Genomic DNA, 42,183 nt, shown 5'->3' on the forward strand with positions numbered 1-42,183 from the left:
GCCTCGGCGCGGTCCGCTGCGGCGCGTGAGGGCACGCGCCGCGGCCGCTCCCCTGGCGCCGGGCGGCCCGGGCTGCTCGGCCGTCGCGCTTCGTCGGAGCCTCCCGCCCCACGCACGGAACGGATACATCTGCGGAGCGGAGCAGAGCAGTCTTCCCGTCTTCCAGCCTCTCAAAGGATCCCCCATGGCGAAGAAGAACTACGTGCTCGACACCAACGTGCTCCTCCACGACCCCGAGGCCCTGAACGCCTTCGAGGACAACGTGGTCAACATCCCGATCACGGTGATCGAGGAGATCGACCGGTTCAAGAAGAACCTGGACGAGATCGGCCGGAACGCCCGGCACGTGTCCCGGTACCTCGATGCCCTGCGCACCAAGGGGGACCTGAAAGCCGGCATCCCCAACGAGCACGGCGGCGCCGTGCGGGTCATGTTCGGGCTGGAGTACGCCGACCGGCTGCCCCCGGAGCTTGCCGCGGGCAAGGGCGACAACCGGATCCTGGCCGTGTGCCTGGCGCTCAAGGAGATGGAAACGCTTCCCGTGGTGTTCGTGACCAAGGACACCAACCTCCGGATCAAGGCCAACGCCCTGGGGATCCGGGCCGAGGACTACGAGCGGGGCAAGGTGCGGCTCGAGGAGCTCTATACCGGGACGGCCGAGCTCTCGGTACCCGCCGGCACGGTGAACCGGTTCTTCCAAGAGCACGGGGTCGCGGTGGAGGCCGAGCTCTTCGACAACCAGTACGTGTGGCTCCGGGACGAGACGAATCCCCAGCACGCGGGGCTCGGCCGGTACCGGGCCGAGTCGGGCAAGGTGGAGCCCCTGCGGGTGCCCAAGGAGGGGGTGTGGGGCGTGCACCCGCGGAACCGGGAGCAGCGCTACGCCCTCGACGCCCTCCTGGACGAGCGGATCCAGCTCGTGACCCTGGTGGGGAAGGCCGGGACGGGGAAGACGCTCCTGGCCATCGCGGCCGGGCTCCAGAAGAGCATCGAGGAGCAGGTGTACAAGCGGCTCCTCGTGTCCCGGCCGATCTTCCCCATGGGCCGGGACATCGGGTTCTTGCCGGGGGACGTGCAGGAGAAGCTCCGGCCCTGGATGCAGCCCATCTTCGACAACGTGGACTTCCTGTTCGCGGGGGTGGAGGACCGGGAGGGCCGGCGCCGGCGGGGGTACCAGGAGCTCATCGACATGGGGCTCATGTCGCTGGAGCCCCTGACCTACATCCGGGGCCGTTCGATCCCGTACCAGTACATGATCGTGGACGAGGCCCAGAACCTCACGCCCCACGAGATCAAGACCATCATCACCCGGGCCGGGGAGGGCACCAAGATCGTGCTCACGGGCGACCCGTACCAGATCGACAACCCGTACATCGACTCCACCTCCAACGGCCTGAGCTACTGCGTGGAGCGGTTCAAGAACCAGTCCATCGCGGCCCACGTGACCCTGGAGAAGGGCGAGCGAAGCCCGCTGGCCGAGCTCGCGGCCAACGTGCTGTGAGCGGCGCGGGGTTGCACCGGCGGCTTTCGGGATTATCTTGGCGGACCCGCGCGGACCGGCCATGGGACCTGCGGCCGACCCCCGCCTGAACCGCACCGAGGGGTTTTACCGGGGGGAGCACCCGAGCCTCTTCTGGGAGCTTACGGTGTGCCAGAGCCTGGCCGACCCGGCCGGGCCCTACGCCGCGGCCCTGGAGGAACGCCTGCCCTACGGCGCCCTGGTGGCCCGGTTTCTGCGCGCCCGTCTGGGGTGGGAGGGGCCCGGCCAGGTGGTGGAGGTGGGGGGCGGGTACGGCACCCTGATGGAGGCGTTCTCGCGGGAGTGGCCGCCCCGTCGGGTCACGATGGTGGACCTGAGCCCCCGGTTCCTGGCGGAGCAGCGCCGGAGGCTCGGGAGGCTTCCGGGGGCGGCCTTCGTGGAGGCGGACGCCCGGGCTTACCTCGCGGGCCTGGCCCGGCCCGTGGATCTGGTGATCGCCAACGAGATCGTGGGGGACTTCCCCACCGCGGTGGGCCTCCGGCGCGACCGGGTGCTCGCGGCCGGGGCCGGGGAGCCGGCCGACCCGGTCACGGCCGCCGTGGCCGAGCGGGTCCGGCGCTACGGGATCGACCTTTCGGACGCCCCGGAGACCCTCGCGTTCAACCTGGGGGCGGTGGAGTTCCTGGAGGCCCTGGCCGGCAAGGCCCGGGCCGTGTTCCTCACGGAGCACAGCTCGGACGTCCGGCTTCCCGACCCTTACGGGTTCCTGCCGGTGCCGGAGGGCGACGGGTACCCCCGGCGGGTGCCCCTCAAGGACCACGACGAGTACACGGTCCGGTTCGGCCACCTGGAGGCCGCGGCCCGGGCCCTCGGGTTTCGGGTGCGGCGGTTCCACCTGGCCGAGGTGGTGGGCCTGCGGCGGGACGAGGGCCTCCGGTTCATGGCCCGCACCGGGGTCACCCTGTCGGAAACCGCCGAGGCCGTCCGGGAGTTCTGCGAGCACATCGCCGAGTACCAGGGCCTCCTGTTGACCGCGGAGGGGGAAGGGAATCATGAGAAACCCCGTCGGCCGAAACGCCCCATGTCCCTGCGGTAGCGGGCGCAAATACAAGCGCTGCTGTGCGGGGCGCCACGAGGCCGCTCGGTTGCGCTCCGCACGGGCGGCCGAGGCGACCCGGAAGTTTTTGGACTGGGCGGCATGGCACTATGGACCGGAGATCGAGGACGCCATCTCGAAGGACTACTTCGGGGAGCTCGATGCCGAGGACCTCAAGGATCTCGGTCGGCTTCCGCCGGGTCTGCGGGACATGCTCGACCGGAACATCGGCGACTGGCTGGCCACCGAGGCCGAGATCCGGGTGGGTTCCCGGAAGCGGCGGGTTCTCGACCTCGCCCTGGAACCGGGGGGGCTCCTCCTCGAGGCCGAGGAGCGCGCGTGGCTCGAACTCCTCCGGGACGCCCCCATGGGCCTCTACGAGGTGGTGGAGGTCAAGCCCGGAGATGGCGTGCGAGTGAAGGACCTGCTCATGCCCGATTCCCCGCCCGTCTGGGTGGTGGAACGCTCCGGCTCGGAAAGCCTGGCTCGCTGGACCGTGCTCGCGGCCCGCATTGTGCGGTGTGGGGAGGATCTCGTTTTCTCCGGTGGCCTGTACCATTTCAGGCCGGACGAAGGGCACCTCGTGCTCGAGGACGTGAGGCGCAGGCTCCGGCGTGGGCGCCAGAAGGACGTGGGCCGCACGGTTCGCCGGGCCGCGGTGGCGGGGTGGGTGCCCCTGCTCCTTCGGGCGGTTCGGCCCGAGACCTTGGTGTGCGCGGATGTGGAGACCGGCGAGCCGATTCAGTTCGTGACGGACCGCTACCGGGTATCGGACCGGAAGGCCCTGGCAACGCGGATCGAGGCCCGGCCGGACGTGGTCGGCGATCGGAAAGAGGGCTGGGCCTGGGTGGACGGCCGGCCCGAGGACGAGACGAGGCGGATCCGGGCGGCCCTGCGTCTCGAACGGGGGGACGTGCTGGTCGTGGAAGCCCGAACCCTCGGCCGGGCCGATGCTGCGCGCGAGTGGGTCGCCGAGGTGGCGGGGGATCTCACGACGCACTTGGGGCGGATCGTCCAGGATCCGGTTGGGGCGATGGGGCAGGGCGCGGCGTCGGTCGGCCCCCGTATACCCGGGCCGATGGCTCCGGAAGCCGACGAAGCGATCCGGCGCGTGTTGCGCGAGCACTACGAGGCCTGGCCCGACCACCCGCTCCCGGCGCTGGGCGGTAAGACCCCAAGGGAGGCCGTGCGCACGGCCAAAGGGCGAGAACAGGTGGAGGCCCTGCTGAAGACCATCATGGAGGGGGAAGCCCAGCGGGCGCGCCGCCAAGGGGGGCGGCCCCTCGATCTCGGGTTTCTCTGGAAGACGCTCGGGCTCGAGCCGCCGGGAACTTGATAGATTGGGGGTGTTTCGGCTGGGGTGCTCAACCGCGTGAACACTCCCTTGCGCGAAGACGGAACGGGCGAGGGGTAGGGAGCCTTGGCCTCCCAGCTTTCCAGCCTTCTAGCTTTCTAGCCTTTTCGAAAGGATTTCGCCATGTACGACATCTTCGAACCCGTCCAGATCGGGCCCTTGACGGCCCGCAACCGCATCGTGCGCTCGGCCACCTGGCTCGGGCTCGCCGACGAGGACAACCGCGCCACCGACGCCCTGGTGGAGCGCTACGCCGAGCTCGGCCGGGGCGGCGCCGGCGTCGTGATCACCGGGTACGCGGCCGTGAGCCCCGAGGGGCGCCAGGCGCCGCGCATGCTCGGGGTGTGGGACGACGGCCACGTGGCGGGTCTCGCCCGGATCGCCCGGGCCATCCACGAGGGCGGGGCGCTGGCCGGGGTGCAGATCGTCCACGCGGGGGGCCAGACCCGGTCGGACTGGATCGGGGGCCTGACCCCCATTGCCCCCTCCTTCGTGGACCACCCCCAGTTCCCCGAGATGCCCCGGGAGATGTCGGCCGAGCAGATCGCCCGGGTCGTCGGCGACTTCGCCCGGGCGGCCCGCCGGGTGCGGGAGGCGGGGTTCGACTTCGTCCAGCTCCACGCGGCCCACGGGTACCTGATCAACCAGTTCCTGTCGCCCGGGACGAACCAGCGCACCGACGCCTACGGGGGCACCCTGCGGAACCGGTTCCGGTTCCTGGAGGAGATCGTGGCCGCCGTGCAGGGGGTGGCCGGGCCCGACTTCCCACTGGCCGTCAAACTGAACGGCTGCGACTTCGTGGACCGGGGTCTCGAGATCGACGAGGCGGCCCAGGTGGCGGAGTGGCTGGCCCAGCGCGGCGTCGCGTTCATCGAGGTGAGCGGCGGCACCCCGGCCTCGGGCGACCGCGGGCCGGCCCGGGCCAAGGTGAAGCCCGGGGAGGGGGAGGCCTACCTCCGGGACCTCGCGGCCGCGGTGAAGCGACGGGTGGGCTGCCCCGTGGCCACGGTGGGGGGCCTGCGGCGGATCGAGACCCTGGAGAACCTGCTCCTGGAGGGGGTGGCCGACCTGTTTAGCCTGTCGCGGCCGCTCATTTGGGAGCCCGACCTCCCGAACCGCTGGGCCTCGGGCGACCGGGCGCCGGCCCGGTGCGTGAGCTGTAACGGCTGCTTCGGCCCGGGGTGGAAGGGGGAGGGCGTGCGCTGCGTCGTGCGGGAGAAGGACGAGGGATGACCCGGCCCCTCCCGCCGCCGGGAGACGTGGGGCTCGCGGTGGTGGACGTCCAGCCCGGGCTCCTCAAGGCCTACCCGCCCCGGCGGGCCGAGCGGGTGGTCGCGGCCGTGGCCGGGGCGCTCCGGCTCCTGGAGCCCCTGGAGCTTCCCACCCTGCTGCTCGAACTCGATCCGGACCGGTTCGGGCCCACCCACCCCGAGGTCGCGGCCGCGGCGCCCCGCGCGCGGGTAGCGGCCAAGGCGTGGTACGACGCCACCCGCGACGCCGGCGCGTGGGGGGCGCTGGAGGCCCTTGGCACCGGATGGGTGGTCCTTCTGGGGATCGAAACCCACGTGTGCGTGCTCCAGACCGCCCTGGGGCTCCTGGAGCGGGGCCGCCGGGCGGGGTTCCTCGACGACGCCGTGTTCTCCCGGGACCCACGGGACCGGCGGGTGGGCCGGGAGCTCCTCCTTCGGGCCGGCGCCGTTCCCCTGTCCACCGAGACCCTCCTCTTTGCGCTCCTGGGCGGCCGGGACCACCCCGCGTTTCCCCGCGTCCTGCCCCGCCTCAAGGCCCGGGTGGCCAGCCGATGATCCCACGGGCCCGGAGCGGTCGGTGTTCGGGAGGGTGCGGTACCTGAGCTCGGAGAACACGGCGCGGAAGGTGAGACTGCGGGCCGACGGCGTGGTCGAGGTCGTGAACGAGTGCCGCCGGGGTCCGGAGGGAAACTGGCGCCGGGCCCGGGCGCCCGACCCGTCCGAGCCCGCCAAGCTCAAGGAGAGCTTTTTCTGGCCCTTCCGGGCCGCCTAGTGAAGCGTTCCCGAAATCCCGTAGTTTTCCCCAGGGCTGGGGCTGGGGGCCCCTCCTTCGCTGAACGGCCTCGCAGGGGCCGCCTCGGCGCGGTCCGCTGCGGCGCGTGAGGGCACGCGCCGCGGCCGCTGCCCTGGCGCCGGGCGGCCCGCGCTGCTCGGCCGTCGCGCTTCGTCGGAACCCCCAGCCCCAGCTCCTCAATTTGCATACCTTTTTATGAAACGGACCACTAGTGGATCCTCGATCTCGGGGAGGACTACGAGTACGCCCTCGTGGGTTCCCCCTCGCGGGAGTACCTGTGGGTCTTGAGCCGCAGCCCCCGCATGGACGAGGCCCTCTACGAGCGGCTCCTCGGCCGGGTGCGGGCCCTCGGGTTCGACCCGGACCGGCTGGTCCGCACGGCCCAGCCGTGAGGCCAGGCCGGGCTCAACAGCCCGGCCGGCCGGATGAGCCCCTCCGGGCCGCCCCGCAACCGCCCCCGTCGCAGCCCTGGCAATGGCCGCGCTTCTTCCAAACGGATCGATAGAACAGGTACCCGGCCCCGGCGAGGATCGGGATCATCCAGGCGATGTCCACCGCGGTCATTTCTCGACTCCTCCTCAGCCACCGAGCCCGAGCAGCCTGCCGCCCTGGTAGATGACGAAGGCGGCGAGCCAGGCGAGCGCCGTCTGGTACGCGAACGCGATCCCGAACCACTTCCAGGTTCCGAACTCGTGGCGCATGGCGATGGCGACCACCACGCAGGGCATGTAGAGGAGCACGAACGCCATGAAGGCGTAGGCGCTCAGCGGGGTGAACGCGTTGCGGACGGCCCGGATGAGCGGCGATCCCTCGTCCTCGGGTTCGGCCGCGAGGCTCACCACCCCGAGGGTGGACACCACGTTCTGGCCGGCCGCCACGACGGCGTCCACGAAGGAGGTGCCGATCTCCTTGAGATCCTCGGCCAGAGTGGGGGCGGGTTCGTCGCCCGCCTCCTCGGCAAAGGCCGTGGGGGCGTAGATCTCGCCCATGGTCCCCACCACGATCTCCTTGGCGATGACCCCGGTGATGAGCGCCGAGGCCGCCTCCCAGGTGCCGAATCCCAGGGGTTCCAGCACGGGGGCCACCGCGGCCCCGGCCCGGCCCAGGTAGGAGTCGCGCTTGTGTTCCACGCCCCAGGGGAGGTTCAGCAAGAACCACACGAACACCGATACCGCCAGGATGTAGGTGCCCGCCTTGAGCAGGAAGTGTTTGCTCTTCTCCCAGGTGTGGATGAGGAGGCTCTGCCAGGTGGGGATCCGGTACGGCGGAAGCTCCATGATGAACACCGGGGCCTGCCCACGGAACAGGGTGCGCTTGAACACGAGACCCATCAGGATCGCGAGCCCGATGCCGAGAACGTAGAGCGACCAGATCACCGTGCCCGCGTTCGCCGGAAAGAACGCGGCCGCGAACACGACGTACACGGGAAGCCGGGCCCCGCACGACATGAGGGGCACCAGCAGGGCGGTCAGCGCCTTGTCCCGCTCGCTGTCGAGGGTGCGGGTGGCGTAGATGGCGGGCACGTTGCAGCCGAACCCCAGAAGCAGCGGGATGAACGATTTGCCGTGCAGGCCGATCGCGTGCATGGCCCGGTCCATCACGAACGCCGCCCGGGCCATGTAGCCGCTCCCCTCGAGGAACGTGATGAAGAACATCATGGCGAAGATGACGGGCACGAACACGAGCACGAAACCCACACCCGCCAAGATGCCGTCGAGGGCCAACGACGCCGTCCAGTCGGGCGCCCCCACCGCCTGGAGGCCGGCCTCCACCCACCGCCGGGCCGGGCCGGCCAGCACCCCGTCGAGCCAGTCGGCAAACGGGGTGGACACGTCGAAGGTGAGCTTGAACACGAACCACATGGCGGCAAGGAAGATCGGGAGGCCCAGGAACCGGTTCAGGACCACCCGGTCGATCCGCTCGGTGAGGTCGGCCCGCCGGAGCCCCGGCCGCTTTAGGACCTCCTGGGTGAGCCCGGCAGCCAGGGAGTACCGGGCCTCGGCCACGAGCCCCTCCAGGTCCTCGCCGTGGGCCTTCTTGAGGTGCTCCAGGGGCTCGCCGAGCCAGGGGACGTCAGGGGAAAGCGCGAGTTTTTCGAGCACGTCCTGGTCCGACTCGATCACCTTGAGGGCGAGCCACCGCTCCGGGTACTGCTCGGCCTGCCCGGGCAGATGGTCGCGAAGGCGGGCGGCGACCTCCCTTTCGGCCTCCTCGAAGTCCGGGCCGTACGAAAGCTGCCGGGGCTTGTTCGCGTTGGGGTCGGAGGCCGCGGCGAGCACGGCCTCCATGAGCTCGCTCACCCCGCGCTTGCGGGTCGCCACCGTGGGCACCACCCGCACCCCGAGCCGTTCTTCCATGGCGGCGAGGTCGATCTGAAACCCCTTGGCCTCCGCCTCGTCAAACACGTTGAGGGCGATGACGACCGGGATCCCGAGCTCCAGGAGCTGGACCGTGAGGTAGAGGTTCCGCTCGAGATTCGTCGCGTCCACCACGTTCACCACCACGTCGGGCCGCTGGGTGACGAGGTAGTCCCGGGCGATCACCTCCTCGAGGGAGTAGGGCGAGAGCGAGTACGTGCCGGGCAGGTCCACGAGCCGGACGCGCCGGCCGGCGAACTCGAACTCGGCCTCTTTCTTCTCCACGGTCACCCCGGGCCAGTTGCCCACGTGGAGCCGGGTGCCCGCGACCGCGTTGATCAGGGTCGATTTGCCGGCGTTGGGGTTGCCGGCCACGGCCACCACGATGGGACGCTCGGGCACGGGGACGACCCGGTCGTCCTCTGCCCGGGCGGCGTTTCCAAGGGCGCTCATGGAATCACCTCCACCGTGATTTCGCTGGCTTCCTTTTTCCGCAACGACAGCTGGTAGCGCTTGACCGTGATCTCGATGGGATCCCCGAGGGGCGCGATCTTCTTGACCGCAAGCTCCTCCCCGGCGATCACCCCCATGTCCATGAGCCGCCGGCGCAGGGGCCCGACGGCGCCAATCGCCACGATGCGGGCCCGCTGCCCGGGTTTCAGATCGCTCAGCCTCATGTCGGCCTCCTCTCGACAAAGATTCGCATGGCCACCCCGCGCCCGAGCGCGATGCGGGTCTCGTCCACCCGGAGGAGCAGCGCGTCGCTGCGGCCGCCGGACACCACCTCCACCTCGGCCCCGACCCGAAGGCCCATGCTCTCCAGGCGGTGCCAAGGGGGCGTGCGATCGGCGGACGAGGACGTGCCGGTGGGGGGCGGCGCCAACCGCGAGATCCGCGCGCGGTCTCCGGGGCTCAGAAGTGCCAGTGGGAACATGGGAACTCTCCTCGTCGGGTTTGGCGAACGGGGGGCAGAGCCACCCCTTGGTTCTGCAATTGCAAATGGCTTGCAGCTGCGTATATCCGATCCGGGGCGCCGGTGTCAAGGAATATTGAGTTCGGCAATGGAGGAAAAGGGGGTTTGTTCCCGACCGGAGGCGGGGTGGAAGGGCAAGACTCGGGGCCCCAGACGGGCTCGCCCCTACTAAGACCAACGAAAATATTGCCAGATCCCCGTCGTTGCTGCGGAAACCCGCGGGTGGGGGGCTGGTGGAGCGCCGGGTGCGGCCCCTTACCTCGCCTCGCCCACCTCCCTGTAGCGGGCCTCGAGCCGTTTCATCCCCCCGATCACAGCCAGGCACATCCGGCTCCTCCTTCGCGGCGCAGGATCAGCCCGCCAGTTCGCCCACGTCTTCTTTGCGCTTTCGCTTGAGGTACCGGGCGCACTGCTGGAGCCGGTCGTACCCGAGCATGATCCCCAGGATGAAGTCCTCCTCATCGGTAAGATCCGAGAGCCGCTTGTCGGCGATCCGGCGCACGACCTCGATGCAGAGCTCGTTTCCGAAGAACACGTTGATGTTCCCGTTGCCCAGGGGGTGGATGAGGTACGGGATGCCTTCGCGGGTGAGCTTCTCCTCGATTTCGGGTCGGTGGGCCCCGCGGGTGGTGTGCAGCACCAGGTTCCGGAGGCCCTTTTTGTACTCATAGACGTGGTGGCAGAAGACCTTCATGCCCTTCCCTCCCGCATGACGATATTGCAAGTAAGAGGCAAAATCAGATACAGGGGGCGGCCGGGGGGTGTCAACCCCCGGGGGAGCAGTGCGGGAACCAAGCTGGGGGAAACGCGGCCCGCCACGGGTTCGGACCCCTTGCTCCCCACCGGTGGTTTGGTTATGGTCAAACTTCGTTTATCGGGACGGATTCGAAGGTCGGTTTCGCCATTTCGAAGAGAGGAGGAATCTCGCCATGGCCAAGCTCCTGTGGACCCCGTCGCCCGAGCGCATCGAGCAGGCGAACCTGACCCGGTTCATCCGCTGGGTGAACGAGCAGCACGGGCTCGACCTCAAGACCTACGACGACCTCTACGACTGGTCGATCCGGGAGATCCCGGCGTTCTGGGAGAGCGTGTGGAAGTTCGTGGGCATCCGGCACTCCACCCCCTACGAGGCGGTGCTCGAAAACCCCGTGATGCCCGGGGCCAAGTGGTTCCGGGGGGCCCGGCTTAATTTCGCGGAGAACCTGCTCCGGCACCGGGACGACCGGCCGGCCCTGGTGTTCGTGCGCGAGGGCGGCGAGGAGCACTCCCGGGTCACCTACGCCGAGCTGTACGGGCTGGTGGCCAAGATGGCCCGGTTCCTCAAGGAGGCCGGGGTGAAGGAGGGCGACCGGGTCGCCGGGTTCATGCCGAACCGGATCGAGACCGTGGTGGCCATGCTGGCGGCCACCAGCATGGGCGCGATCTGGTCCTCGTGCAGCCCGGACTTCGGGTTCAAGGGGGTGATGGACCGGTTCGGCCAGATCGAGCCCAAGGTGCTCGTGACCTGCGACGGGTACTTCTACAACGGGAAGGCCTTCGACTCCCTGGGACGGGTGGCCGAGGTGGCCCGGGAGATTCCGGCGGTGGAGCGGATCGTGGTGGTCCCGTTCGTCTCGGACTCGCCCGACCTTTCGGTGCTGGGCGGAAAGGGGGTGCTCTGGGCCGACGCGCTGGCGAACGACGCGGCCGAGGTGGAGTTCGCCCAACTCCCCTTCGACCACCCCTTGTACATCATGTACTCCTCGGGCACCACGGGGGTGCCCAAGTGCATCGTCCACGGCGCGGGGGGCACCCTGATCCAGCACGCCAAGGAGCACATCCTCCACACCGATCTAAAGCCCGGTGACGCGATCTTCTACTTCACCACCTGCGGGTGGATGATGTGGAACTGGCTGGTGAGCGCCCTGTTCGTCGGGGCCAAGGTGGTGCTCTACGACGGCAGCCCGGCCTACCCAGACATGAACGTCCTGTGGAAGATGGCCGAGGAGCAAAAGCTCACGGTGTTCGGGACGAGCGCCAAGTACATCAGCCTGTGCCAGAAGTCCGACGTGCACCCCGGCCGGGACTTCGACCTCACCCCCCTCAAGGCCGTGTGCTCCACCGGTTCGCCGCTCTCCGAGGACGGGTTCGAGTGGGTGTACCAGGAGGTGAAACAGGACCTCCAGCTCGCTTCCATCAGCGGCGGCACCGACATCATCTCGTGCTTTATGCTGGGCTCGCCCATCGACCCGGTGTACGCCGGCGAGATCCAAAAGCGCGGCCTCGGCATGAAGGTGGAGGCCTGGACCGAAGAGGGAAAGCCCGTGATCGGCGAGAAGGCCGAACTCGTGTGCACCGCGCCCTTCCCCTCGATGCCGATCTACTTCTGGAACGACCCGGGCAACGAGAAGTACCTGGACGCCTACTTCCGGTACTTCCCCGGGGTGTGGCGCCACGGCGACTACATCGAGATCACCCCCCGGGGCGGGGTGATCGTGTACGGCCGGTCCGACGCGACCCTGAACCCGGGCGGGGTGCGGATCGGCACGGCCGAGATCTACCGGCAGGTGGAGGCCCTGGACGAGGTGGTGGACTCCCTGGTCATCGGCCAGAAGTGGGAGGACGACGTCCGGGTGATCCTGTTCGTGGTGCTCCGGCCCGGGCTCACCCTGGACGAGGCGCTGGTGAAGAAGATCAAGACCCAGATCCGCACCAACTGCACCCCGCGCCACGTGCCGGCCAAGGTGATCCAGGTGCCCGACATCCCGCGCACCCTCAACGGCAAGAAGGTGGAGATCGCGGTCACCAAGATCGTCCACGGCGAGGAGGTGAAAAACCGCGACGCCCTGGCGAACCCCGAGGCCCTGGACTACTTCAAGAACCTGCCGGAACTCGCCACGTGAGACCGACCGACTGGGTTCCCGTCGTCGCGGCCGTGGTACGCCGCGGCGACGGGCGGGTGCTCCTGGCCCAACGCCCTTCGGGGGCCCACGCGGGGCTGTGGGAGTTCCCGGGGGGCAAGGTGGAGCCCGGGGAGACCCCGGAGCAGGCCCTCGCCCGGGAGCTCCGGGAGGAGCTCGGGATCGGGATCGAGGTGGGCGACGAGCTCGCCACCGTGGAGCACCGCTACCCCCACATCGCCATCCGCATGACCGCCTACACCTGCCGCCTGGTCGAGGGCGAGCCCCGGGGGCTCCACGGCCAGGCCGTGGCCTGGGCCACCCCGCCGGAACTCCCCCGCTACCCCATGCCCGAGGCCGACGTTCCGATCGCCCGGCTGGTCGAGGGTCGCGAGACCTAACGGAGGCCTACGAAGCTGTTGCCGCACGCGGGTGGGGGGCTGGCTCCGGCCGGGCGCGAGTGCGGCACCCGATCGCCGCGCCTTCGCATGCCGGCGGCTACTCGGTAGGCCGGGGCGCCGGTGGCGGAAGTTCCGGAACTTCCGAGGCGATTCAGGCTTGGTGAGGACGCGGCGAGGTGAGGGGCCGCGCCCGGCTCTCCACCAGCCCCCCACCCGCCGGTTCCCTTGTGAACGCCCGGGATCTGGCAACGCTTCCGTTGGTATTGCCAACGCCCCCGAGCGGCCGACGCCCCTCGCCCGGTTGCGCACTCGGCCCGCCGTGTGCTTTGATCGGCCGCCGGAGGACCGGGCCCCCGTGGAGGAGAGAGGAGATCGATGCCGGGGCTGGACGCATCCGTTCTGGGGAACACCGTGCGCGCCTACCTGGTGGCCTTGGGCATTGTTGTGGCCGCGGCCGTCTTGGGGCGGGTGGGCCGGTTCGTGCTGGAGCGCTATCTGGCCCGGTGGGCCGAGAAGAGCCGTACCCGGCTCGACGACCTTCTGGTGGGCCGGGTGCTCTCGCCGGCCGTCCACCTGTTCTTGCTGGGCGGGGTGTGGCTCGCCAAGGCGAACCTCCGGATCCCCGATCCCTTCTCCGGCTGGATCGACCGGGTTCTGGTGGTGGTGGCGGTGGTGCTCTTTTTCGCCATCGCGATCCGGTTCGTGCAGGGGCTGGTCGAGGTGGGGGCCCGCGCGTACCTGGACCGGCTCGAGGCCCGCGGGGTGGAGGACCTGGAGGACCGGCGCCGCACCGTGGCCCGGGTGGAGAAGCAGATCCGCGAGGTGGCCAACATGGTCCTATGGATCCTGGGCTTCCTCACGGTGCTCTCCAACCTGGGGGTGGACCTCAAGGCGATCTGGGCGAGCCTCGGGATCGGCGGGATCGCCCTGGTGGTCGCGGTGAAGGAGCCGCTCGCCAACCTGGTGGGCCGGCTCTACATCTACGGCACCGGCATCTTCGACGAGGGCCACTTCATCGCCTTCGGCCCGTGGTCGGGCACGGTCACCAAGATCGGGCTGTTCCGGACCTACCTCGAGCTCTTCTCCGACATGACCACCGTGTCCATCCCCAACGCCGACTTCGTGAAGGGTGCGGTCAAGAACTACTTCGGCCGCACCAAATTCATGTACAAGTGGGACCTGGACGTGCCCTACGAGGTGCCGGCCGACCGGCTCCAGCACCTGGCCGAGCGGCTCCGGGCCTACGTGCTGGGCCTTCCAGAGGTAAACCCCCAGATGTGCTGGATCTATCTGGACCGGCTCGATCGGTACTCCAAGGTGATCCGGGTGTGGTTCCAGGCCCATCTGCCGGACTGGGCCACCTCGCTCCGGTACGGAAACGAGGTGCTCCACGGCATCCAGCGGGTGTTCGCCGAGGAGGGGGTGGAGTTCGCGTTCCCCACCCAGACCGTGTACTTGGCGGGGGACGAGAGGAGGGGTGACCATGGAACGGTGGCTTGCGCTGGCGGCGGCGCTCCTGTGCCTGGCGACACCGGTGCGGGGGCAGGAGCAGGCGCTTCGGGGGCTTGAGCCGCCCCGGGTCGCGGCGGCCGAGGTGCCGGCGGCCCTCGAGCGGACGGGGCTCACCCGGGAGGCCCTGGCCGGGGCGGTGCGGGGGGAACTGGAGGCGGCCGGACTCGCCCCGGCCGCAGGGGACGCGGCGCTGGTGGTTCGCGCCCGGGCCACTGAGCTGCGGGGGGCGGGCCTGTTCGCCTGCGCCGTGGACCTGGCCCTGGAAGAGCCGGTGACCACGGCCCGGGGCGTTCCGGTGCGGGCGGTCACCTGGCGGGAGTCGGCGGTGCTGGCCCAGATGAGCGGACGGGCGGCCGACGCGGTGCTGGCCGCGGCCCGCGATCTGACCCGGGCCTTCGTCAACGCCTACCGGACCGAGAACCCGCGGGAGTGAGGGCGCCTGGTCCCCGGGGGGACCGTCTATGAACCCGGCGCCAATAGAGGCGCGCAAGGAGACCGCGAGGGCATGGGGCCTGCTTCCGGCCGTGCCTGCGGCGTCCGGCTCCTGCAGGAGCCACGCCTGGCGGTCCGGCAGGCCGTTTGGCCGCCCGAGTATTGATACCTTCAAACGTATTGCCGGGGGCGGGTGGGGGCCTGGTTCCGGCCGGGCGCGAGTGCGGCACCCGATCGCCGCGCCTTTCCATGCCGTTGTCGGCTCGGCAGGTCGGGGCGGCGGTGGCGGACGTTTCGGATCTTCCAAAGCGATCCGGGCGTGGTGAGGGCGCGGCGAAGTAAGGGGCCGCACCCGGCTCTCCACCAGCCCCCCCCCCGCGCGCGGGTTTCCGTGTCGACGAGGGTGTTTTGACAATACTTCCGTTGGTTTTAGTGTGGCAATGAGACCACCGACTGGGGGAGAGGGGACACGACATGAGCGACGCCTACGATGCCATCGTGATCGGCGGTGGGCCCGGGGGCCTCACCGCGGGGATGTACCTGGCCCGGGCGGGCCGGAAGACGCTGCTTCTTGAGCAGGCCCTTTTGGGCGGCCAGATCGCCCAGACGGCCCATGTGGAGAACTACCCCGGATTCCCCGAGGGGATCAGCGGCCGGGAGCTCATCGACCGCATGGAGCAGCAGGCCCGCCGGTTCGGGCTCGAGATCCAGTTCGGCCGGGTGGAGGCGCTGCGGGTCGACGGGGACGAAAAGGAGGTGTTGGTCTCGGGGTTCCCGTTCCGGGCCCGGGTGGTGGTGGTGGCCACCGGGCTCGTGCAGCGGCTCGGGGTGCCGGGGGAGGAGGAGTACCTCGGCCGGGGGGTCTCCTACTGCGCCACCTGCGACGGCGCCCTCTACCGGGGACGGCCCGTGGCGCTGGTGGGGGCGAGCGAGTGGGCCATGGAAGAGGCCCACTTCCTGAGCCGGTTCGCCGACCCCCTGTACCTCGTGATCCCCACGGCCGATCTCAAACCCACGAGCGAGCTGCGTCAGGAGCTCCTGGCCCACCCCAAGGTCGAGGTGGTGCCGAACGCGAAGCCCCTCGAGGTGCGGGGTGACGACCAGGGGGTGACCGGGCTCCGGATCGAGGACCGCGCCTCGGGCGGGGAGCGGGAGCTCTCGGTGGACGGGGTGTTCATCTTCTCGGGCCGAAAACTGCCGGGCACCGATTTCCTGCGGGGCGTGCTGGAGCTCGACGAGGCGGGGTACGTCGTGGTCGGGGAGGACTGCGAGACGAGCGTGCCCGGCGTCTACGCCGTGGGCGACGTGCGTCGCCGGCGGTTCCACCAGGTGGCCACGGCCGTGGGCGACGGCGCCGTGGCCGGCATGGACGCCCTCCGGCACCTGAAGGGCCGGTGATCGGGGTGCGGATCGCGGCCTTCGCCGACCTCCACGGCGACCTCCCCGCCCTGGAGGCGATCCTGGAGGACGCCCGGCGGCGGGGCGCCGAGGCCCTGTTCCACCTGGGGGACATGGGGGGCGGTCCCGAGGGGGCCGTGGTCTGGGCCCGGCTTCGGGAGGCCGGCGTCGTCGGGGTGCGGGGGGAAGCCGACCCCACGGATCTGCCCGCCTGGATCCGGGTGGAGGACGGCGGCGTGGCGCTCGCCCTGTGCCACGCCGACCCCCGGGAGGCCTGGCGCCCCCTGGACGCCGGCACCCCGGACGGGGAACTCGATGAGGTGTTCGCCCTGGTGGAGGCCGGGGTGCTCCTGGTGGGGCACACCCACGAGCCCCTGACCCGGGAGGTGAGGGACCGGCTGCTCCTCAACCCGGGGCCGGCCGGGGGCGGGGCCGAGGCCCGGTACCTTCTGCTCGACACCGAGGGAGGCCTCACGGTCCTTCACGTTCGCGTGCCGGTCCGGAGGGCCCCAGGCGAGTCCCGGTAGGCTTGTCTCGGGGGCCGGCGCTGCCGGAGGGCCCGCGACGGGCGCGGCGGAATGCGGTTGAGACCGAGGGGAGCTTGAAACGGGAGTCGCGTTGTGGGTAGAATCCGCCTTCCGGTTGAGGCCGGAGAAACGGTGAGCGGGAAGCGTCGGGACGTGGCGCAGTCTGGTAGCGCGTCTGCTTCGGGAGCAGAAGGTCGCTGGTTCGAATCCAGTCGTCCCGACCATCTTTCCCCCGCCGTTTTTCGTTTCGGGCGAAGAGGCCAGGGGTTTCGGCGGACGTTCGGTTTCGGGAGGAACCGCGCCGCATGAGAACGCCCCTGGCCGTCTTGTTTTTGCTGGCCTGCCTGGCCGGCCCGGCCCGGGCCAGCGACGTGTCGTACCGTCTGGTGGAGCCGTCCGACCCGGCCCACGACCTCCTGCCCAAGACCTGCCGGGTGTGCCACAAGGACGAGAGCTTTCGGTTCTTCGTGGTGGTGGCCCCCGACGACCAGGGCCTCCAGGCCGCCCGGAACCGCCTGGAGGCCGGCGCACCGGCCCCGGCCAACCGGCCCAAGAACCCCCACACCGCGATCGCCTGCCTCTTCTGCCACCTGGAGGATCCGGCCCAGACCCCGCCCGGGCAGATGACGTTTCGCACCCTGGACGGGGGAGCGGCGGGCCCGGACCGCATCGAGGCCGCCTGCGGGCTGTGCCACCCGGGAGGGAGCGAGGAACACCCGCTTGTGCTTGGGGCGGCCGACCCCACGGCCGATCTGGAGGAGGCCGGGCTCCCGCTCGCAGACGGGGAGCCCGCGTGTTTCACCTGCCACGACCTCCACTCTGAGGACGTGGGGCCGTCCGCCGTGCGGAAGGCCTACCTGCGATTCGCCGCCCAAAGCCCGGCGAGCTTCGTGCACGGGAACCGGGCCGGGTGCCGGGCCTGCCACCCGGGGGAGCCGGCCCCCGGGTCCGAGCCGGTGTTCCTCGATCCCGACGCCACGGCGCGGTGCGTGCGCTGTCACACCGGGGGCCACGAGAAGATCCACCCCGTGGGGGTGGCCTCCACCGAACGCACCTATCCCATGGACTTCCAGGATCTCCCCCTCGGGCCCGAGGGAAAGATCACCTGCTCCACCTGCCACGACGAGCCCTGCACCGAGCGGATCGACCCCCGGAATCCCCGGTTCCTCCGGGGCGGGCCGTATCTGACCCCCACGGAGTTCTGCTACCGGTGCCATCCCCGGGCCGGGGCGGGGGCACTGAACCCCCACGACCAGGTCACCGACGACGGCCGGCTGGTGAGCACGAGTTGCGTGTTTTGCCACCGGAAGCGGCCGGGGGAGGAGGGGCCCGGGGCGCTCGCGTTTCTCCACTCTCCCCTGGAACTGTGCATGGGGTGCCACGATCCGGCGCCCCACCCCACGGTGAACCACCTCGTGGAGATGCCCGAACCGATGGAGAAGAAACTCCACGCCTACGAGGAGCGGCACCGGGTGCGGCTTCCGCTCCACGAGGGCCAGATCGTGTGCACCACCTGCCACAACCCCCACGAGAAGGGCGCGGTCCGGGGCGAGGCGGCCCTGGGTGCCGGGGAGGAGAAGGCCTGGCGGGTGCCGAGTTTCGCCGAGCTCTGCACCCCCTGCCACGCGCGGTACGACTGAGGGAGGCTGGGCGGCTGGACGGCTGGGCAGCTAGGCAGCTAGGCGGCTGGGCGGCTGGGCGGCAGGCGGCTGGGCGGCAGGCGGCTGGGCGGCTGGGCGGCTGGGCGGCTGGGCGGGGGCAAGCCCCCTCGGGGCCGGGGCCTGCGGGAGAGGCGTGACCGCCGCGATCCGGGCCGGAGAGGCCGGCCGGGGCAGGTGTCGCGGCCTGGAGGCCGCTCCCACAGGCTGCGCCGGGCAGGGACGCTGGAGTCCCGAAGAGCTTCAGCCGCCTCGCCGCCCAGCCGTCTGAAAAGGAGAGATCCGTACATGTGGGAACTGTTTCAAAAGGGCGGGCCGGCCATGTGGGTGCTGGCCGGGCTCTCGGTGGCCGGGCTTGCCGTGGTGGTGGAGCGGCTCCTGGTGCTCTACCAGGCCCGCACCGACACCGAGGCCTTCACGGCGCGGATCGCCGCGGCCCTGGAGGCCCAGCGGTACGAGGAGGCCCTGGAGATCGCCCGCAAGGGCGGGGGGGCCATGGCCCGGATTCTCACGGCCGGGATCGAGCGGATCCGCCGGGGCCGGACCGAGGTGGAAAAGGCCATCGAGGCCCGGGGCGACCTGGAGGTAGCGAAGCTTGAGCGCGGACTCGTGTTCCTCCAGGCCGTGGCCAAGACCGCGCCGCTCGTGGGGTTCTTCGGCACGGTGTCGGGCATGATCAAGGCGTTCGAGGCCATGGGGCGGGCGGGCCTGGGCGACCCGGCCAACGTGGCTCTGGGGATCTCCGAGGCCCTGATCACCACGGCGGCCGGCCTGGCCGTGGCGATCCCGGCGTTTTTCTGCCATGCCCTGTTCGTGGGCAAGGTGAACCGGTTCGTGATGGAGCTCGAGGAGGGGTCGATCCGGTTCCTCGAGGCCCTGGAGGAGGCCGAGGAGCGCCAGGCCCGGAGCCTCGCCCGGTACGAGATCGGAGGCGAGTACCTTGAGATTTAAGCGCCGCCTGCCGGCCGACGACGAGGGGGTGCCCATGGCCTCCATGGCCGACATCGCCTTCCTGCTCATCATCTTCTTCATGCTGACCACGGTGTTCAGTGTGGACCGGGGCCTTCTGATCGAGCTGCCGGAGACCAAGGTGGGCGAGCCGGTGGAGGTGCGCGAGGTGGTGATCACGATCCCGGCCGAGGGACCGGTGCACCTGGACGGCAAACCGGTGGCCTTGGAGGACCTGGGAGCCCGGGTGGCGGAGGCCCGCCGAAGAAACCCCCGCCGGCCTGTGGTGGTGCGAAGCGACCGGCGAGTGCCCTACGGACGGGTGGCCGACGTGATGGACGAGCTCCTCCAGGCCGGCATCACCGACGTGGCCCTGCCCACCGCGCCCGAGCCGGAGGGCGGCGGGTGAGATCCGTTCCCGGATCCGATCCCCGGGAGGCCCGGCTCCACCGGTTCGGGGTGGGACTGGGCCTCGCCCTGGCCGCGGGGATCCATGCCCTGGTGCTGTGGGGGCCCGACGTGGCCTACCGGCCGGTGTTGGAACAGGCGCGGGTGCGCCGGGCGCTCCGGGTGCGGCCCTACGTGCCGCCCCCGCCCCCGCCGCCCCGGCCCGAGCCGCCCCCCCGGGCGGGCACGGGGGCGGCCGAGGCCCCGCCCGCCCCTGTGAACCGGGCCGAGGCGCGTCGCAAGGCGCCGGCGGCCGAGCGAGCGCGCGAGGCCCCGTCCGAACGGCCGCCCGCGGGCGCGGTGCCCCGGCCCGGCCTCCCCGAGCCCGAGGTGCGAAAGCCCGGCGCGCCGGTGGCCGAGAGCCGGGCCGAGCCGAAACCGCCCGCGCCTCCGCCGGCCGACGTCCGGCCCGAGCCCAGGCCTGACGAGTGGTCTGCGGTGGTGGCGGAGTTGGAGGCCCGGGGGGAGGCCCTGGCCGAGCGCCAGGCCGCCCGGGGCCGAGGGGTCGAGGGGGCCGGAGAGGGCGAGGGGGCGGGCGGAGCGGGTGGCGGGGGGGAGGAGGGGTACCTCGACCCCCGAATCCGGGTCACCGTGGTGTCGTACCCCCCGACCGGGATCGAGGAGATCCACCCGCCGATCCCGTACCCGGACCTTCGGTTCCACCGGCGGGAGCTCCAAAAGGGGATCTGCCGGGTCTGGTACCGGGTGTGGACCGACGCCGCGGGCCGGATCGTGCGCACCCAACTCAAGGCCCCGGCCACCGCGGACGAGCGGGAGCTCTACGCCCCCTTCGTCCGGGCCGTGACCGAATCCGTGGCCGGCTGGCCCTTCGACCGGCGCGAGGCCGAGATCCATGTGGACGTGCTGTTTGAGATCGAGTAGCCGGGTCCTTATCGTGGCGGTGGTCACGCTCGTGTCCGCCGCCGCGGGCAGGGCGGCGGGACCCGACCCGTGCCTGGAGTGCCACGGCGTGGCCGGGTTCGACGCGCCGGGCCGCGAGCTCTGGATTCACGCCGAAGCCTATGCTTCGGGGGTCCACGGCCGGCTCGCCTGCGCCGACTGCCACAAGGGGGCCGAGGGGGTTCCCCACGGCGAGGTGCGGGTGCGCTGCGATCTCCCCTGCCACGTGCCCGACGCGAGCCACGCGGCGCTGTCCGCCGCCGAGCAGGCCGGGGTCCACGCCGGCCTGGCCGATCCCCCGTGCCTCGCCTGCCACGGGGGCGGGGGGCTCCCCGAGGATCCGGACGCGTTGTGCCAGGGGTGCCATCCCCAGGCCACGGAACCCCTGGCCCGGTACCCGGACACGGCGGGCGCCTTCGGGGTGCGCGGCCATGCCGAGGCCGGAGAACGGGCCCCTGGATGCTCGGCCTGTCACGGGGTCCACGGGGTGGAAGCCGGCCCCCAGGCCCGGGAGGCCTGCGGCGCCGCGGCCTGCCATCCGGACGCGGGGGAGGGGTTCCGGGAGCTCTTCGACCACGACCGGAGGTCCGACGTCCGGGCCTGGGGCGGGGCGGCCCGGGGCCTGGGGTGGGCCGGCGCCGCCGTGGCCCTGATGCTGGGGCTCCACGCCCTGGGGAGGCGGCCGTGACCCGCCCGCGCCCTCGGAGCGTGGAGGTGCTCGACCCGGTGGACCGGGGGTTGCACCTCCTGGCCGCCGTGGGCGTGCTGGGGGCCCTCGCCACCGGGCCCGCCCTGGAGACCCCGGCGCTCGGGGCCGGCTGGCCCGTGGATCCGGGGTTCCTCCACGGGGTCTCGGCCTTCCTGGTCGCGCTCGCGGCCGGGCTCCATCTCGTGCGGGTGGCCCTGTGGTGGCTCGAGGGCCGAAACCCGTGGGGCCTCGTGCCCCGACCCGGCGACCTGGCGGACCTGGTGCGGGCGTGTCTGCCGTGGGCGAAACCGCCGCCCCGGGGCCGATTCTCCCACCGGGAGCGGTTCGGGTACCTGGGGTTTTGGATCGGCCTCCTCGGCCTCTGGATCACGGGGTGGGCCGTGGCCCACCCCGGGGGTGTGGTGGAGGGCGTGGGGCCGGCGAATCTGGTTCGGGCCGCCCGGCTCCACAGCGCCCTGGGCCTCGGCCTCCTCCTACCCCTGGGCTGGCACCTCTACTTCGCCCTCCTCGCCCCCGAGAAGCTTCCCTGGAACCCGGCCTGGATCACGGGCCGAGTGCCGTGGGCCCTGGCCGCCCGGGCCTGGCCGGCCTGGGTGGAGGAGATGGAGCGGCCCGCGGAGGAGGAGCCGCGGCCGCCCTCGGTGGAGGACCTCCTGGCCCGGGGGAACCAGGCGGCCCGGGAGGGGCGGTGGGACAAGGCCGCGGCGGCCTACCGGGAGGCCCTGGCCCTCTACCCGGGCTACTCCCAGGCGCTGTTCAACCTGGGCGCGGTGTACGCCAAGGCCGGGCGCACCGCCGACGCCCGGGAGACCCTGGAGCGGTTTCTGGAGCAAGACCCGTTCAGCCCGGCCGCCCCGAGGGCCCGGGAGCTCCTTTCCTCCCTGGGGGTGGACCGTGGGTAGCGCCTGGGTGCGGCGGGTCGCTTCGCTCGCCCTCCTCGCCGGCTGGGCTGTGGCGGCCCTCGGGTTCGCCCGCTGGCCCGGGGCGGTCGGCCCTACGGGGATCCGGCCGGAGGCCCGGGTCCTCCGTTCCCCCTTCCACGCCTACGACCGGGCCCGGATCGAGGAACCCGGGGGGTACTGCACCCGGTGCCACCCGGCCGCCGCCCACGGCCGCGACGGCCGGCTGCGGGCGTTTTGGAACCTGCACCGGGTGGGGCTCGACTGCGGGGTGTGCCACCTCTCGGGCCCCCGGCTCGTGCCGGGGCGCGCCGACGGCCGGGTGTTCTTGGGGGTGCGCGGCCCCGAGGGGTGGCGGCCGGTGGACCGCCCGGGCCCGGACGCCCGGTTCCGGGTCCGGGGGCCGGGGTGCACCGAGTGCCACCGCCGGGGCAGCCCCTGGCTCGCCGGGCCGAGCCTCTACGATCCGTACCGCCGCCGGCTCCTCGAGGACCTGGCCGTGCTCCGGTGGCTGGAGGGCGGCCGGTGAGGCCGGGGCGCCTGCTTTCGCTGGTCGGGGCGGTTTTGGCCTGGGCCGCCGCGGCGGGGGGGGACCCGGGCGCGTCCGTCCGGACCCTGGAGGTCCCCCTGCCCCGGCTCGACCAACCCCGATCCTTCGCCGTGGCCTCGGACCGGGCGGTGTGGGCCGTGGAGGACCTGGGGGGCCGGCTCGTCCGGGGCCGGACGGGCGACGGGCTGGAGCCGGTGGAGAACGGTCGGCCGCGGCTCGTGGCCGCCGACCCCGATGGGGTTGTGGTTGCACTCGTGGGGGAGACGGGCTCGTTCCGGTTGGTCACCCACGGCCCCGGCGGCCGCCGGGAGGCTCCCCTGGCGACCGATCCCCCGCCCGCCGAACCGGTGGGGCTCGACGCCCGGGACGGGATCGCCTGGGTGGTGGACCGGGACCCGCCCCGGGTGTTCCTGTTCGCGTACGACGGGGCGCTCCTGGCCTGGACCGATCTCGCGGGCCGGGCCCGGGCGCCGTTTTCCGTGGCCGTGGGGCCGTCGGGGGAGGCCTATGTGACCGACCCGGCCGGGCCGGGGGTGTGGAGCTTCGCCCCGACGGGCGCCCTGGTGGGGCCCGTGGACCTCGGCGGGACCGGGCTCACCCGGCCCACGGGGGTGGCGGTGGACCCGAGCGGGCGGGTTTGGGTGTCGGACGGGGTCACGGGGTGCGTGGTGCTCCTCGACCCCGGCCGCTCTGCTGGTCCAGTCCGGTGCGAGGGCCGGACGGTGCGGTTCGGGGACCCCCTGCGGCTTCGGTGGCGCGACGGCCTGTGGGTTCTCGACGCCTCGGCCGGCCGGGTCTGGAAGGTGCTTCCCGGGGCGGGCAGCCGTTGACGGGAAGGTCCGTCCCCGGCCTGCTGATCCCCCTGTGAGCGGCGGCGATCTAATGATGCGTTCCCGAAATCCCGTAGTTTCCCCAAGGGGTGGGGCTGGGGGCCCCTCCTTCGCTGAACGGCCCCGCAGGGGCCGCCTCGGCGCGGTCCGCTGCGGCGCGTGAGGGCACGCGCCGCGGCCGCTCCCCTGGCGCCGGGTGGCCCGAGCTGCTCGGCCGTCGCGCTTCGTCGGACCCCCAGCCCCACCGCCGCAATTTGCATGTTTTTTGGCGAGACGGGCCACTAGAACGGCTTCTGATGGGTTCACAGCGTTCCAGCTTCCCGGCTTCCTAACTTTCCAGCTTCCCAGACTGACACCCGGAGGTGATCCTTTGAGCCGAAGATGGGAGTACGGCCAGATCTTCGTCCCCAACCCGGAGCCGTTCGGCGGGCTGCCCAAGGAGGCCCTGGACCTGGCCAAGGTGAAACGGGCCGGGGAGGAGGGGTGGGAGCTCGTGACCACCATCCCCTACACCACGCCCCAGGGCGAGGTGCGGGGCGCGTTCTTCATCTTCAAGCGGGAGGCCCCGGCCTCCGGATGATCCGGCTCCTCGCCCTTCTACTCCTCTGGCCGGCCGCGGTCTTCGCCGCGGCCGTGGACGACTGGCCGTGCGTGGCCTGCCACCCCTCCCGGGACCGGGCGGCGTTCGATCTGTTGCGGGCCGACCGGGACGTGCTCCTGGGCGACGAAGCGGCCCAGGAACGGGTGTGCCGTTCGTGCCACAACGGTTCGGTGGTGGACAGCCGCCGGGTCCTGGGGCGGGGCGCGCAGCACCCGGCGGGGGTGCCGGCCGGCCGGGAACTGCCGGATCCCTTCAAGCTCTACCGGGGCCGGATCGAGTGCGGCACCTGCCATTCCCCCCACGCCGAGGGGGAGGCCGGCCGGCGGTGGCTCCGGGTGCTGCCCGGGGGCGACGAGCCCTGCGCCTCGTGCCACCCCGGCCGGGGCGACCGGCACCGGGGAAGGGTGCTGCCCGCCGATCTCGCCGCCCGGGTCGCCGGCCTGGGGGGCCGGACCGAGGGGGGGCGGATCGTGTGCGCCACCTGCCACCGGGTCCACGGCGGCGCGGGCCGGGCCCTGCTGGTGGCTCCCTACGGCGGGGGCCGCGACGATCTGTGCCGGGTGTGCCACCGCCCCACCGAACCCCTGGACGCCCACCGGGAGGCCGGGTGCGGCGCCTGCCATAGGCCCCACACCGAGGCGCCGTTTTTGGCCGAGGGAAGGCCCTGCCTGGCATGCCACGAGCGGAGTGAGGGCCCGGGGCACCACCCGGCCGCCACCCCCTACTGCTCGGAGTGCCACGCGGCCCACGACCCGGTGAAGCCGAAAGGGAGCGCGGCGGGGCTTCTCCGGGCCCCGCTGGAGGGGAACCTCTTGTGCGCCGGATGCCACGCCGATCTGCCGGGCCCCCACCGGGATCCCGTTCCCGCCGGGGCCGATCCGGTGGTGCTGGCCCGGCGCGGCCTTCCCACCCACGGTGCCGGCCGGATGGGCTGCGCCACCTGCCACCGGGCCCACGGGGCGGCGCTGGACCCCCTGCTCGGGGGGGCGCCGGGGGTGCGGTGCCTCTACTGTCACACCGACCAGAACCCCTTCGTGCCGGCGAACGCCGGGGCGCACCCGGTGGCCGTGCCCTTGGCCGGCGGCCGGGTGCTCGGGTGCACCACCTGCCACCGGGCCCACGGGAACGCCCCGGACGAGACGGACTGCACCGACTGTCACGGGGCCGAGCACGGGGGGAAAGGCCACGGCGGGGCCGAGGGGTGCGGCGCCTGCCACCGCATCCACGCCCCGGAACCCGCGGCGGCCCGGTGCGCCGTATGCCACGACGGGGGACAGCTCCATCCGGCGGCGGCCGCGGAGGCCCGGCCGGGCTTGCCGGTGTTCGGTCCCGGGGGGATCGAGGCCCCCCGGGGCGCCGTGGCCTGCCCCACCTGCCACGATCCCCACCGGCAGGGGGCACCGGTGCGGCAGGGGGAGGGCACCTGCCTCGCCTGCCACCCCGACAAGGAAGAGGCGGCGAAGCGGCCCCACGGCGGGGTCGAGGGCTGCGGCACGTGCCACCCGGCCCACGGCCGGCCTACGGAAGGCCCCGCGGAGGCCCGGTGCCGGGGGTGCCACGGGGACGAGATCCGGAGCCTTGCGGCCCACACCGCCGAAGGCCCCCCGGCCTGGAAGGGTCTGGGCGACCGGCTTCCCCTTTTCGACAGGGAGGGCGGCCGGAACCCCTTCGGGTTCATGGCATGCCCCACCTGCCACGACGTCCACCGCCCCGGGGCGTTCCGGCTGGAACCCCGGGATCCCCCGCGGCTGTGCCTGGTGTGCCACGGCGACAAGGCCCCGCTCCTGGGGAGCGCCCACGACCCCCGAGCCGGCGGGGAGGGGTCGGCCTGCGACGTCTGCCATCCCCAGCACGCCCGCGAGGGGGAGCCCCTCCTGTGGAAGCTGCGGGAGGGCGCGTCGGGCACCTGGAACGACCGGAAGTGCTCCGGGTGCCACGGCCCGCCGGCCGACGGACCCCTCCCCCATGCCGGCCCCGGCTCCCACCCGGTGAACGCGGTGCTGCCCGAGGGGATGGAGCCGGGGGATCTCCCGCTCTACGATCCCCTGGGCGGCCGGGCCGGCCGGACCCTCACATGCTCCACCTGCCACGACCTCCACGGCCGGTGGGACCCGGCCGGGGAGCGGATCCCCGCGTTCCTCCGGGTTCCGGCCTCCGACGGGACGCTTTGCGCCCGGTGCCACCCGGCCGAGGCCGCCGTGCGGGGCACGCCCCACGACATCCCCACGGATCCGCCCGACCCCCTGGGGCCCTGCGGGCCCTGTCACACGGCCCATCGGGGGGTGGACCGGGCCCTGTGGGCCCTGGAGCCCGCGCCCGGCGCGTACCCGCCGAACCGGCTGTGCCGGTCGTGCCACCGGGAGGGGGGTCCCATCGAGGGAGAGGTGCTCCTTCTTCAACACCACATGAAGGACGCCGAGCCGCTCCTGACGCCCCGGGGCACCATCTACCTCCAGCGGCCCATGGCGCTCACGGACACCTGGGCCCTGAAGACCGGCCAGCCGCCGGTGATCCCGCTCTACGACCGCGAGGGGAGGCCGGGGCCCACCGGGAACCTCCAGTGCGTGAGCTGCCACGACCCCCACGTGTGGAGCCCCTTCGGCGCGTTCATCAAGCCGGGGTTCGGGACCCTCGGCCCCAACGTGGTGACCCGGTTCCTGCGGCTCCGGGACCCGGCCGAGGCCGGCCGGAGCGTGTGCGCCGTGTGCCACCCCGAGGATGCGGCGGAGCGCTACCTCAAGTACCATTGGGTCTGGTCCGATGTGGGGGAGGAGTTCCGGTAAGGGGGACGACATGCGCGTGCGGTGGAGGATCGTGGGGGCGGTTCTTTGGGCGATCGGGGGGATCGGGTTGGCGGCGGACCTCGACGCGCTGCGGGCCGACCTTTCGGGGCCCGACGGCAACGCCCGGCGGAAGGCGGCGGAAGCCCTGGCGGAGGTGGGCGGGGCCGAGGCGGTGCGGCTCCTGGCCGGGGCCTACCGAAACGAGACCGAGGACGCCTTCGGTGTGAAGGCGGCCTGCGCCGAGGCCCTGGGCCGCACGGGGCTTCCCGAGGCGGCCGGCCCCCTGACCGAGATGCTCTCCGACCGGGACTACTGGGTGCGCAAAAAGGCCGTGATGGCCCTCGAGAACGTTCCGGGCGACGCCGCGACCCGCGGCTTGGAACGGGCCGTGGGCGACGCCGACCCGCGGGTCCGGGCCGTCGCCCTGGAGGCCTTGGGCCGCCGGGGGGGCGCCCCCGACGTGATCGCCCGGGGGTGGACCGATCCCGATGACCGGGTGAGGGCCGCGGCCCTGGGGGCCCTGGCGCGGGTCGGGGCTCCCGGGGCGGAGGATCTCCTGGCCGAGGCCCTGGCGTCGGACTCCTGGCGGCTCCGGTTCCGGGCCGCCACGATCCTGGCCGGCCGGGGCGACCCCCGGGGCCGGAAGGTGCTCGCGGCGGCGGTCAAGGCCGGGGAGCACGCCGGCGCCGCGATCCGGGAATGGAGTTGCCTCGAGGAGGAGGCCGTGCCGGCGCTCACGGCCCTCTGGGCCGACCCCGAGGTTCCCGCCGCCGAAAAGGGCCGGATCCTGGACGTGCTCGAGCGGCTCGACTGCCCGGCCACGACCCGGTTCTTCCTGGATCTGGCCGCAGACCCCAAGGCCCCGGCCGACGACCGGGCGCGGGCCGCCATGGTGGTCTACGACCGCCGGGGGGCCCTCACCGCCGACCAGGTCCGGGCGGTCGCCGACTGGCTCGGGGAGGCGGACCCCAACCTCCCGGCCGTGGCCCTGCAGCTCCTCCTCGAGCGGGGCGGTCCGGAGTTCCTTCCCCGCATCGCACCCCTGGCGGACCATCCCAACGAGGTGGTGCGCCACTTCGCCCTCCAGAACCTGGCCGCCCACGGTGGCCCCGAGTACGAGCCCGCGTTCCTGAAAGCGCTCCAGGACCCCAAGGCGGCGAACGTGCGGCTCGCCCTCGAAACCCTGGCCCGCATCGGCACCCCCCGGGCCGTGCCCGCCCTCGAACCGTTTCTCCAGGAGCGCAAATACCGCCGCTACGCCCAGGCCGCCCTCGACGCCATCCGGGAGCGGGGGCAGTAGGCGCGTTTCACGCTTGTCTTCTCCACCTCGTCCGGGCCGGGTGCGGGCGGTCTGGCAGGCCACCCTGACGGGAGCCCCCTCGGATGATGCCGCAATCCGGCTTCCAAGTGACTTTCCGCTAGGACGTTAGGAGGCTCGGACGCTAGGACGCCAAGATCCTTCGGGATTCCAGCGTCAGCGGCCGTCCTAAACTGTGGGAGCGGCTTCCAATCCGCGACGCCCTTTCTTTCGGGCCTTGCGGCCCGGGTCGCGCCTTGGAAGGCGCTCCCACACCGGGGCCCCGCCTCGCGCGCTACTGTCTTGCGTAGCGGGGCCCCGAAGGGGCCCTGGGGAGCTTCCTCCTGACGCCCACAAAGGCGTTGGCGGAAGCGGGTGCGGCATCCCGCCCTCCGCCTCCGGTCGGCACGTCGTGGATCTGAAACCGGTCCGCCCGGATGGGTAGCGGGCAAAAAAAAAGCGGCCGCCAGGTGGGGCCCTGGCGGCCGGTAGAGGGATCAGCCCCACGAACGATCGCGTGGAGCCGAACCGGAAGGGAAAAGGTGTCGGGCTAGTCGTCGTCGCCGCTGAACCGGGCGAAGTCGTGGCACTTGCTGCACGAGTTCGGCATCACGTCGGCGTCTCGGGTCGCCGTGGGCACCAGCACGGCGCTCTGGGCCGGCCAGACCACGTCGAACAGGTGGGACCCGACATTGCCCTCGGCCACGGCGCTCTTCCCGTCGCTGTCCCACGCCAGGTGCCACTGGGCGTCGTACTTGACGTCCTGGAGTTTCCCGATTTTGGCCATGTGGCACGAGGTGCAGGCCCCCGACGGCATGTCCGGGTCGGTGGGCGTGTAGGGGGCGGCGCCCATGCTGGCCTCGGCCTCCATGTGCTCGGCCACCACCCGGGCCACCTTGTCCAGGGCCTGGAGATTCCCGTCGGCCGCGTCCTTCACGTCCTGCTTGCCGAGCTCCTCGAACGGGCCGTGGGTGGCGTGGCACGCGAGGCACAGGGTGTTGTCGGCGTACGCGGCGTCCGGGAACTCCACGCCGTCCACCTCGAGGTCGGGGGCGTCCAGGGCGTGGGGGTCGTGGCAGGTGAAGCAGGTGAGCTTCTCGTACGAGTTGTTGTAGTGGACCGACCGGCGCATCTCCTGGAGCATCTGGGAGTGGGCCCGGGAGTGGGTCTGGTCGGGCCAGGTGTGGAACGGGCCCAGGTAATCGGCCTTGCCGTCGCCGTCCACGTCCAGCTTGTTGCCCCCGTACTCTTGCTGCGCCCAGGTCACCCCGTCGAACTTCCAGATGAAGTCCTCGAGGTCGTACACCCCGGGCACGAAGTACCCGTACCCGATGGCGTCCTCGTAGTCCGCGTTGTAGGCGTACTTGTGGACCGTGGGGTTCGCGCTCTTGCCAGGGTGCGAGGCGTGGCACTGGCCGCAGGTCTCGTTGGCCGCCTTGGCCGAGAGGTGCTGGGGCAGGATCAGCTTCGCCTTATCCCGGGTGCTCACGTGCTCCGAGCCCGGGCCGTGGCAGCGCTCGCAGGTCAGGTTGAGGTCGGTGTACTGGACGTTCGTGACCACCTCCTTGGCGTCGCCCGGCTCATGGGCGTCGTCGAAGGTTTGGGAGGTGATCTTCACGCCGGTGGAATGGCACCCGCTACAATTGCGCGACCAGGTGTTGGCGGGATAGGCCCAGTGGGTCGGGGACTTCTCCCAGAAGGCGGGGTAGCCGGTCACGTCGTTGGGGCCCAGAACCTCGCTCCCCACCGGGGTGCCGTCCTGCATGAGGTACACCGGCATGTAGGGCACCCAGTCCCTGTAGTTCTCGTCGAGCCACTTGGTCACCCCGTTGTCCTTGGCCCACTGCCGGAGCCAGGGCACGTCCTGCATGCGGCACATGTAGCGCTGCTTGCCCTCGCCGAAGTTGGGGTGGCGGTCGGGCGTCGTGTGGTCCGGGTCGGCCCAGCCCTCGCCCCAGTTGCCCTGGCCGCCGATGGTCGCGGCCACCGGGATGAACACCGGCCCGGCTGTGGGGTTGTATGTCCCGGCGTCCTGGGCGGCCTTCCAGGCGAAGATGTCGCCGTCGGCCCCGGAGCAGTCGAGGAGGCCTTCATGGGCCGGGTCGATCACGGGCGTCTCGGTTTCGGGGTAGAACTTGAACAGGTACTCCACCTCGTTGTTTTCGTCGAGGCGGGTGCACAGCACCACGTTCACGAGGCCCTCGCCGTCCTGGGGGTCCTGGACGAGCAGGAGTTCCCCCTTGGAGCTTCGGGGCACCACCACCGTGGGCCGAGTATCGGTTTCATCCGAGGAGTTGACCGGCTTGGGCCAGAGGTTCGGGTACACCATCTGGCTGGTGCCCTCCACCACGAACCGGGAGTGCGCCGAGGCGCTGTCCGTGCCGTCGAACGCGGCAAAAAGATCGGCCCAGGTCCCGCCGTGGCAGGCTTTACACGTCTCCATGCCGACGTAGGTGGCCTCGTCGCTGGGCCGGCCCGAGAGGGTCACGGTGACGTCTTCCACCGCCTCGCCCGCGGCAACGAAGATGGACGAGTGGGTTTCGCCGTCGAGGTATACCGTTTTGTCCGGGCTCGTCACGTAGAGGTAGACGAACCCGGGTTCCACGCCCTCCAGGGTGAAGGCGCCGGTTTCGTCGGTGGTGGCCGTGATGCCCTGGCCCTCCACCTCCACGGTGGCCCCGGCCACGGGCTGGCCGTTCACGTCCAACACCTTGCCCAGGATCCGGCCGGTGGTCTCATCGGCGCCGGCGTCCGCGGTGAGGGTGATCCTCACGTTGGTGGTTGCCCCGCCGGCCACGCCGACCGGCAGGGTGGTCGTTCCCATGCCGTCCTTCGTGGCGGTCAACACGTAGGCGCCCACCGGAATGTCAGCCAGGGTGAACGTGCCCTGATCGTCGGTGGTGACGGTTTGGGTTGCAGGATCGGTCGTGACGGTGGCACCGCTCACGACGGCACCGGTGGCGTCCTCCACCACCCCCGTGATCGTCCCGGTGTCCACGGCGTCTTTCCCCGGAGCTCCAGGTGCGCCGTCGTCGCCGTCGTCGCCCGCGCACCCGGTGAGCGCTACGGAACAACAGAGAACCAGCACCCATAAGATCTTCCGCATCCCTACTCCTCCCTCGCAGTGTGGCGTGTCCTCGGGGGCCGGCGTGTGCGATGTCGTGCCATCACCTCCTTTCCTTGGTCCGCATGCACGCCGGGTTTCCAATCTTTTTGCGCATCGACACCGGAATTTTTTGTGGTATATTTCACATTCAACGGCGATGAATGCAGGTTCAGGGTAGCCCGGGCGGCCCCAGATCGGAAGCGAATGTTTCGCATGGTCCCATGCGCGGGGTGCATAGGGCCGGCCGGTCCGGATGAGCGCCGCCGGTTCCGCCGGGGAAGAACCGGGTTAGGAAGTCGGCGCGGCGCGGCTCGTGGTTCGACGCACGAGCGCGCGTGGCCGCCAGTCGCGCCTCTCCTCAGGGCCCGTTCCCGCCACTTCGCGAAAGGGAGATCGATGGAGTCGGTGTACTGGAGGTCGTTGGTCGAGGTGGTGGAAAAGGGGAGCTTCTCCCGGGCCGCCGAGAGCCTGTGCGTGGCACAGTCCACCGTGTCGCGGAGAATCCAGTTCCTGGAGGACCAGTACGGCGTGCCCCTGCTCGACCGCTCCGGGCCGCGCGTCGTCCCCACCGAGGTGGGGCGCGAGGTGCTCGAAAAGGCCCGGCGCATTCTGGAGTTGGAGGGGGAGATCGAGGAGCGGGTGCGGGCCGTTGCGATTGATTCGCCGGTTCGTTTCGCCTGCACACCCGAGTTCGGCGTCCTGCGCCTGCCCGACGTGCTGCACGGGTTTCTGTCGGCGGCCTGCCGCCGACAGCCTCGGCTGCGGTTCGAGTTCGGGATGCCGGAGCAGATCGCCTTGGGGATCGCCCGCGGAGCCTACGACCTGGCCGTGGTGGAGCACTGCCTCGGGTTCGACGCCGGAGGCTGCGAGCGGATCTCCCTGGGGGGCGACGAGGTGGTGTTCGCGAGTCACCCGGGGTTGGGCATTCCGGGGGGCGCGGTGGCCGTGGAGGATCTTTTTCCCCAGGTACTCCTGGTGCCCGCCGAGGCCCACTGCTGCCGAACGCTTCTTGAGGCGAACCTGGCACGGGCTGGGCGGACGACCGACGAGTTCCGGGGCGTGGTGGTCCTTGACGACCTCGTGGCGCTGCGGGAATCGGTGCTGCGGGGCGACGGGGTGGCGTTCCTGCCCTCGGACTTGGTTGCCTCGTTCGACGGGGCGCTTCGAACCCACCGGGCGAAGGGGTTTGAGCACCGCCGGCTGCGGACCCTACTCCTTCCGGGCACCAAGCAACCCCCGGCCGCTGTCGCCGCCCTCCGGGATCACATCGTGAACGCGCTGGCGGCCGGCGCCCGGCGCTGAAACACCCCTCGAAAAAAAGGCCGCCGGGCGAAACGCCCGGCGGCAATTCGATATTTCCGGCTGGATTCCTGTGGACCGTTACGGAGCGGCGAAGGGGATAGGCTCTGTCACCTTGACGCCCTCGTTGGCAGTGTTTTCGAAGCTCTCATACTTCTCGCCCACCCAGCCGTAGGCGTTCCCCACCGGGTCGGTCAGCCAGAACTTGCTGTAGTCCTCCCCGTGGCAGTTGCCGCAGCTCTCGGTGATCTTGGTCGCCTTTCGGATGTTGTGAGGGGTGGCGTAGGCCCAGGTGGGCCGGGCGGCCGCGTCGGGCAGGATCCCCTCCTCCGCGTTGGCGCCCGTGTAGGTGAACACGTCCGGGTCCACGGGCACGTGCCGCAGCACTGCGTACTTCTTCACGCCGGGAACGCCGTCGAGCCATTTGGGGTTCTTGCCCACCCGGAAGGTCATCAGGTGGTCGTGGTTCCCGCCGGGCTCGTTGTCGGAGATCGTGTAGTAGGGCACCCCGTCTTCCGTGACGTCGGTGTGGCACTCGAAGCAGTTCTTGTAGGGCTGGGCGTGGCACACGTAGCAGTCCATGCTATCGAGGTGCTCCTGGCTGTGGAGCATGTTGGCTCCCACGAGGCCGTCGTGGCAGTCCTCGCAGGCCGGCGAGGTCGTGACCGCGTAGCGGTCGTCGTTTTCCGGCGCGCCCACGCCGTGCATCTCGTCGCCCTCGTGGCACGCCATGCACGTAAGCCCCGCCTCCTTGTGCACGTCGGGCTCGAGCTCGAAGGCCTCGTCCTTCCAGGGGCTGTCCTCGCCCAGGAAGGCCCGGTTGCGCTCCAGGAGCTCGTTGTTGAGTCCGTAGTACTCGTCCTTCACCCGCGAGCCGTGGCAGGCGGTGCAGTTGTTGTCCATGGACGGGGTTTTCTGGAACCGATGCCCCGCCAGGAGTCCGCCGCCCGCCGGCGCGGGCACGCTCACGTGGCACTGGCCGCAGGCCACGTCGTTTTCGCTGTTGGCCGTGTGACACTTGGTGCATTGGGCCTCGAACCGGGCCGCAGAGGCCTCGTCCGCCGGGTCGAACCCGCGCTTTTTGAGGATGGCGGTGTACCCGGCGAGGGTGGCGTGCAGACCGTTGTTCGCCTCGGCCGTGCCCGGGTGGAACACGCTGTGGCAGTTCAGGCAGGCGGCCTCGCCGCCGGGGATGGCCGCGAACGAACCGGCGTGGGCTTCGGCCCGGGCGCCCTTGGTGTGGTCGCCGCCGTGGCAGTCGGTGCAGTTGCGGCCGGGGTGGACGTCCCCGCCCTCGTCAAACGCGCTCGCGTACTTGTTGGCATCGTAGCTGGCAAGGTGACCGTCGTAGATCCAGACCTTCTTGGAAGCCGGCACGGGCTCCACGGCGCCCCCTCACCCCTCCCCCACGGAGGGGGGTGCCTCCGTGGCCTGCGGCGGGTTGCGGGTGAGGTCGTAGAAGATGGCCGTGAGGCTCGTGTGGCACCCCTTGCAGCCGGTAGGCGGCGTGTAGGCGGCCAGGGAGCCCAGGTCGTCGTCGCCGTCGTCCACGGGGAAGTCCCAGCCCCGGATCGTGTCGAAGTTGGCGAGCTGGGAGGCGGCGATGGCCCCCGACATGTGCCAGCCGTTCATGCCGTAGAGGAGGTTTTTCGCGTCGTACCCGAGGATCGCCAACGCCAGCGTGGCCAGCGACCCGGTGTGGCCGGTGTAGCAGTAGGCGACCACGGGCTTGTCGGGGTCGAGGATCGTGAGGTTCTCGAGGACGGCCGTGTCCTTCCAGTAGACGTTGAGCGCCCCGGGGATGTGGCCCAGCGCGTAGTGGGCCGCGCCCCGCACGCTCAGGATTTGGGGATCGTTCGCCGGATCGCCGTCGTCGAGGAGCGCCTTGAGTTCGGTGGCCGGCATCTGGAGCGTGAGGGGGTCGTCGGCCTGGGCGAGGTACGAGGCCGCCCGTTCCAGGATCACCCCTTCGACCGTGTCGGCGCTGAACCCGGAGAACTCCGGAAGCTCGAAGGACCCCCCGGGGTGGGCGGTGGTTTCGACGGGGCCGTCGGCAAGGCGCTTGTCCCCCTCGTCGTCGGTGAACCGGTGGCCGTTGGAGAGCTCCTTGTCGAAGCTCCAGGCCATCATGCCCATCATGATGGTCTTCGACCACGGATAGTCCCCAACGTTCGCCGGATCCTTGATCCGCACGGCGTTGATGAGGAGACTCGCCATGTTCCCGTCGCCCCCGTAGTAGGAGGCCACCACGACGTTCTTGTCGGCGGGAACGAGGGCGTCGCCCTCCTCTAGGTAGCGCTGGGCGAACTCCTTCAGGGGCACGTTCACCGCGCCGGGGATGTGCCCCTTGGCGTAGTCCTCGGCGCTGCGCACGTCGAGGACAAAGGGGTCGTTCGCGGGGTCGCCGTCGAAGAACAGGGCGGCGACCTGGTCGGCGTTGATCGTGTTGAGGCCGGTTTTGAGCACGCCGTCGAGCCGGGCCGCGACGTCTTCGCGGGTGATCGCGGTGCTCACCGGCGGTGTGGGCGACCCGGCGTTGTCGTCGTCATCGTCCGACCCCCCGCAGGCGCCAAGCGCCAGGGGGAACAGAAGGGCGACGGCAGCGTATCGCAACCATCGGAGCGATCTCATCGGTTTCTCCTCCTCGTGAAGGAACAAAGACCCGTGCGCACACAACAACTCCCACCGCGTGGCTAGACCATGGGGCACCTCCTTTCCACGGTGTGTGAATGTGGGAGTCTTCACATGCTCGCCCAATGTGGGGGCCCGTTCCCTGAAGAACGGGCCCCGTGTGTACCCCTACCGCTTACGTCCGGCCAGGCCCAAGCTTGCCGCTGCCGCGGCCAGGATCCAGGCGAGTCCGGCCGGGGAGCCGGCCTGGCCGCCCAGGGCCTGCACGAAGCACTCGCTGGAGCCTGCCTCGTCCGACTCCACGTCGCCCGGGATCACCCCGCCGGCCTCCTCGGACGAGGTGCCGGTGAGTTCGGCGATCCGGGCGGCGGAGTACCCGAGCACCTCCCAGTTCGTGGCGAGCCGGGTGGTGGGCACCAAGACCGCGATGTAGTCGCCGTCGAGCCCGAAGGTGATGTCCATGTCCATGTCCATGTCCATGCCCAGGGCCTTGGCCGCCTGGGAGGCGGTCACGAAGGGCCCGTCCATCTCGAAGTCGTCGCTCGCCAGGGCGTACCCGGCCTCCCACACGTCCTCCACGATCTCCCCGGCCTCGGCCTTCTCGAGGAGCTCCTTGGAGTAGAACTCCCAGTGCACGAGCGGGAGCCCCTTGGGCCCGTAGGTGGGCACCTCCACTTTCTGGTTGAACACGCTCTTTTCGGCGTCGTGGCAGTCGGCGCACATGAGGGCCTCGTCCTTTCGCACGCCGTGCCCGCCCAGGGTGACACCGTTGGAGTAGGCCGGGTAGTTCTGCCACAGGGCCGGGTCCACGCCCATCTGCTGGAGCATCATCTGCATCTCGGTGCCCGGCGGGGCGGCCATGACCACGACCTGGTCGGCCGAGAGGGCGTCCTTGGAGTACATGGCCTTCATCTGCTGGTACATGGCTTTCATCTCGTCTACGGTCATGCCTCCGGACGGCTGGAAACCCATCTGGTCCATGACGTCCAGCATCTGGGCCATCATGTCCAGGAGCCGGCTCATCCCGACCTCCACGGCCTTGCGCATGTCCTTGACCTCGAGGGGCCGGTACGCTTCGTCCCAGGTTGTGACTTTGCCTTCCTCGGCTAGCTTCCCGAGGTCCTGGTACCAGTTGTACCCGAAGGTGTACTTGTCGAAGAACAGCATGTTCGGGAACGCCGCCATCTGGGCCATGGCCGCGTAGCTCGGGTATTTCGGGTCGGCCGGGTCCACGGTGGTCACCACCATGCCGGTGGCCTCGTCCACAGCGAACTTCGTGAAGTCGAAGTCCTCGTCCATGAACCCGAGCATCTTGTACTGGGCGGCGAACATCTTCATGGCCGCGAACATGGAGTAGTCGTTCACGCCGTCGGCGTCCGCATCGACGGTTTCGACACCGATCCCGAAGAACCGGCCGTCGAAGGGCATGGGGTTGATGATGGTCTTGAACGGGTAGATCCGCGGCGCTACCGGCTTATCCGGGTCGGTTCGGTTCTCGATCGGGATCGGCTGGGCCAGGAAGCTCGTGAGCCCCGAGAACGGCATGTAGATCGGCCGCTGGTGGTAGGTCTCCCAGAGTTCCTCGTTGGTCAGCCTCTGGCCGCCCTCCTTCTTGGTGTAGAGCTTCACGGGCCGGTTGTCCTTGCCCTTGGCGAGCGCCAGGAACCCGCCGTCGCCCCAGATCGTGGTTTCGGCCCCCGAGGTCCACGTGATGTGGCAGGTCTCGCAGGCGATCTTCTCCACGTGGTCGTTGAGGCGGGCGCTCGAGTGGGGCCGGTCGGTGTGGCAGCCCGCGCACGAGGCGTCGTTCTCGTCGGAGTTCACCGGGTAGTCGCTCGCGAAGAGGTCGCCGTTCACCATCCGGCCCCGGTTGAACTTGTGGTCGGTGGCCTCGTGGCAGAAAAGGCACGGGTTCTCGGACGACACGCCGAGCTTGTAGTGGATGTCGTACTCGGCCTCGGGGAGCTCCCCGCGCTTGTAGTCGGTGCGGCCGTGCTCGTGGCACCGCAGGCACATCTCGTCCGAAGGGGTCCGGACGATCGAGGCCAGGGCCTCGGCTGACCGATCCTGCTTGATCCGCTGGGGCACGCCTTCGATCGTGCCGAAGCCCATGTTGAGCCCGTAGGGATCGGGCTCGTAGGTCATCCGGATCCGGAAGTCGTACTCCTCGGCGTGGCACACGAGGCAGTCCACCCCGGAGAGCATCAGCCGTTCTGCGTCCTCCGCCGTCTCGACCCCGGGGATGCCCATCGCCGGCAGGGCAGGCTCGAACAGGGTGTTGTAGTAGTTCGTGTGGCACGAGCCGCACTGCTGGCCCGGGGTGCCGCCCTGCTCGTCGGCCACGTCCACCGAGGTGTACGAGGTGTTCAGCATGTTCAGGAGCATGTTGGAGCCCACGAGCGCGCAGGCCCGGTCGAGCATGCCGTGCTTGCCGCCGCCCGGGAAGAAGAAGTTCTCGTTCTCCACCACGGAGCGGGAGCTGTAGTGGACCGACTGCTTGAAGCTCTCGACGGCCTCGGGGTGGCACTGGGCGCAGGCGTTGGCGCCGTCGTCGTCGTAGGAGACGATGGTGGCGTGGGGAGCTTCAGGATCGTACGCGGCCAGGCGCGTCCGCTCCTCCTCCGTGTAGCCCTGTTTTTCCCACATCGGGACCGCGTAGGGCTCCTTCTTGTCCTTGTAGCTCTCGGCGAGGTATGCGGTCAGGTCCTCGACCTGGTAGGTGTCGAAGAACGGCGATTCCTCCGCGTGGCAGTCTGTGCACCCGTTCGCGCCCAAGGCCTCGCTCGCCTCGCGAACGTTGTGGCTCACCGAAAAATCATGGCTGGTTTCCGCGTTCTCGTACTCGGTGGCCACGAGCCCCGTGCCCGCTTGGTCCAAGGCGTAGGCGGTCTCGCCGCTCACGAACACCGGGGTGACCCCGCTGTAGGGGCCGTTGTCCCGGAGGTACTGGAGCATCGCGACGATGTCGGCGTCCTCCCACACGGAGGGCTTCTTGAGAAGGCTGCCGTCTTTGACGTAGGTCACCTCCACCTTGGGCATCGCCGTGGCGTTTTCATACGCCTGGAGGACGTGGCGCAGGATGTACGGCTGCACCGTATGCTTGCCTTCGGGCACGTAGCCGAACCAAGTGGACGTCTTGGTTCCAAACGTGTAGATCTCGGCCTTGCCGTCGCCGTCGGGGTCGTAGGGCTTGCGGAACGGTGACCAGCGGATCTGGTTGCCGCTGAAATCGCCGGCCCATTTGATCGTGTCACCGCTCGAGAGGTACCAGATCTGGTTTCCGCTCGACATGTCGATCAGTTCGCCCTGAGTATAGTTCTTGAACGGGATATGGCACCCCTCGCAGCTGATTTTGTCGAGGTGGAAGGCCATTCCGGCAAGCGCGTCGTCGTGCTTTGCGGTGGGGTCTTTGGCCTTCCCGCCCGGTTTGTGGCAGTCGGCACACCCGTAGGCCATGGTGCCGTCGAGGTCGTTCCGCACCGAGCCCAGCTTGGCGTACCCCTTGCCGATCTGGTGCTCGCGCACGTCGCCGTCGCCGTCGGCGTCGTAGAGCCCGTGGCAGTCCAGGCACTCAAGCCCGGCGTCGTTGTGAACGTCTTCGGCGGCGGACCACGCGAAGCCCCTCTTCTTCATGTCGGCGCCCGCATGGCACTGGCGGCACACCGCAGCCCCGGGGGTACCCTGGATGAGATCACCGGAGAGCTTGTAGACGCCCTCCTCATCCACGTTGATCTTCCCTGCTACCTCCTCGGTGGTGTAGTCCACCGTGGGGAGGTCCGCCGGATCGGTGACCCACGTTCCCTTGCCGATGTTGGCCTTATTGGAGTCATCGAACGTGTAGACCTTGCCTTCCACTTCGCCCAAACCGGCGGCGGCCGTGGCGGCCCATTTGTAGTTGCGGTAGGTGAGTTGCTTGAATCGCTCTCCGAAGCTGTAGCCTTCCTTCATGTGGCAGAGGAGACAGTCGGCCTCCACCACCCCTGTGGCGTCGAAGGGGTTCGGAAACGCCTCCAGGAATGCGTCCTTGTTCGTGCCCACGCCGACGTAGAAATCCCCGTCGAAAGCGCCGATGTCCTCCACTTCATCGAGTCGCACCGTGCTGGCCGTGCCGGTAGCGGGATCGCGGGCGAACTCCAGGGCTCCGCTCCCGGGGTGACAGGCGCCGCAGGGGGGGACTTTCACCTGGTTTTCCGTATTCAGCGCACCCTTTCCGATCCAGTCGAACGTGGAACGGTCGATCTCGTCGGCGCTTTCGTTCGTCTTGGCAGCCAACTGGCTGCTAGCGGTCGCGGGGGGTCACCACTTCCCGTACATTCCCGGTGATTTGATGAACGGCTTCTCGCCGGCGAGCCGCTCCGCGTCCGGGATGAGTTCGTCGAATCCCTGCTGGAAGTGGTAGCCCTGGGTGATCTCGTCGTAGTCGTGGCACGCCCCGCAGGTCTGTTTCGGGCTGTAGGGCTCCGTGCTTTCGGCCGTGATGGCGTTCCCGGCGTGGTCCTTGAGTGGCACGTCGGGATGGGCCCACGCGGCCGTGGCCGCCAGGGCGAGGGCGGCCGCGGTGCCTCCGAGGCGTAGGGTTCGGACGATCCGGTGTCGCATGGAACTCTCCTCCCGTTGGGTGGTTGTGGGGGGTCAGAACCCGCCCGGGTGACAGGTCAGGCAGAAACTCGCTTCGTGACAGGCGCGGCAGCTGCGGGCCCCGCCCCGGCGGGCCACGAGGCCGGCGTGGCCCTGGCCCGGATCAAGGGGAATCCGGAAGTTCGCGCCGAAATGGCTCGGGGGCCGGGTGCGGTGGCACCGGGAGCACTCGTCGGCCCGGTGGCAGGCCGCGCAGGCCCGGCGGTCGAGGTCGGCCGCGATGCCGTGGCCGGACGTTTTCCAGGCCGGGGTGTGGCTCTTGGGTCGGGCCGTGGCGTGGCAGTCGGAGCAGGCGTTTTCGCCGTGGCACCAGGTGCACGACTCCCCGTCCAGGCGGCCGGCCTCGGCGTGGGCCTTGGGCCAGGCTGCGGTGTGGCTCGCGGGCCGCACGTCCTTGCGGAGCTTCTGGTGGCAGGTGGCGCAGTCGGAGGGCGCCTCGTCGCCGTCGTGGCACTCGAGGCATACCTCCATCCCGGGCAGGTTCGAGTCGCTGGCCCGGGTGCTCGTGGCCGCCCCGGCGTGGCACCGGGCGCAGTCCACGTCGGCGTGGGCGTCGTGGTCGAAGGTGACGTCGGCGTAGGAGGCGGGCCGGGCCGCCTCCACCCGGTAGTCGCCCTCGGTGTGGCAGGTGAGGCACGCGTCCGACGGGTTCTTCTCGTCGATCTCGTGGCAGGCCGCGCAGGCCTCGTGCGTGGGCCGGGCCGCGTCGGTGTGACAGTCGGCGCAGCCGGCCTCCCCGGCGTGGAGCTTGTGGTCGAACCGCAGGCCCTTGAGGCCGGTCACGCAACCGAGGCCCAGGGAGAGGGCGAGGCCTGCGGCCAGGGCGGTGGTTCGCAGTCGGATCCGTCGCATGGCGGTGTCTCCCCGGTGGCTAGAAGGTCAGGTTCAGGCGGGCCGTGAAGGTGTTCAGGGCGTCGATGCCGTCGGCCCGGTAGAGGTCGTCGGTCTCCCGGGCGTAGCGCAGGTGGAGCGCGGCGTGCTCCAGGAGCCGCACCCGGGCCCAGGCCTCCCAGGCCCGGCTGTCCCGGGGCCGGCCGTCGGAGTCGTAGGCCTGCCGCTGGAACGCCGCGCCCAGGGCGTGGCCCCGCCAGGACTGCTCCAGGGCCACGGTGACGCCCCAGAGGTTGTCCTCGGTGATGTCGGAGCGGTCGCGGTCCTCGACCCAGCGCACGGCCTCGGCGTCGAGCCGAAGCCCGGCCCAGGGGAGGTCGGAGAGGTCGAAGAGGAGGGCCCCTTCGTCGAAGTCCACGTTGTAGGTATCCTCGTCGGCCTCGTCGATCACGTTGTGGTGCCGCAGTCGCGCCCCCAGGCCCACCTTGCCGAAGAACCCCTGGCGCACGGTCAGGGTGTAGTCGGCGTAGGGTTCCAGGGGCTCGAAGGTGAGGTAGGGCACCTCGTGGTCATCGGCCGAGGTGTAGTCGTAGGCGAAGTCGTCGTCCCCCTTTTCGGCCAGGGTGCGCACGTACCGGGCGTGCACCTCGGCCTCGGCCCAGGGGTACACGTCGAGGGCCGCCGAGAGTTCCTGGGGATCGGCGTTGATCATCCGGTACGCGAGCCGGCCGGTGCCCCACCCCTGGAGGTCCTGAACCAGCCGGGCCTCGAAGGAGTTCTCGATGTAGTGGACGTCCTCGAGGCTCACGAGCGTGCCGGGCAGGGGCCGAAGGTCCAGGTTCCCGCCGTAGACGGCGTTGGGCTCCGGGTCCTTGTAGAAGCTCACCCGCCGACCGCCGAAGGCCTCGAGCTGGGCCCAGCGGCAGGGGCTGAGCCGCACGAGCCCGCCGTCGAACAGCACGGTCTCGGCGCTCCAGACCTCCTGGCGGCCGGCCTCGAGGCGGGCCCACCCGGCCGGCAGGTCGTAGGACAGCACGGCCCGGTAGAGCCGCCAGTCGTCCCGGTTGGAGTAGGTGTCGAGGTTGTCCTTGTAGGGGCTCGCCTCGGCCGTGCCGTCGAGGTCGGCCTCGTACCGGAGCCGGCCCGAGAACCCGAGCCCCTCCACGGCCACGCGGTCGGCCTCGAGGCCCAGGTCCACGGCGAGATCCTGGTCGGTTTCGTCGTCTCCCGCGTGCATCTGGGACCACCGGGTTTCGTACTCGGCCGACAGATCGGCCCGTACGCCCGGCCCGGCCCCGAGGGCCGGCCCAGCCGCGAGGAGGGCTGCGAGGAGCGGTGGCAGCGGGTTTCGCATCCGTGGTTCCCTCCTGGTGAATGTGAACGTAGGCACAGCTTCCCGTGCATGCGAGAGCCGTGCCGGCCCGACATTAAGGTGGAAATAGCCCAAAATTTAAGATCTTATGACCCGACTTTGACAGTTGCTGGGGACATCGGGGTGGTTCTGACGAGCAGATTTCGCATGAATAGGGCCTTGTGCGGTTGTGAAGGCTGGGTTTTGGGCCAAAATGCCTAGATACATGGATTGTGGAGTGCTCGTTGACTAA

37 protein-coding genes and 1 tRNA gene are annotated in these 42,183 nt (G+C 70.7%); 26 read left to right on the forward strand and 12 right to left on the reverse strand.

The features are described from left to right. Positions 1 to 184 precede the first annotated feature (184 nt). The 7 genes from ACY0I8_RS04895 to ACY0I8_RS04925 all read left to right on the forward strand — a co-directional run bounded on the left by ACY0I8_RS04895 (position 185) and on the right by ACY0I8_RS04925 (position 6,365). A complete protein-coding gene (locus tag ACY0I8_RS04895) occupies positions 185 to 1,501 on the forward strand; it encodes a PhoH family protein (RefSeq protein WP_461393839.1) in 1,317 nt (438 codons plus the stop codon). Between the two features lie 61 nt (positions 1,502 to 1,562). Further along, entirely contained in the window at positions 1,563 to 2,576 is a 1,014-nt protein-coding gene (locus ACY0I8_RS04900) for a methyltransferase domain-containing protein (RefSeq protein ID WP_461393840.1), read from the forward strand. Continuing rightward, positions 2,533 to 3,912 carry a YecA family protein gene (locus tag ACY0I8_RS04905; RefSeq protein ID WP_461393841.1) on the forward strand — a complete coding sequence of 460 codons (1,380 nt, stop codon included), beginning with the start codon at positions 2,533 to 2,535 and terminating at the stop codon, positions 3,910 to 3,912. The genes ACY0I8_RS04900 and ACY0I8_RS04905 overlap by 44 nt, the downstream gene beginning before the upstream one ends. A gap of 141 nt (positions 3,913 to 4,053) precedes the next feature. Beyond that, complete coding sequence (locus ACY0I8_RS04910; protein WP_461393842.1) at positions 4,054 to 5,163, forward strand: oxidoreductase; 1,110 nt, start codon at positions 4,054 to 4,056, stop codon at positions 5,161 to 5,163. Beyond that, positions 5,160 to 5,735 (forward strand): isochorismatase family protein, encoded by a 576-nt coding sequence (locus ACY0I8_RS04915; protein ID WP_461393843.1) that lies wholly within the window; start codon positions 5,160 to 5,162, stop codon positions 5,733 to 5,735. Before ACY0I8_RS04910 ends, ACY0I8_RS04915 begins: the two co-directional genes overlap by 4 nt. A gap of 22 nt (positions 5,736 to 5,757) precedes the next feature. Further along, a complete protein-coding gene (locus tag ACY0I8_RS04920; protein ID WP_461393844.1) occupies positions 5,758 to 5,952 on the forward strand; it encodes a hypothetical protein in 195 nt (64 codons plus the stop codon). 236 nt (positions 5,953 to 6,188) lie between these two features. Next, positions 6,189 to 6,365: a lipocalin family protein gene (locus tag ACY0I8_RS04925; RefSeq protein WP_461393875.1), complete on the forward strand. Its 177-nt coding sequence runs from the start codon at positions 6,189 to 6,191 to the stop codon at positions 6,363 to 6,365. A gap of 13 nt (positions 6,366 to 6,378) precedes the next feature. On the opposite strand, the gene ACY0I8_RS04930 is transcribed toward ACY0I8_RS04925, so the two are convergent. From ACY0I8_RS04930 to ACY0I8_RS04950, 5 genes are all read right to left on the reverse strand, one after another. Beyond that, positions 6,379 to 6,537, reverse strand: a complete 159-nt coding sequence (locus ACY0I8_RS04930) for a FeoB-associated Cys-rich membrane protein (protein ID WP_461393845.1) — start codon at positions 6,535 to 6,537, stop codon at positions 6,379 to 6,381. 14 nt (positions 6,538 to 6,551) lie between these two features. Then, on the reverse strand, positions 6,552 to 8,783 hold the full coding sequence (gene feoB / locus ACY0I8_RS04935) for a ferrous iron transport protein B (RefSeq protein WP_461393846.1): 2,232 nt from the start codon (positions 8,781 to 8,783) through the stop codon (positions 6,552 to 6,554). Next, the gene (locus ACY0I8_RS04940) at positions 8,780 to 9,007 is read right to left on the reverse strand and encodes a FeoA family protein (RefSeq protein WP_461393847.1); all 228 of its coding nucleotides are present in this window, start codon (positions 9,005 to 9,007) and stop codon (positions 8,780 to 8,782) included. Before ACY0I8_RS04940 ends, feoB begins: the two co-directional genes overlap by 4 nt. After that, the gene (locus tag ACY0I8_RS04945) at positions 9,004 to 9,264 is read right to left on the reverse strand and encodes a FeoA family protein (protein ID WP_461393848.1); all 261 of its coding nucleotides are present in this window, start codon (positions 9,262 to 9,264) and stop codon (positions 9,004 to 9,006) included. Before ACY0I8_RS04945 ends, ACY0I8_RS04940 begins: the two co-directional genes overlap by 4 nt. Positions 9,265 to 9,655: 391 nt before the next feature. Continuing rightward, on the reverse strand, positions 9,656 to 9,997 hold the full coding sequence (locus ACY0I8_RS04950; protein ID WP_461393849.1) for a DUF2023 family protein: 342 nt from the start codon (positions 9,995 to 9,997) through the stop codon (positions 9,656 to 9,658). Between the two features lie 235 nt (positions 9,998 to 10,232). Here ACY0I8_RS04950 and ACY0I8_RS04955 point away from each other — a divergent pair, with 235 nt between their 5' ends. From ACY0I8_RS04955 to ACY0I8_RS05040, 18 genes are all read left to right on the forward strand, one after another. Next, positions 10,233 to 12,185, forward strand: coding sequence for an acetoacetate--CoA ligase (locus tag ACY0I8_RS04955; protein WP_461393850.1), 1,953 nt, complete (start codon positions 10,233 to 10,235; stop codon positions 12,183 to 12,185). Further along, positions 12,182 to 12,583: an 8-oxo-dGTP diphosphatase MutT gene (gene mutT, locus ACY0I8_RS04960; RefSeq protein ID WP_461393851.1), complete on the forward strand. Its 402-nt coding sequence runs from the start codon at positions 12,182 to 12,184 to the stop codon at positions 12,581 to 12,583. Before ACY0I8_RS04955 ends, mutT begins: the two co-directional genes overlap by 4 nt. Positions 12,584 to 12,958: 375 nt before the next feature. Then, positions 12,959 to 14,152, forward strand: a complete 1,194-nt coding sequence (locus ACY0I8_RS04965) for a mechanosensitive ion channel family protein (RefSeq protein WP_461393852.1) — start codon at positions 12,959 to 12,961, stop codon at positions 14,150 to 14,152. Then, positions 14,067 to 14,528, forward strand: coding sequence for a hypothetical protein (locus ACY0I8_RS04970; RefSeq protein WP_461393853.1), 462 nt, complete (start codon positions 14,067 to 14,069; stop codon positions 14,526 to 14,528). The genes ACY0I8_RS04965 and ACY0I8_RS04970 overlap by 86 nt, the downstream gene beginning before the upstream one ends. Positions 14,529 to 15,001: 473 nt before the next feature. After that, positions 15,002 to 15,925: an NAD(P)/FAD-dependent oxidoreductase gene (locus ACY0I8_RS04975; RefSeq protein ID WP_461393854.1), complete on the forward strand. Its 924-nt coding sequence runs from the start codon at positions 15,002 to 15,004 to the stop codon at positions 15,923 to 15,925. Beyond that, positions 15,922 to 16,452, forward strand: coding sequence for a metallophosphoesterase family protein (locus ACY0I8_RS04980; RefSeq protein WP_461393855.1), 531 nt, complete (start codon positions 15,922 to 15,924; stop codon positions 16,450 to 16,452). The genes ACY0I8_RS04975 and ACY0I8_RS04980 overlap by 4 nt, the downstream gene beginning before the upstream one ends. Before the next feature lie 147 nt (positions 16,453 to 16,599). Next, positions 16,600 to 16,676 (forward strand) — tRNA-Pro (locus ACY0I8_RS04985). A gap of 81 nt (positions 16,677 to 16,757) precedes the next feature. Next, entirely contained in the window at positions 16,758 to 18,092 is a 1,335-nt protein-coding gene (locus ACY0I8_RS04990) for a hypothetical protein (protein WP_461393856.1), read from the forward strand. 306 nt (positions 18,093 to 18,398) lie between these two features. Then, the gene (locus tag ACY0I8_RS04995) at positions 18,399 to 19,061 is read left to right on the forward strand and encodes a MotA/TolQ/ExbB proton channel family protein (RefSeq protein WP_461393857.1); all 663 of its coding nucleotides are present in this window, start codon (positions 18,399 to 18,401) and stop codon (positions 19,059 to 19,061) included. Next, complete coding sequence (locus ACY0I8_RS05000; protein WP_461393858.1) at positions 19,051 to 19,467, forward strand: ExbD/TolR family protein; 417 nt, start codon at positions 19,051 to 19,053, stop codon at positions 19,465 to 19,467. Before ACY0I8_RS04995 ends, ACY0I8_RS05000 begins: the two co-directional genes overlap by 11 nt. Beyond that, positions 19,464 to 20,387 (forward strand): hypothetical protein, encoded by a 924-nt coding sequence (locus tag ACY0I8_RS05005; RefSeq protein ID WP_461393859.1) that lies wholly within the window; start codon positions 19,464 to 19,466, stop codon positions 20,385 to 20,387. Before ACY0I8_RS05000 ends, ACY0I8_RS05005 begins: the two co-directional genes overlap by 4 nt. After that, positions 20,374 to 21,093: a cytochrome c3 family protein gene (locus ACY0I8_RS05010; protein WP_461393860.1), complete on the forward strand. Its 720-nt coding sequence runs from the start codon at positions 20,374 to 20,376 to the stop codon at positions 21,091 to 21,093. Before ACY0I8_RS05005 ends, ACY0I8_RS05010 begins: the two co-directional genes overlap by 14 nt. Next, positions 21,090 to 22,016 carry a tetratricopeptide repeat protein gene (locus ACY0I8_RS05015; RefSeq protein WP_461393861.1) on the forward strand — a complete coding sequence of 309 codons (927 nt, stop codon included), beginning with the start codon at positions 21,090 to 21,092 and terminating at the stop codon, positions 22,014 to 22,016. Before ACY0I8_RS05010 ends, ACY0I8_RS05015 begins: the two co-directional genes overlap by 4 nt. Beyond that, positions 22,009 to 22,542: a hypothetical protein gene (locus tag ACY0I8_RS05020; protein WP_461393862.1), complete on the forward strand. Its 534-nt coding sequence runs from the start codon at positions 22,009 to 22,011 to the stop codon at positions 22,540 to 22,542. The genes ACY0I8_RS05015 and ACY0I8_RS05020 overlap by 8 nt, the downstream gene beginning before the upstream one ends. Then, complete coding sequence (locus ACY0I8_RS05025; protein WP_461393863.1) at positions 22,539 to 23,393, forward strand: NHL repeat-containing protein; 855 nt, start codon at positions 22,539 to 22,541, stop codon at positions 23,391 to 23,393. The genes ACY0I8_RS05020 and ACY0I8_RS05025 overlap by 4 nt, the downstream gene beginning before the upstream one ends. Before the next feature lie 370 nt (positions 23,394 to 23,763). After that, the gene (locus ACY0I8_RS05030) at positions 23,764 to 23,973 is read left to right on the forward strand and encodes a hypothetical protein (protein WP_461393864.1); all 210 of its coding nucleotides are present in this window, start codon (positions 23,764 to 23,766) and stop codon (positions 23,971 to 23,973) included. Further along, positions 23,970 to 26,777: a cytochrome c3 family protein gene (locus ACY0I8_RS05035; protein WP_461393865.1), complete on the forward strand. Its 2,808-nt coding sequence runs from the start codon at positions 23,970 to 23,972 to the stop codon at positions 26,775 to 26,777. Before ACY0I8_RS05030 ends, ACY0I8_RS05035 begins: the two co-directional genes overlap by 4 nt. Positions 26,778 to 26,787: 10 nt before the next feature. Next, positions 26,788 to 28,077, forward strand: coding sequence for a HEAT repeat domain-containing protein (locus ACY0I8_RS05040; protein ID WP_461393866.1), 1,290 nt, complete (start codon positions 26,788 to 26,790; stop codon positions 28,075 to 28,077). Positions 28,078 to 28,624: 547 nt separating this feature from the next. On the opposite strand, the gene ACY0I8_RS05045 is transcribed toward ACY0I8_RS05040, so the two are convergent. After that, entirely contained in the window at positions 28,625 to 31,180 is a 2,556-nt protein-coding gene (locus tag ACY0I8_RS05045) for a carboxypeptidase regulatory-like domain-containing protein (RefSeq protein ID WP_461393867.1), read from the reverse strand. Positions 31,181 to 31,576: 396 nt separating this feature from the next. On the opposite strand from ACY0I8_RS05045, the gene ACY0I8_RS05050 reads away from it, so the two are divergent. After that, positions 31,577 to 32,482 (forward strand): multiheme cytochrome-associated LysR family transcriptional regulator, encoded by a 906-nt coding sequence (locus ACY0I8_RS05050; protein ID WP_461393868.1) that lies wholly within the window; start codon positions 31,577 to 31,579, stop codon positions 32,480 to 32,482. 78 nt (positions 32,483 to 32,560) lie between these two features. On the opposite strand, the gene ACY0I8_RS05055 is transcribed toward ACY0I8_RS05050, so the two are convergent. The 6 genes from ACY0I8_RS05055 to ACY0I8_RS05080 all read right to left on the reverse strand — a co-directional run bounded on the left by ACY0I8_RS05055 (position 32,561) and on the right by ACY0I8_RS05080 (position 41,933). After that, positions 32,561 to 33,856: a cytochrome c3 family protein gene (locus tag ACY0I8_RS05055; RefSeq protein ID WP_461393869.1), complete on the reverse strand. Its 1,296-nt coding sequence runs from the start codon at positions 33,854 to 33,856 to the stop codon at positions 32,561 to 32,563. Positions 33,857 to 33,874: 18 nt separating this feature from the next. Beyond that, complete coding sequence (locus ACY0I8_RS05060) at positions 33,875 to 35,110, reverse strand: rhodanese-like domain-containing protein (RefSeq protein ID WP_461393870.1); 1,236 nt, start codon at positions 35,108 to 35,110, stop codon at positions 33,875 to 33,877. Positions 35,111 to 35,278: 168 nt separating this feature from the next. Beyond that, positions 35,279 to 39,292 (reverse strand): hypothetical protein, encoded by a 4,014-nt coding sequence (locus tag ACY0I8_RS05065; protein WP_461393871.1) that lies wholly within the window; start codon positions 39,290 to 39,292, stop codon positions 35,279 to 35,281. 114 nt (positions 39,293 to 39,406) lie between these two features. Beyond that, complete coding sequence (locus ACY0I8_RS05070) at positions 39,407 to 39,709, reverse strand: hypothetical protein (RefSeq protein ID WP_461393872.1); 303 nt, start codon at positions 39,707 to 39,709, stop codon at positions 39,407 to 39,409. Between the two features lie 33 nt (positions 39,710 to 39,742). Then, positions 39,743 to 40,600 (reverse strand): cytochrome c3 family protein, encoded by an 858-nt coding sequence (locus ACY0I8_RS05075; protein ID WP_461393873.1) that lies wholly within the window; start codon positions 40,598 to 40,600, stop codon positions 39,743 to 39,745. Positions 40,601 to 40,619: 19 nt separating this feature from the next. Then, positions 40,620 to 41,933 carry a hypothetical protein gene (locus ACY0I8_RS05080; RefSeq protein ID WP_461393874.1) on the reverse strand — a complete coding sequence of 438 codons (1,314 nt, stop codon included), beginning with the start codon at positions 41,931 to 41,933 and terminating at the stop codon, positions 40,620 to 40,622. Positions 41,934 to 42,183 lie beyond the last annotated feature (250 nt).

The organism is Deferrisoma sp. (assembly GCF_054681715.1).

Coding starts and splice junctions, on each gene's coding strand:
- ACY0I8_RS05050 (WP_461393868.1), top strand. CDS start 31,577: ATGGAGTCGGTGTACTGGAGGTCGTTGGTCGAGGTGGTGGAAAAGGGG.
- ACY0I8_RS04950 (WP_461393849.1), bottom strand. CDS start 9,997: ATGAAGGTCTTCTGCCACCACGTCTATGAGTACAAAAAGGGCCTCCGG.
- ACY0I8_RS04970 (WP_461393853.1), top strand. CDS start 14,067: ATGGAACGGTGGCTTGCGCTGGCGGCGGCGCTCCTGTGCCTGGCGACA.
- ACY0I8_RS05045 (WP_461393867.1), bottom strand. CDS start 31,180: ATGCGGAAGATCTTATGGGTGCTGGTTCTCTGTTGTTCCGTAGCGCTC.
- feoB (WP_461393846.1), bottom strand. CDS start 8,783: ATGAGCGCCCTTGGAAACGCCGCCCGGGCAGAGGACGACCGGGTCGTC.
- ACY0I8_RS04895 (WP_461393839.1), top strand. CDS start 185: ATGGCGAAGAAGAACTACGTGCTCGACACCAACGTGCTCCTCCACGAC.
- ACY0I8_RS04995 (WP_461393857.1), top strand. CDS start 18,399: ATGTGGGAACTGTTTCAAAAGGGCGGGCCGGCCATGTGGGTGCTGGCC.
- ACY0I8_RS05035 (WP_461393865.1), top strand. CDS start 23,970: ATGATCCGGCTCCTCGCCCTTCTACTCCTCTGGCCGGCCGCGGTCTTC.
- ACY0I8_RS04910 (WP_461393842.1), top strand. CDS start 4,054: ATGTACGACATCTTCGAACCCGTCCAGATCGGGCCCTTGACGGCCCGC.
- ACY0I8_RS04915 (WP_461393843.1), top strand. CDS start 5,160: ATGACCCGGCCCCTCCCGCCGCCGGGAGACGTGGGGCTCGCGGTGGTG.
- ACY0I8_RS04930 (WP_461393845.1), bottom strand. CDS start 6,537: ATGACCGCGGTGGACATCGCCTGGATGATCCCGATCCTCGCCGGGGCC.
- ACY0I8_RS04905 (WP_461393841.1), top strand. CDS start 2,533: ATGAGAAACCCCGTCGGCCGAAACGCCCCATGTCCCTGCGGTAGCGGG.
- ACY0I8_RS04955 (WP_461393850.1), top strand. CDS start 10,233: ATGGCCAAGCTCCTGTGGACCCCGTCGCCCGAGCGCATCGAGCAGGCG.
- ACY0I8_RS05070 (WP_461393872.1), bottom strand. CDS start 39,709: ATGCGACACCGGATCGTCCGAACCCTACGCCTCGGAGGCACCGCGGCC.
- ACY0I8_RS04900 (WP_461393840.1), top strand. CDS start 1,563: ATGGGACCTGCGGCCGACCCCCGCCTGAACCGCACCGAGGGGTTTTAC.
- ACY0I8_RS05060 (WP_461393870.1), bottom strand. CDS start 35,110: ATGAGATCGCTCCGATGGTTGCGATACGCTGCCGTCGCCCTTCTGTTC.
- ACY0I8_RS04975 (WP_461393854.1), top strand. CDS start 15,002: ATGAGCGACGCCTACGATGCCATCGTGATCGGCGGTGGGCCCGGGGGC.
- ACY0I8_RS05080 (WP_461393874.1), bottom strand. CDS start 41,933: ATGCGAAACCCGCTGCCACCGCTCCTCGCAGCCCTCCTCGCGGCTGGG.
- ACY0I8_RS05075 (WP_461393873.1), bottom strand. CDS start 40,600: ATGCGACGGATCCGACTGCGAACCACCGCCCTGGCCGCAGGCCTCGCC.
- ACY0I8_RS04940 (WP_461393847.1), bottom strand. CDS start 9,007: ATGAGGCTGAGCGATCTGAAACCCGGGCAGCGGGCCCGCATCGTGGCG.
- ACY0I8_RS05040 (WP_461393866.1), top strand. CDS start 26,788: ATGCGCGTGCGGTGGAGGATCGTGGGGGCGGTTCTTTGGGCGATCGGG.
- ACY0I8_RS04965 (WP_461393852.1), top strand. CDS start 12,959: ATGCCGGGGCTGGACGCATCCGTTCTGGGGAACACCGTGCGCGCCTAC.
- ACY0I8_RS04945 (WP_461393848.1), bottom strand. CDS start 9,264: ATGTTCCCACTGGCACTTCTGAGCCCCGGAGACCGCGCGCGGATCTCG.
- ACY0I8_RS04990 (WP_461393856.1), top strand. CDS start 16,758: ATGAGAACGCCCCTGGCCGTCTTGTTTTTGCTGGCCTGCCTGGCCGGC.